General features: G+C 72.1%; 52 protein-coding genes. 29 read left to right on the top strand and 23 right to left on the bottom strand.

Annotated elements, in window-relative coordinates:
- Positions 1-205 precede the first annotated feature (205 nt).
- Positions 206-880, top strand: a complete 675-nt coding sequence (locus tag IEY93_RS06430; RefSeq protein WP_203968351.1) for an SRPBCC family protein — start codon at positions 206-208, stop codon at positions 878-880.
- A 132-nt stretch (positions 881-1,012) separates the two neighbouring features.
- Here IEY93_RS06430 and IEY93_RS06425 read toward each other — a convergent pair whose 3' ends face one another.
- Complete coding sequence (locus IEY93_RS06425) at positions 1,013-3,712, bottom strand: ATP-binding protein (protein ID WP_268241534.1); 2,700 nt, start codon at positions 3,710-3,712, stop codon at positions 1,013-1,015.
- Between the two features lie 191 nt (positions 3,713-3,903).
- On the opposite strand from IEY93_RS06425, the gene IEY93_RS06420 reads away from it, so the two are divergent.
- The gene (locus IEY93_RS06420; RefSeq protein ID WP_189162024.1) at positions 3,904-4,527 is read left to right on the top strand and encodes a TetR/AcrR family transcriptional regulator; all 624 of its coding nucleotides are present in this window, start codon (positions 3,904-3,906) and stop codon (positions 4,525-4,527) included.
- A gap of 63 nt (positions 4,528-4,590) precedes the next feature.
- On the opposite strand, the gene IEY93_RS06415 is transcribed toward IEY93_RS06420, so the two are convergent.
- Positions 4,591-7,359, bottom strand: a complete 2,769-nt coding sequence (locus IEY93_RS06415; RefSeq protein WP_189162023.1) for a helix-turn-helix transcriptional regulator — start codon at positions 7,357-7,359, stop codon at positions 4,591-4,593.
- Positions 7,360-7,680: 321 nt separating this feature from the next.
- Between IEY93_RS06415 and IEY93_RS06410 the strand changes: the two genes are divergently transcribed.
- Positions 7,681-9,249, top strand: coding sequence for a sensor histidine kinase (locus IEY93_RS06410; RefSeq protein ID WP_189162022.1), 1,569 nt, complete (start codon positions 7,681-7,683; stop codon positions 9,247-9,249).
- A 235-nt stretch (positions 9,250-9,484) separates the two neighbouring features.
- Here the strand turns inward: IEY93_RS06410 and IEY93_RS06405 are convergent, their stop codons facing one another.
- Both IEY93_RS06405 and IEY93_RS06400 read right to left on the bottom strand, forming a co-directional pair.
- A complete protein-coding gene (locus tag IEY93_RS06405; protein ID WP_189162021.1) occupies positions 9,485-10,132 on the bottom strand; it encodes an SRPBCC family protein in 648 nt (215 codons plus the stop codon).
- Entirely contained in the window at positions 10,120-10,497 is a 378-nt protein-coding gene (locus tag IEY93_RS06400) for an ArsR/SmtB family transcription factor (RefSeq protein ID WP_189162020.1), read from the bottom strand. Before IEY93_RS06400 ends, IEY93_RS06405 begins: the two co-directional genes overlap by 13 nt.
- A 405-nt stretch (positions 10,498-10,902) precedes the next feature.
- Here IEY93_RS06400 and IEY93_RS06395 point away from each other — a divergent pair, with 405 nt between their 5' ends.
- Positions 10,903-11,421: an ATP-binding protein gene (locus IEY93_RS06395; RefSeq protein WP_189162019.1), complete on the top strand. Its 519-nt coding sequence runs from the start codon at positions 10,903-10,905 to the stop codon at positions 11,419-11,421.
- Positions 11,422-11,604: 183 nt separating this feature from the next.
- Here the strand turns inward: IEY93_RS06395 and IEY93_RS06390 are convergent, their stop codons facing one another.
- The 3 genes from IEY93_RS06390 to IEY93_RS06380 are packed head-to-tail and all read right to left on the bottom strand — an operon-like array spanning position 11,605 to position 14,788.
- Positions 11,605-12,744, bottom strand: coding sequence for a prenyltransferase/squalene oxidase repeat-containing protein (locus tag IEY93_RS06390; protein ID WP_229690904.1), 1,140 nt, complete (start codon positions 12,742-12,744; stop codon positions 11,605-11,607).
- On the bottom strand, positions 12,741-13,454 hold the full coding sequence (locus IEY93_RS06385) for a class I SAM-dependent methyltransferase (RefSeq protein ID WP_189162018.1): 714 nt from the start codon (positions 13,452-13,454) through the stop codon (positions 12,741-12,743). Before IEY93_RS06385 ends, IEY93_RS06390 begins: the two co-directional genes overlap by 4 nt.
- Positions 13,455-13,501: 47 nt before the next feature.
- On the bottom strand, positions 13,502-14,788 hold the full coding sequence (locus tag IEY93_RS06380; protein WP_189162017.1) for a glycosyltransferase family 4 protein: 1,287 nt from the start codon (positions 14,786-14,788) through the stop codon (positions 13,502-13,504).
- 320 nt (positions 14,789-15,108) lie between these two features.
- Between IEY93_RS06380 and IEY93_RS06375 the strand changes: the two genes are divergently transcribed.
- Complete coding sequence (locus IEY93_RS06375) at positions 15,109-16,134, top strand: GDP-mannose 4,6-dehydratase (RefSeq protein WP_189162016.1); 1,026 nt, start codon at positions 15,109-15,111, stop codon at positions 16,132-16,134.
- Between the two features lie 7 nt (positions 16,135-16,141).
- On the opposite strand, the gene IEY93_RS06370 is transcribed toward IEY93_RS06375, so the two are convergent.
- Complete coding sequence (locus IEY93_RS06370; protein WP_189162015.1) at positions 16,142-17,629, bottom strand: mannosyltransferase family protein; 1,488 nt, start codon at positions 17,627-17,629, stop codon at positions 16,142-16,144.
- A 216-nt stretch (positions 17,630-17,845) separates the two neighbouring features.
- Entirely contained in the window at positions 17,846-19,048 is a 1,203-nt protein-coding gene (locus IEY93_RS06365; RefSeq protein WP_189162014.1) for a cytochrome P450, read from the bottom strand.
- 315 nt (positions 19,049-19,363) lie between these two features.
- On the opposite strand from IEY93_RS06365, the gene IEY93_RS06360 reads away from it, so the two are divergent.
- The 10 genes from IEY93_RS06360 (at position 19,364) to IEY93_RS06315 (ending at position 29,096) form a co-directional block, all read left to right on the top strand.
- Positions 19,364-20,227: a fumarylacetoacetate hydrolase family protein gene (locus tag IEY93_RS06360; RefSeq protein WP_189162013.1), complete on the top strand. Its 864-nt coding sequence runs from the start codon at positions 19,364-19,366 to the stop codon at positions 20,225-20,227.
- Entirely contained in the window at positions 20,224-21,537 is a 1,314-nt protein-coding gene (locus IEY93_RS06355) for an L-fuconate dehydratase (RefSeq protein WP_189162012.1), read from the top strand. The genes IEY93_RS06360 and IEY93_RS06355 overlap by 4 nt, the downstream gene beginning before the upstream one ends.
- Positions 21,534-22,280 carry an SDR family NAD(P)-dependent oxidoreductase gene (locus IEY93_RS06350; protein ID WP_189162011.1) on the top strand — a complete coding sequence of 249 codons (747 nt, stop codon included), beginning with the start codon at positions 21,534-21,536 and terminating at the stop codon, positions 22,278-22,280. The genes IEY93_RS06355 and IEY93_RS06350 overlap by 4 nt, the downstream gene beginning before the upstream one ends.
- Positions 22,281-22,400: 120 nt before the next feature.
- Complete coding sequence (locus IEY93_RS06345) at positions 22,401-23,465, top strand: sugar ABC transporter substrate-binding protein (protein WP_229690903.1); 1,065 nt, start codon at positions 22,401-22,403, stop codon at positions 23,463-23,465.
- Positions 23,462-24,964, top strand: coding sequence for a sugar ABC transporter ATP-binding protein (locus tag IEY93_RS06340; protein ID WP_229690902.1), 1,503 nt, complete (start codon positions 23,462-23,464; stop codon positions 24,962-24,964). The genes IEY93_RS06345 and IEY93_RS06340 overlap by 4 nt, the downstream gene beginning before the upstream one ends.
- Complete coding sequence (locus IEY93_RS06335; protein WP_189162010.1) at positions 24,961-26,004, top strand: ABC transporter permease; 1,044 nt, start codon at positions 24,961-24,963, stop codon at positions 26,002-26,004. Before IEY93_RS06340 ends, IEY93_RS06335 begins: the two co-directional genes overlap by 4 nt.
- A complete protein-coding gene (locus IEY93_RS06330; RefSeq protein ID WP_189162009.1) occupies positions 26,004-26,306 on the top strand; it encodes an L-rhamnose mutarotase in 303 nt (100 codons plus the stop codon). Before IEY93_RS06335 ends, IEY93_RS06330 begins: the two co-directional genes overlap by 1 nt.
- A 47-nt stretch (positions 26,307-26,353) precedes the next feature.
- Positions 26,354-27,319 (top strand): aldo/keto reductase, encoded by a 966-nt coding sequence (locus IEY93_RS06325; protein WP_189162008.1) that lies wholly within the window; start codon positions 26,354-26,356, stop codon positions 27,317-27,319.
- 118 nt (positions 27,320-27,437) lie between these two features.
- Positions 27,438-28,283, top strand: a complete 846-nt coding sequence (locus IEY93_RS06320) for an amidohydrolase family protein (RefSeq protein WP_189162007.1) — start codon at positions 27,438-27,440, stop codon at positions 28,281-28,283.
- 228 nt (positions 28,284-28,511) lie between these two features.
- Positions 28,512-29,096, top strand: a complete 585-nt coding sequence (locus IEY93_RS06315) for a superoxide dismutase family protein (protein ID WP_189162006.1) — start codon at positions 28,512-28,514, stop codon at positions 29,094-29,096.
- Between the two features lie 142 nt (positions 29,097-29,238).
- Here the strand turns inward: IEY93_RS06315 and IEY93_RS06310 are convergent, their stop codons facing one another.
- From IEY93_RS06310 to IEY93_RS06295, 4 genes are all read right to left on the bottom strand, one after another.
- Complete coding sequence (locus tag IEY93_RS06310) at positions 29,239-30,612, bottom strand: serine/threonine-protein kinase (protein ID WP_189162005.1); 1,374 nt, start codon at positions 30,610-30,612, stop codon at positions 29,239-29,241.
- Positions 30,613-30,836: 224 nt separating this feature from the next.
- Positions 30,837-31,508 carry a FadR/GntR family transcriptional regulator gene (locus IEY93_RS06305; protein WP_189162004.1) on the bottom strand — a complete coding sequence of 224 codons (672 nt, stop codon included), beginning with the start codon at positions 31,506-31,508 and terminating at the stop codon, positions 30,837-30,839.
- A gap of 178 nt (positions 31,509-31,686) precedes the next feature.
- On the bottom strand, positions 31,687-32,847 hold the full coding sequence (locus tag IEY93_RS06300; RefSeq protein WP_189162003.1) for a steroid 3-ketoacyl-CoA thiolase: 1,161 nt from the start codon (positions 32,845-32,847) through the stop codon (positions 31,687-31,689).
- A gap of 186 nt (positions 32,848-33,033) precedes the next feature.
- Complete coding sequence (locus IEY93_RS06295; RefSeq protein WP_189162002.1) at positions 33,034-33,714, bottom strand: TetR family transcriptional regulator; 681 nt, start codon at positions 33,712-33,714, stop codon at positions 33,034-33,036.
- 249 nt (positions 33,715-33,963) lie between these two features.
- Between IEY93_RS06295 and IEY93_RS06290 the strand changes: the two genes are divergently transcribed.
- From IEY93_RS06290 to IEY93_RS06270, 5 genes are all read left to right on the top strand, one after another.
- On the top strand, positions 33,964-35,058 hold the full coding sequence (locus IEY93_RS06290; RefSeq protein ID WP_189162001.1) for an acyl-CoA dehydrogenase family protein: 1,095 nt from the start codon (positions 33,964-33,966) through the stop codon (positions 35,056-35,058).
- Positions 35,055-36,209, top strand: coding sequence for an acyl-CoA dehydrogenase family protein (locus tag IEY93_RS06285; RefSeq protein ID WP_189162000.1), 1,155 nt, complete (start codon positions 35,055-35,057; stop codon positions 36,207-36,209). Before IEY93_RS06290 ends, IEY93_RS06285 begins: the two co-directional genes overlap by 4 nt.
- A gap of 41 nt (positions 36,210-36,250) precedes the next feature.
- Positions 36,251-37,207 carry a bifunctional MaoC family dehydratase N-terminal/OB-fold nucleic acid binding domain-containing protein gene (locus tag IEY93_RS06280; RefSeq protein WP_189161999.1) on the top strand — a complete coding sequence of 319 codons (957 nt, stop codon included), beginning with the start codon at positions 36,251-36,253 and terminating at the stop codon, positions 37,205-37,207.
- Complete coding sequence (locus IEY93_RS06275) at positions 37,207-37,614, top strand: MaoC/PaaZ C-terminal domain-containing protein (protein ID WP_189161998.1); 408 nt, start codon at positions 37,207-37,209, stop codon at positions 37,612-37,614. Before IEY93_RS06280 ends, IEY93_RS06275 begins: the two co-directional genes overlap by 1 nt.
- 89 nt (positions 37,615-37,703) lie before the next feature.
- The gene (locus IEY93_RS06270) at positions 37,704-38,876 is read left to right on the top strand and encodes a lipid-transfer protein (protein ID WP_189161997.1); all 1,173 of its coding nucleotides are present in this window, start codon (positions 37,704-37,706) and stop codon (positions 38,874-38,876) included.
- A gap of 60 nt (positions 38,877-38,936) precedes the next feature.
- Here the strand turns inward: IEY93_RS06270 and IEY93_RS06265 are convergent, their stop codons facing one another.
- Positions 38,937-39,320 carry a TIGR03618 family F420-dependent PPOX class oxidoreductase gene (locus IEY93_RS06265; RefSeq protein ID WP_189161996.1) on the bottom strand — a complete coding sequence of 128 codons (384 nt, stop codon included), beginning with the start codon at positions 39,318-39,320 and terminating at the stop codon, positions 38,937-38,939.
- A gap of 61 nt (positions 39,321-39,381) precedes the next feature.
- Positions 39,382-39,975, bottom strand: a complete 594-nt coding sequence (locus tag IEY93_RS06260) for a dihydrofolate reductase family protein (RefSeq protein ID WP_189161995.1) — start codon at positions 39,973-39,975, stop codon at positions 39,382-39,384.
- 90 nt (positions 39,976-40,065) lie between these two features.
- Between IEY93_RS06260 and IEY93_RS06255 the strand changes: the two genes are divergently transcribed.
- Entirely contained in the window at positions 40,066-40,518 is a 453-nt protein-coding gene (locus IEY93_RS06255; protein WP_189161994.1) for a winged helix-turn-helix transcriptional regulator, read from the top strand.
- A gap of 218 nt (positions 40,519-40,736) precedes the next feature.
- Here the strand turns inward: IEY93_RS06255 and IEY93_RS06250 are convergent, their stop codons facing one another.
- Together IEY93_RS06250 and IEY93_RS06245 are read right to left on the bottom strand one after the other, a co-directional pair.
- Positions 40,737-41,138 carry a VOC family protein gene (locus tag IEY93_RS06250; RefSeq protein WP_189161993.1) on the bottom strand — a complete coding sequence of 134 codons (402 nt, stop codon included), beginning with the start codon at positions 41,136-41,138 and terminating at the stop codon, positions 40,737-40,739.
- 78 nt (positions 41,139-41,216) lie between these two features.
- A complete protein-coding gene (locus tag IEY93_RS06245; protein WP_189161992.1) occupies positions 41,217-43,622 on the bottom strand; it encodes an RNA polymerase sigma factor in 2,406 nt (801 codons plus the stop codon).
- A gap of 372 nt (positions 43,623-43,994) precedes the next feature.
- Between IEY93_RS06245 and IEY93_RS06240 the strand changes: the two genes are divergently transcribed.
- Genes IEY93_RS06240 through IEY93_RS06225 form a run of 4 tightly spaced genes read left to right on the top strand, consistent with a single transcriptional unit; the run spans position 43,995 to position 47,534 of the window.
- Entirely contained in the window at positions 43,995-45,251 is a 1,257-nt protein-coding gene (locus IEY93_RS06240; protein WP_189161991.1) for an ABC transporter ATP-binding protein, read from the top strand.
- Positions 45,244-45,906 (top strand): ABC transporter permease, encoded by a 663-nt coding sequence (locus IEY93_RS06235; protein ID WP_189161990.1) that lies wholly within the window; start codon positions 45,244-45,246, stop codon positions 45,904-45,906. The genes IEY93_RS06240 and IEY93_RS06235 overlap by 8 nt, the downstream gene beginning before the upstream one ends.
- The gene (locus IEY93_RS06230) at positions 45,903-46,574 is read left to right on the top strand and encodes an ABC transporter permease (RefSeq protein WP_189161989.1); all 672 of its coding nucleotides are present in this window, start codon (positions 45,903-45,905) and stop codon (positions 46,572-46,574) included. The genes IEY93_RS06235 and IEY93_RS06230 overlap by 4 nt, the downstream gene beginning before the upstream one ends.
- A gap of 39 nt (positions 46,575-46,613) precedes the next feature.
- Positions 46,614-47,534, top strand: coding sequence for an ABC transporter substrate-binding protein (locus IEY93_RS06225; RefSeq protein WP_189161988.1), 921 nt, complete (start codon positions 46,614-46,616; stop codon positions 47,532-47,534).
- 306 nt (positions 47,535-47,840) lie between these two features.
- Here IEY93_RS06225 and IEY93_RS06220 read toward each other — a convergent pair whose 3' ends face one another.
- Both IEY93_RS06220 and IEY93_RS06215 read right to left on the bottom strand, forming a co-directional pair.
- Positions 47,841-48,065, bottom strand: coding sequence for a hypothetical protein (locus IEY93_RS06220; protein WP_189161987.1), 225 nt, complete (start codon positions 48,063-48,065; stop codon positions 47,841-47,843).
- Positions 48,066-48,319: 254 nt separating this feature from the next.
- A complete protein-coding gene (locus tag IEY93_RS06215) occupies positions 48,320-49,327 on the bottom strand; it encodes a zinc-binding alcohol dehydrogenase family protein (RefSeq protein ID WP_189161986.1) in 1,008 nt (335 codons plus the stop codon).
- A 130-nt stretch (positions 49,328-49,457) separates the two neighbouring features.
- Between IEY93_RS06215 and IEY93_RS06210 the strand changes: the two genes are divergently transcribed.
- On the top strand, positions 49,458-49,937 hold the full coding sequence (locus IEY93_RS06210; protein WP_189161985.1) for a flavin reductase family protein: 480 nt from the start codon (positions 49,458-49,460) through the stop codon (positions 49,935-49,937).
- Here IEY93_RS06210 and IEY93_RS06205 read toward each other — a convergent pair.
- Together IEY93_RS06205 and IEY93_RS06200 are read right to left on the bottom strand one after the other, a co-directional pair.
- Complete coding sequence (locus tag IEY93_RS06205) at positions 49,919-51,388, bottom strand: MFS transporter (protein ID WP_189161984.1); 1,470 nt, start codon at positions 51,386-51,388, stop codon at positions 49,919-49,921. The two genes, IEY93_RS06210 and IEY93_RS06205, sit on opposite strands and share 19 nt — an antisense overlap.
- Positions 51,389-51,488: 100 nt before the next feature.
- On the bottom strand, positions 51,489-51,977 hold the full coding sequence (locus IEY93_RS06200; RefSeq protein ID WP_189161983.1) for a MarR family winged helix-turn-helix transcriptional regulator: 489 nt from the start codon (positions 51,975-51,977) through the stop codon (positions 51,489-51,491).
- Positions 51,978-52,124: 147 nt separating this feature from the next.
- On the opposite strand from IEY93_RS06200, the gene IEY93_RS06195 reads away from it, so the two are divergent.
- Positions 52,125-52,709: an RrF2 family transcriptional regulator gene (locus IEY93_RS06195; RefSeq protein WP_189161982.1), complete on the top strand. Its 585-nt coding sequence runs from the start codon at positions 52,125-52,127 to the stop codon at positions 52,707-52,709.
- Positions 52,710-52,815: 106 nt separating this feature from the next.
- Positions 52,816-53,283, top strand: a complete 468-nt coding sequence (locus tag IEY93_RS06190) for a carboxymuconolactone decarboxylase family protein (RefSeq protein ID WP_189161981.1) — start codon at positions 52,816-52,818, stop codon at positions 53,281-53,283.
- A gap of 192 nt (positions 53,284-53,475) precedes the next feature.
- Here IEY93_RS06190 and IEY93_RS06185 read toward each other — a convergent pair whose 3' ends face one another.
- Positions 53,476-53,949: a MarR family winged helix-turn-helix transcriptional regulator gene (locus tag IEY93_RS06185; RefSeq protein ID WP_189161980.1), complete on the bottom strand. Its 474-nt coding sequence runs from the start codon at positions 53,947-53,949 to the stop codon at positions 53,476-53,478.
- A gap of 58 nt (positions 53,950-54,007) precedes the next feature.
- Between IEY93_RS06185 and IEY93_RS06180 the strand changes: the two genes are divergently transcribed.
- Positions 54,008-54,421: a cupin domain-containing protein gene (locus IEY93_RS06180; RefSeq protein WP_189161979.1), complete on the top strand. Its 414-nt coding sequence runs from the start codon at positions 54,008-54,010 to the stop codon at positions 54,419-54,421.
- Between the two features lie 88 nt (positions 54,422-54,509).
- Here the strand turns inward: IEY93_RS06180 and sppA are convergent.
- Positions 54,510-55,932 (bottom strand): signal peptide peptidase SppA (gene sppA / locus IEY93_RS06175; protein WP_229690901.1); only part of this gene is annotated, 1,423 nt, incomplete at its 5' end.

Raw genomic sequence — 55,932 nt, 5'->3', positions numbered from 1 at the left:
ATTGTTCTATCGATGGCTCGGCCGGCCGGCGTGACAGCAGGTCAGACCGGATGGCGGCGTGCGAGGGGAGGACGCGGCCCGCAAGGCCGTGGCCTGCGTCGAAGGCCTCGGCGCCCGATCTAGGTATTTCTTACGGACGCACCGACGTCTCGCGTCGCGGGAGGGTCTTCTCCAGCAGGAGCCGAACCCCCAGGAAGGGAAAGCAATGTCCGCTATCCACTCGTCGACGTCGCCGAGCAGCCCGTCCCGTTCCCGAAGCCGAGGGCGCGCCGCGCTGCTCATGACGCCGCTCCTCGTCGCGAGCGCCCTCGCGACCGGCGTCACGCCGGCCCACGCCGCGCCCGCGAAGGCCGGCCAGGACGGGGCGGTCACCTGTCGCGGGGAGGGCGTCGACCGCGACACGCCCATCCGTTACGAGGGCGATATCGTGATCAAGGCTCCGCTGAGCAAGATCTGGCGACTGCAGACCGATGTGGAACGCTGGCCGGCCTGGCAGAAGCCCGTCCTCAGCATGGACCGCCTCGACCGCGGCTCCCTCCACAAGGGATCGTCGTTCCGGTGGACCATCCCGGCGCCCGCCACCCCCTCTACCCCCGGCACGATCTTGACCGTCACCTCCACCGTCGGGCAGGTCAAGCCCGAGTCGTGCATCATGTGGCGCGGCCCCGCCGTCGGCCAAGGGCTGCGCATCGACGAGGGCGTTCACGTGTGGACCTTCACCAAGGTCAAGGGAGGGGTCCGCGTGCACACCGTGGAAACCTGGACCGGCGCTCAGGTCGAGGCGGACGTCCGCACCGCGACCGCGGCGTTGGGCGCGGGCCTCGAACTGTGGCTCCGCGAGCTCAAGACCGCCGCGGAAGGTCGCCCCTCGTGCGCATGACCGGCCACCGCTCGTAGGGGGACGGCCGCAGGAGACGCGAGGGCCGGCCGCCACGCGCTCCCGCCGAACGCGCGGCGGCCGGCCGCGAAGGCCACTGCGAGGAGAAGGCGGCGTCAGGGGGGCGTGATGGCGTCACGAGAAGAAGGTGCGCAGCTGACGGCGAGAGGAGATGTCGAGCTTGCGATAGGTGTTCCGCAGGTGGGCGTCGATCGTGCGAGGACTGAGGAACAGCGTGGCGGCCACCTCCTTGGACGTCGCCCCGGCGGCGACCTTGCCGGCGATGAGCCGCTCCTGCCCGGTGAGTTCGTCCAGCGGGTTCGTGCCGTCCCGGCGGGGACGCTCGCCCGTGGCGAGGAGCTCGCGGGCGGCGCGGTCGGCGAACGCTCGCGAGCCGATCGCGGACAGCATCTCGTGTGCGGCGCGGAGTTCGACCCGCGCCTCCGCGCGGCGGCCTTCGCGGCGCAGCCACTCACCGAACGTCAGGCGGGCGCGGGCATGGAAGACCCGCACCGCGCTCTCGGCGAGCCGCTCGACGGCGTCCCGGTACAGGGCCTCGGCCTCCGCCCCGGAAGCCAGGAGCGCCCGTGCGCGCTGTCGCGTGGCGATGGCCCACGGAGTGGGGTGCATCCGGGCCACGGCGTCGATCCGCTCCATGGCCATGGCCGCCTCGTCGTGGCGCCCGGTGCGGGCGGCGGCCTCGACGAGCTCTCCGTCGAGATGCCAGATGACGTAGGAACCGGCCTGTTGCCGGCGCTGCGCCGCGAGCGCGGCGTCGAGGGCGGCCGCGTAGTCGCCGAGACCGTTGCGGAGCACCGCGGTGGCGTAGAACTCGGCGACGAGCTCGAAGGGGCCCACCCGGCTCCGCAGCGTCTCCTGCAGTTCCCTGTACCGGTCGGCGTCACCACGCCAGGTGGTGAGGACGAGTTCGGCGCCGGCGAGGCCGGCCGTCCCCGCCGCCTCGTCGACCGCGCGGGCTTCACCGAGGCTCGCGTCGGCGTCGTCGAACCGGCCGAGGGCGGTGCCGGCGATGGCCTGGTACCGCAGGGCCTGCGGCAGCAGGGCGAACGCACCCTGACGTCGTGCCAGTTCCACCTGGCGGTTCGCGAGTTCTTCCATCGCCTCGGCGTCGCTCAGGTCCATGGCCATCTGGCAGACGAGCTCCATCCACCAGGGGCTCGCCGTCGGCGAAGCGGACGCCTCACGGAACGCGGCCACCGCCCGGCGCATCGAGGGGACCGCCTCCCGGGCCGGGAGGAGGACCTGGTCGAGAAGCGCGTCGAGCAGGAGGTCGACCGGCCGGGCCGGGTGGCGCCGCGGCGCCTGCTCCCGCACGCGGACGGCGAGTCGCCTGAGCCTGCCGGGCAGGTTGTCGTTGAACATGAACGACGCGAACGCCTCCAGGTAGGTCTCCCTGGCCAGGTCCGGCTCAAGGTCCACGGCGGCGTCGACGAGCGCGGAGGTCGCCTCCGGGCTGCGGGCGACGTGGAAGTCGATCCGCGCGCGCAGCAGGCGCCCCGTCACACGGTCGCGGGCGTCCAGCGGGCGGCGTTCGGCCTGTCGTACCAGCTCGCGGGATTCGGCCGGGGCACCGGCCTGCAGCCTCAGCTTGGCGGCGGCGAGCAACCGGCCGCCCTGGCGGGCGGGATCGGGCGTCAGGTGCCCGGCGCGTTCGAGGAACGCCGCCGCCGCGGCGAACCCGCCGCGGTGCCGTGCCCGGTCGGCGGACCGCTCCAGCTCGGCCGCGGCGTCCTCGTCGCCGTCGGCGACCGCGTGGGCCCGGTGCCAGGCGCGGCGATCGGGGTCGATCCGCGGATCGGTGGCCTCGGCGAGCGCCGCATGCGCGCGACGGCGCTCTCCCGCGGTCGCCGACCCGTACGCCGCGGCACGCACGAGCGGATGGCGGAAGCGCAGCCGCGGTCCGAGAACGACCAGGTCGGCGTCCTCCGCGGCGGCCAGATCGGCCGGGTCCTGCCCGAGGATCCTCGCCGCTCGACCCAGCAGGCCGAGGTCGCCGACCGGCTCCGCCGCGGCGAGCACGACCAGCGACCGCGCCTGCGGCGACAGCCCCCGCAGGCGGCGGACGAACTGGGCCTCCAGCGTGTCGACGACGCCGGTCCGGGGCCGGTCGCGCACGTCCGGCAGGCCCAACGGCCCGATCTCGTGCGCGAACTCCACCAGCGCCAGCGGGTTGCCATGGGACTCGGCCAGGAGCCGGTCGAGCACCTCGTCGTCCAGTTTGTGGCTCACCGTCGCGCTCAGCAGGGTTCGGGCATCGCTGTCGCTCAGACCGGCGAGGGGCAGGTGCGGGAGATCGGCGAGGTCGGAGACCGTGCCGGCGTCGCGTGCGGCGAACACCATCGCGATCCGCTCGGCGGCGATGCGCCGCGCGACGAAGGTCAGCACCTGGCGTGAGCTGGCGTCGATCCACTGGGCGTCGTCCACGACGCAGAGCACGGGTCGCTGCCGCGCGAGCTCGTTCAGCAGGCTCAGAACCGCGAGATGGAACAGCAGCGGACTCGATGCGACCCCGGGGCCGAGTCCGAACACCGACTCCAGGGCCAGCCGTTGCGGCTCGGGAAGCGCGGCGCGGTGCTCCAGGACCGGCGCGCACATCTGGTGGACGGCCGCGTAGGGCAGCTCTCTCTCGAACTCCGTGCCGTCGGCCCGCAGGATCAGCCACGTGCCGAGCGTCCCCATGGCGGCCTCGATGAGCGCCGACTTGCCGATTCCCGCCTCACCGAGCACCAGAACGGCGCCGCCGCGTCCCTTGGCCGCCGACTCGGTCAACCGCCCGATCTCGTCCAATTCGGCCATTCGGGCCACGAAGCGCATGGGAGAGCCTTCCGCATTTGCTGTCTAACAGCGTTAGGTTTCCGAACGCCGTTAAATATCGTGAGGGCGTCGAAGGTTGTCAACCGCTTCGGTCGCGTCGCGGGGATGCGGCCAGGCCCTCGGCAGGCCGGCTGCCCCGGCCCTGGCGCACGACGTTACGATCGAGCGCACAGTGGTGGCCAAGGGGAGAGATGTCGACCAGCACGCGACGCGAACGGGAACGGGCCAACGCCCGCAGCCGTCTCATCGCGGTCGCGTCGGAGATCCTGGAGCGTGAAGGCGTCTCCGCCCTCACCGTCAGGCGCATCGCCGGCGAGGTCGAGTACACCGCGCCGGTGGTGTACCAGCACTTCACCGGCAAGGGCGCTCTGCTGCTCGCACTGGTCGAGGCCGGCTACGAGCGGTTGCACGCCCAGATGGCCTCGGTCGCCGGTCGCGCCGTCACGGTCGACGACCGCGTGCTCGACACAGGGCGGGCGTACGTCGCGTTCGCCGGCGCCAACCCGCACCTGTACCAGCTGATGAACGACGCGACCGTCGACGCGGACGACCGGTTCCGAGCCGCTGAACCGGTCACCCGGCTCGTCCTCGACCTCCTGACCGGCTGGGCCGCCGCGCACCGGGTCCCCATGACCGACCCGATGGAGATCGCCGAGGTCGCCTGGGGGACCATGCACGGCATGGCGAGCCTGGGCCAGATCGGCACGATCGGCTTCCCCCGGGCCGCTCGCCTGGCCGACCAAGCCCTGCGCGCGCTGCTCCTGGCCTGGCGCACCGACGGGGAGCACGGAGTCAGAGACCGGCCCGCCGGGTGAGGTGCATGATCCTCCGCGCGGTATGGCGCGCGGAGGATCATGCAGCCGGGTTCTGTCAGCAGGTCAGGCTGGGACGACCGCGTGCGGGGGGAGCGCGCGGCGGAGCTGGCGGCGTGAGGTGATGTCGAGCTTGGTGAACACCTTGCGCAGATGCCACTCGACGGTGCGCGGGCTGATGAACAACCTGGCGGCGATCTCGGGGTTGCTGTCCCCTGACGCGGCCATGCGCGCTATCTGTGCCTCCTGGGCGGTGAGGCGGTTCTCGACCGCCGTCGCCGGCACGCTGACCGTCTCGCCGGTGGCGAGCAGCTCCCTGCGGGCGCGTTCGGCGAAACCTCTGGCGCCCATCTCGGTGAAGGTCTCGTACGCGCGGCGCAGCTGCTCGCGGGCGGCCCGGCGGTCGTTCTCCCTCCGCAGCCATTCGCCGAAGTTCAGCCGGGTGCGGGCGAGTTGCGCGCTCATCCTGGTCCGGCCGAGCCGCTCGACCGCCTCTCGGTAGTGGGTCTCGGCCTGCGGGCCCTCGCTCAGCAGAGCGCGCGATCGCGCCTCCATCCCGAGCGCCCAGTCCGTCCCGCCGGCTCTCGCGCACCTGGTGAGCCGTTCCAGGGCGGGCAGTCCGGCCTCGGGCCGGCCGCTGTGCGCGGCGGCCTCGATGAGCTCGGGCAGCGACCAGGACGACACGACCGGCTCCTTGTCGTCCCCCGCGTTCCGCGCGGCGGCCAGCGCTTCGTCGTACCGGGTCAGGCCGTTGTTCAGCACCGCCTTGGCGTACTCGCCGAGCACGGCCGCGACCCGCTCCCCTCGTGCGATGGCGTCCTGGATGACGTCGTCGATCAGGCGCATGGTGCCCACCTCGTCTCCCTGCCAGGCGAGCAGCATGATCGGGGCGAGGATCGGCGGCAGGCGATCGTAGCGCGAGGTGGGCGCGGTGGCCTCGTCCAGCAGGGCTTGGCACTCGGGAACGTCGCCGGACTGGAGATAGAACTCGGCGAGGAAGTCGAGCGTCGTGGGGAGCAGGCTGAGCATGCCCGCTTCGCGAGCGAGCTGGACCTGTGTGTGCGCCAGCTCCTCCCATGCCCGGTCCTCCCACAGATCCATCGCCGCGAGGGTGCACATCAACGAGTCAGGGGTGAGATCGCGCAGTTCCTCGCCGTATCCCCGAAGAGCCTTGTGCAGCAGCGGCACGGCCGGGACATATCCCTCGGTGAGCCGGGTCACCACCCCGTCCAGCATGAGGTCGGCCGGCCGTGGCGGATCGGGGGGTGGGGGAGCCGCACGTGCGGCCCGCGCCGTCGCCGTCAGCACGCCCTCCACATCTCCCACGTAACGCGCGGCGAGCACGGCCTCCAGGTAGGTGTCGCGGGCCAGTACGGCGTCCAGAGGAGCCAGCCGCGCGGCGGCGGCCAGCAGCAGCGGCGGCGCGTCCCGCCCGCGATCGCGCAGGAAGGCGAGCTGGCCGCGTAGCCGCTCCAGCCGGGCCCGCTGCAGGTCGTCCAGCGGGCAGGTGTCGGCGATGGCCAGCAGCTCGTACGCCGTGTCCAGGGCGGCGGCCTCGAACTTGGCCTGGGCGGCGGCGAGCGCCCGTGCTCCCCGGTCCTTCGGGTCAGGGGTGAGCTCGGTGGCCCGCTGCAGGAACGCGGCGGCGGCGGCGACGCCCCCGCGTGCCTTGGCCCGCTCTGCGGAACAGGCCAGTTCATGGGCCACCGCCTCATCGGGTCCGCTCACCGCCTTGCCCAGGTGGCAAGCCCGGCGGTCGGGGGAGGCGGTCGCGTCGATGGAGTCGGCGATCGCCCGGTGCACCCGCTGGCGCTCGGACAGCGGAGCCGCACCGTACACGGCCGAGCGGACGAGCGGGTGCCGGAACCGCACGCGGGTGCCGATCTCGACGAGCTGGGCGGCTTCGGCGGGCGTGGCCGCGGCCGGGCCGATGCCGAGTCGTTCGGCGGTACGCCAGAGCAGCGGGACGTCGCCGAGCGGGTCGGCCGCCGCGGCCAGCAGAAGCAGCCGGGTGTCGTCCGGCAGCGCCTCCAGCCGCCGGCGGTAGCTCTGCTCGACGCGCCGGGGGACGGGCCGGCTGTCGGGCAGGCCGAAGCCACCCGCGAGTTCTTCCGAGGTCATGGCGTTGGGTAGTTCCAGCAGTGCGAGGGGGTTGCCACGCGCCTCGGAGACGATCCTGTCGCGCACCCGCTCGTCCACCTTGCCGGGGATGACCGTGTCCAGCAGCATGCGCGCGTCGCTGTCGGGGATCCCCTTGACCCGCAGCTCCGGCAGGCCGGCCAGGTCCCGCATGGCGTCCTGGTCGCGTGCGGTGGCCTGGTCGCGTACGGCGAACAGCAGGGCGATCTGCTCGGCCATCAGGCGGCGCGCGACGAAGGCCAGGCACAGCAGGGACGCCCGGTCCAGCCATGAGGCGTCGTCGATGAGGCAGATCAGCGGGCGTTCGGTGGCGGCCTCCGAGAGCAGGGTGAGCAGTCCGAGCCCGATCAGGAACCGGTCGGGGGTGGGGCCTTCGCTGAGGCCGAACGCGACCTGGAGCGCCTCCCGCTGACGACCGGGCAGGCGGTCCAGCAGGCCGAGCATCGGCACGCAGAGCTGTTGCAGGCCGGCGAAGGCCAGTTCCATCTCCGGCTCCACGCCGCCCGTGCGGGCCTGCTGGAACCCCGTGGCCTGATCGGCCGCGTAGCCGAGCAACGCGGATTTCCCGTTCCCGGGTTCGGCGCGGATCACCAGCGTGCCGCAGCCGCCGGCTCGCACCTTGCCGAGCAGCCGGTCGAGCACCTCGCACTCGTACCGGCGCCCGAACAACTGGGTTTTGCGGAAGTCTGGGAGCATACGTGCTCGATATCCCGATCTAGAGATGAATCTCTGATTGCGGGGGAGTGTCCAGGGCGATGATCTGCGGCGTCCCTGCAGATGGCGCGAGCCGGTACCAGTGACTGTACAGGGCTCACCCCCGGAGGTCCCGTGCCGCCCCGGCACTCCCTGGCGCACTCACCGGGGGCTGATCCCCGGGTCCTGACCAGGGAGTTCCACAGGCGCGATGACCGGTCCGCCGATCGGAGGGTGGAAGCGCCACCGTTCGAAGGTGGCGACCGCACCGGCCTCCGCGGGCCGGTGTCCGGCCAGGGCAGCAGATCATCTTCAGGGGGAACGTTGGCGACCGGTATCCGCCAGTGCTCGATGCAGGCCCGCGTCACCAGGTCCGTCACGGCGCTGGCGCTGGTCGCCTTCGCCGTCGTCGGGATAGGCGTCGACATCGGACGGCGCAAGAGGGACCAGGAGAACGCCTTCCCGGACGCGCAGGGCGGAACGTCGGCGACCAACGTGCGCCGGTCCTCGATCCAGGCCCGCGCAACCAGGACGATCACGGCGGTGGCGCTGGTCGCCTTCGCCGTCATCGGGATAGGCGTCGACATCGGACTGCACACGAAGGACCAGGAGGACGGCTTCCAGGACGCGCAACGGGTGGCCGCCGCCTGGATCGCCTCCATGAAGCCGGGCGAGGCCCCGCGGCCCGCCCTGTCGGAACCGGTCGATCTGCTCCAACTCGTCGACTCCAGGGGCCGGGTGGTCGCGGCCAGCCGCGCGGCCGGCTCCGGCCCGCTGAGCGAGGTCCGGCCGCCGCTCGACGGCCGCATCCTCCACCTCCGGCAATGCTCTCCCGCCCGCTGCCTGCTGCTCGCCGCCATCCGGGTCTCTCCGCACGAAGCCCGCGTGCTCTGGTCGGGGGAGCCGCACATCGTCTACGCGGGCACGATCCAGCCTCCGCTGCTCTCCCTCCAGAGGACCGAACTGTTCATCGCCGGGGCGGTCCTCGCGGCCGTGCTCCTCGCGGCCTGGGCGGCCTGGAGTCTGATCGGCCGTGCGCTGCGGCCGGTGGAGGCCATCCGGGCGCGCATGGCGGAGATCAGCGTCACCGATCTGAGCCTGCGGGTGCCCGAGCCGTCCCGCGACGACGAGATCGGGCAGCTCGCCCGAACGGCCAACCAGACCCTCGCCCGCCTGGAACAGGCAGTGGAACAGCAGCGGCAGTTCGCCTACTGCGTCTCGCACGAGTTCAGGACTCCGGTCACGGGCATGCGCACCCAGATGGAGGAGGCGCTGCTGTACCCGGACGAGGTCGATCCGCGGGAGGCCATCACCACTGCCTTGTGCACCGTGGGCCGACTCCAGGCGTTGATCGACGACATGCTGGTGCTGGCGCGCATACGTACGGCCGTCCCCACCCCGCCCGAGCAGGTGGACCTCGGGGCGCTGGTGCGGCGTGAGATCACCGGAGCCGGCTCCGCGGTGCCGGTGGACGTCCTGGCCGAGGAGGGGACGACCGTCACCGGCAACTCCCTGCAGCTGACCCAGTTGCTCACCAACCTGGTGAACAACGCCCGGCGGCACGCGGAGTCGCGCGTCGAGGTGAGCGTCGGGCGGGACGGCGAGATGGCGGTCCTGACCGTGGCCGACGACGGGGCGGGCATCCTCCCGGAGGACCGGGAACGGATCTTCCAGCTTTTCGTCCGGTTGAGCGACGGCCACGGCAAGGACCCCCGCGGCACCGGCCTGGGGCTTGCGATATGCCGCGCGATCGTGGCCGCCCACCACGGAACGCTCACCGTCGAGGACGCCTCGCCCGGCGCGTGCTTCGTCGTGCGGCTGCCCCTGTCGCCCGCCGGCCCGCCGCCGCGTGATCCAGGCTCCGCGGGCCACCAGCCGACTTCCCGCCGCTGACGCGCCCCCAACTCTCCGATGCCCCCGGTCGTCACCGCCTGGTCCTCCGCAGGGAGGCACGCCCTCGGTACGTCCCGTCAACCTTCCTCGGACAGGCCATGGACGTCGCGCGGGCGGCGGAAGCGGGCGCGGGCCATGCGCGGGAGGGGGGCGAGCTTGCCGCGTGCCTCGGCGAGGAGCACGGCGACCAGCATGGGAGCCGCTCCCGCCCACCCGAGCGCCGGCGGAAGCGGGGTCAGGACTCGGTGGGAGGGGCGCCGGTGTAGGCGGCGAAGGTGCGGTCGGCGGCGGCGCGCGCCGTGGCCGGGTCGGTGCCGGACGCCGCGTCCGCCTCGCCCCACAGGTCGCTGCTCAGCTTCATGAAGACCCTGGCCTCGTCCGAGGCCACCCAGGCGGCCGACGCCTCGGGGTCGTTGGCCTCCCCGCTGGACAGGTGGAGGGCCAGGCCCATGACGGTCATGTCCCAGCCGATGCCGACCGCGCCGGGGCCGAACTGGTCCCAGTGGTCGCCGACCAGGGCGGTGTGCTCCAGCTCGAACCGGGTGCGGCCGTCGTCCTCGGGGGTCAGCCGGACCTCGACCCAGCTCACCTGGTCACCCATCTCCCAGGTGATGGCGAAGCTCTTCGGCGCGTCGCAGCGCTCGACGACGCCGCCCGCGTTGCCCTCGATCTGGTAGCGCCCATGCAGGCGCAGCTCGCCGGAGACGGGCAGGAACCAGCGCGGGATGCGCTCGGGATTGGTGCAGGCGTCCCACAGGTCTTCCAGCGTGGTGTCGTAGGACTGGCTGATCGTGACGGTGCGCGCCTCGCCCGCCTCCAGGGTGCGCGAGCCCACCTGGCGGCGTACGGAGTTGATCTGGTGAGTGACGTCTACGTCGAGCACGGGGATTCCTTCTGTCGTGGTTCTTCGCTCTGCTCGCTGAGCCGGCGTTCGCGTTTGCCGCGGGCCAGCTCTGTCGCCAGCGCGTTCAGGTGCGGAGTCCAGAAGCGCCGGAAGCGGTCCAGCCATGCGTCGATGTCGCGCAGCGGTTCGGCGTTCACCGCGTACAGGCGGCGGGTGCCCTCGGGGCGCACCGTCGCGAAGCCGCTGTCGCGCAGCACCCGCAGGTGCTGCGAGACGGCCGGCTGGGAGATGCCGAACTCCTCCTGGATGACCTTGCACACCGCACCCGAGGTCTTCTCGCCGTCGGCGAGCAGCTCCAGGATCCTGCGGCGGACCGGGTCGCCGAGCACATCGAAAGCATGCACGTAGGATTTCTACCGGTTCGCGGTTATATAAGCAAGAAGTTAGAAAGATCGGTTTCGGTGCGCCAGGCCGGGGAGTGGGAGAGCCGCGCCGGGTGAACGCCTGCGGTCACCGCACCAGGCCGCCGGGGAACGGCGGCAGGAACGAAGCGGTCCGGGAGTGCGTGGGGAGGGGGCGGGCCCGCAGGGGCTGGAAGAGGTGGGGGAAGCGGCGGGCCGGGGGGCCGGCCAGATGGAGGCTGCGACGGCATGGACCAGGAGTGGGCCACGCGGGAGTTATGGGCCGGCCAGGGACTCACCACGAGTCTGCTGTGACGCACTACCCGGGTCGGCGAGACGGGTAATTCATGGGGAATTCTCCCGGTTTCCTGGTGCCGCTACCCGGCACAGTCTGGTGGAGGCCGGCCGGTGGACCGGCCGTCGGCGACGATCGCCGGGCACACCCCGGACCAGATCGCCGGGCACACCTCGGACCAGGAGGAGATTCGCATGTCACCGATGCTCCGCGGGCTGAACACGACCTTGAGCCCACCCGAAGACGTCCGCACCACCTCATGGGGGTTCCGCGCGGAGACCGGCAGGGCCGACGCGGCCCGGTTCGCCGGAGACCATCTGGCTGCCTGGGGGCTCGACCACCTCACGCCGTCGGTGATCCGGCTGGCCGGGGAGCTGCTGGTCAACGCGCGGTACGTGGCCGGCGGGCGGGTCCGGCTCACCCTGTACCTCAGTGAAGGGCTGTTCCGCTGCGAGGTCGAGGACCACGGGAACGTCCTGCCCCGGCTCTCGGACTGCGGCCGGTGGTACGTCGAAGGCGGGGTAGGGCCGAGCCTGCTCACCGTGCTGGCCTGCTGCTGGGGCGCCACGCGCACCCACGGAGGCCGGGGCGTCTGGTTCGAGATGCCCGCCTGGCCGCCGGACCACCCATGACCTGCCGGCGCTGACGGACGCCCGATCAGAAAGCGCTTGCCGACGCGATGAGCACGCCTGCCGGCGGGACACGGCCGGGCGCCGTCGCACTGCGGCTCCGCGACGCGGACGCCGAGGAGATGGCCGGAGCCGTCACCTTCCCGGCGGCCGAGAGCGGCCAGGCAGCCCGCGCGGCGAGGCCGGTCAGGTGCGGCTGGCGGCGGGGGAGCAGCCGCAGGCGCCGGGATCGATGGCCGAGGTCGCGAAGCGGCCGGCGTCCCGGAACAGGGACGACGCCGGGGTGGCGCCGGAGAGCGCGTCGGCGGCCAGGACGACCGCGGCGGCGGTGTAGGCCGACTGCTCGTGCGGGAACCACGCCCGGTTGGCGAACTGCCAGCCGGTCCAGTACGAACCGTCCTCGTGCCGCAGGTGCTGCATGTCCCGGTAGACGGCGAGGGCCCGTTCCCGGTCACCGGCCGCGTCGAGGGCGAGCACCAGCTCGCAGGACTCCGCGCCGGTCACCCACGGCTGGTCCGACACGCAGCGGATGCCGAGCCCGGGGACGACGAAGGTGTCCCACTCCCGTTCCAGCCGCAGCAGCGCGTCCGGCCCGCGCACCGCGCCGCCGAGGACGGGGTAGTACCAGTCCATCGAGAACCGGCTCTTGTCGGCGAACGCCTCCGGGTGCGCGGCGAGCACGTGGCCGAGCCGGTCGGCGGCGAGTTCCCAGTCGGGCTGCGGGTCGCCGAGGTGCTCGCCGAGGAGCACGCCGCAGCGCAGCCCCTGGTAGATCGACGAGCAGCCGGTGAGCAGGGCGTACCGGGCCGGGACTCCGGCGGCCGAGCGCTCCCAGACGATCTCGCCGCGCGCCGTCTGCAGGCCGACCACGAAGTCCAGCGCCCTGCGCACGACCGGCCACATGGCGCGGGCGAAGTCCTCGTCCCCGCTGACCAGCAGTTCGTGCCGCACGCCGACCGCGATGTACGCGGCGTGGTTGCTCTCGCCGTTCGGCTCCAGCGCGGCACCGCGCAGCATCTTCATCGGCCAGGAGCCGTCGTCCCGCTGGTGCCGGGCCAGCCAGTCGTAGCCCTTCCTGGCCTCGGCGGTGAGCCCGGCGGCCGACATCGCCATCAGGCACTCGATGTGGTTCCAGGCGTCGACGTGCCCCTCCGGCCACGGCACGCCGCCGTCGGTCTCCTGGACGGCCGCGATGCTGCGCGCGGTGGCGAGCACCTGTTCGGCGGTGATGATCCCCGGTACGGCCGGCACCGCCGCACCGCGCCGGACCTCTGTCGATAATTCGGGCGAGGAGTCGCCCGCACGCCGGATGACCGGTTCGGTCATGCCGGCTTCCGGACGTAGACCACCACGCTCTTGCCGATCAGGGGGTTGAGCAGGGACTCGGCGACGCGGGTGAGGGCGGGGCGCTGCATGATGTCCCACACGAGCAGCTCGTGGTAGGCCTTGGCCAGCGGATGGTCGTCGTTGTTCACCCCGACCGCGCACTTGATCCACCAGTACGGCGAGTGCAGGCCGTGGGCGTGGTGGTGCGGGCCGATCTCCAGGCCGGTGGCCTTCAGCTTGGCGGTGAGCTCGGCCAGCGTGTAGATGCGCACGTGCCCGCCCGGCGCGGTGTGGTACGCCTCCGACAGCGCCCAGCAGATGCGTTCGGGCAGGAAGCTCGGCACGGTGATCGCGGCCTGGCCGCCCGGCTTGAGCACGCGGTGGATCTCGCGCATCGCGGCCATGTCGTCCGGGATGTGCTCCAGCACCTCGGCGGCGATCACCCGGTCGAAGGAGGCGTCCGGGAACGGCATCGCGAGGGCGTCGCCGGTCACCGTCTCGGCGGTGGCCTCGGGCGGCACCTCTCCGGCCTTGTCCATCGCGGCGAACATGCTCGCGACGCCTTCCAGCTCGGCCGCGTCCTGGTCGAAGGCCACCACGTGGGCACCGCGCCGCAGCACCTCGAAGGCGTGGCGCCCGCCGCCGCAGCCGAGGTCCAGCACGCGGACCCCCGGCCCGACCGGAAGCTTCCCGAAGTCGACGGTCAGCACTTACCGCTCCCCTTTCGCCGTCCCTGTCGCACTCGCCCGTCCGCCGTTCACCGGCGCGGCCCGGCCTGCCGGCGCGCCTCGATGGCCTCGTGGTAGGCCTCCACGGTCCGCTTGGCCACGACGTGCCAGGTGAACCGCTCCATGACCCGGTCGTAGCCCGCCCGGCCCACCCGCTCGCGCTCCTCGGGGGAGTCGTGCAGGCGGCGCAGTACGGCGGCGAGCTCCTCGGCGTCGCCCGGCGCGACCTGGACGGCGGCGTCGCCGACGACCTCGGGCAGCGCGCCGGTGCGGCTGGCCACGAGCGGGGTGCCGCAGGCCATGTGCTCGACGGCGGGCAGCGAGAAGCCCTCGTACAGCGAGGGGACGACCGAGATCTCCGAGGTGGCGATCAGCTCGCCCAGCTCCTCGTCGGAGATGCCGTGCACGAACCGCACGCGGTCGCCGAGCGCCAGCTCCTGGACGAGCTTCTCGGTGGGACCGCCGGGGGTCGGCCTGCTGACCACGGTGAGGTTGACGTCGCGTTCGGTGGCGAGCTTGGCGACGGCGCGCAGCAGCGTGGCGACGCCCTTCATCGGGGAGTCGGCGCTGGCCACCGCGACGATCGACCCCTTGCGCTTCGGCAGCTGCGGCCGGGGGTGGAAGTAGCGGGTGTCCACGCCGAGCGGGATGAGCCGCATGCTGCTCTGCGGGACGTTGAAGTCGCGGTGGATGTCGGCCAGGCTCGACTCGCTGACGGTGAGGATCGGCTTCAGGCGTGGCGCGACGATGCTCTGCATGCGCACGAAGCCGTACCAGCGGCGCATGGAGAGCTGCTTGCGCAGCGGCGCGGCCTTCAGCTCGATGCGGCGGTCCACGCTGATCGGGTGGTGGATGGTGCCGACGACCGGGAAGAGCTTCTGGATGCCGAGCACCCCGTAGCCGAGGGTCTGGTTGTCCTGGACGACGTCGAAGTCGCCCTGGCGCTTCTTCAGCTCGCGCAGCGCGCGCAGGCTGAAGGTCAGCGGCTCGGGGAAGCCGGCCGTCCACATGGTGGCGACCTCGAGCACGTCGATCAGGTCGCGGTACTCCCGCAGGGCGGGGGTGCGGAACGGGTCCTCGTCGCGGTAGAGGTCGAGGCTCGGCACCTTGGTGAGCACGACGCCCTCGTCCAGCTCGGGGTAGGGCTGCCCGGAGAAGACCTCGACGTGGTGGCCGAGCGCGACCAGCTCGCGGCTCAGATGGCGCAGGTAGACGCCCTGGCCGCCGCAGGTCGGCTTGCTGCGGTACGACAGCAGGGCGACCCGTAGCCGCCCCGCCGAAGGTTCCCGCTGCCGCTCGTCGTCTGGAACCTCCACGGACACCCCTTTCGAGAGCGGTGCTCGGCGGCCGGCCGCACGGCATACCGCAAAGCCGATCTTAGCCGCGAAGCCTACCATCTAGGTGTGAACCCCCACCTAATGTGGAATTTTGCATCAAATCACTCTCACGCCGTGCGAGCTGCGACGTTAGAGTGACCGAACGTCACTCGGTAGAACGTGTTCTATGCGGGAGGCGGCCGTGCGTACCGGTGACCCATAGCGCTTGGCGCACCCCTTGGCGGTACATTCGCGTCTTACAGCTCACAGTCCGGACGAAGCAGTACAGGCTGCCGAGACCGGAGAACAAGGAGGACCCGTTGGCCAGGCGTGCGCTGATCACTGGCATCACCGGGCAGGACGGCTCCTACCTCGCCGAGCACCTGCTCGACCAGGGATACGACGTCTGGGGCCTGGTGCGCGGCCAGGCCAACCCCCGCGTCTCCCGCGTCCGCCGGCTGCTGCAGGACGTCCAGCTCGTCCGGGGCGACCTGCTCGACCAGGGATCGCTGATCAGCGCCGTCGAGCGCGTCCAGCCGGACGAGGTGTACAACCTCGGCGCCATCTCGTTCGTGCCGATGTCCTGGGAGCAGGCCGAGCTGACCGCCGAGGTGACCGGCATGGGCGTGCTGCGCATGCTGGAGGCCATCAGGGTGTGCTCGGGCATCACCGCCTCCCGCACCCCCGGCTCGGGCCAGATCAGGTTCTACCAGGCGTCCTCGTCGGAGATGTTCGGCCAGGTGCGCGAGACCCCGCAGAACGAGCGCACGCCGTTCCACCCGCGCTCGCCCTACGGCGTGGCCAAGGCGTACGGGCACTTCCTCACCCAGAACTACCGCGAGTCCTACGGGATGTTCGCCGTCTCCGGCATCCTGTTCAACCACGAGTCGCCCCGGCGCGGCGCGGAGTTCGTCACCCGCAAGGTGACGCTGGGCGCCGCGCGCATCAAGCTCGGCCTGGCCACCGAGCTGCGCCTGGGCAACCTCTCGGCGCGGCGCGACTGGGGGTACGCCGGCGACTACGTCCGGGCCATGCGGCTCATGCTGCAGGCGCCGGTGCCCGAGGACTACGTCATCGGCACCGGGCGCACCCAGTCGGTGCGCGAGCTGGTCATCGCCGCGTTCGAGGCGGCCCAGCTCGACTGGGAGCGCTACGTGGTCGCCGACCAGGCGCTGCACCGCCCCGCCGAGGTGGACCTGCTGTGCGCCGACCCCAAGAAGGCCAGGGTCCAGCTCGGCTGGGAGCCCACGGTGAGCTTCGAGGAGCTCGTCGCCATGATGGTCGAGGCGGACCTGCGCCTGCTGTCGGAGGGCGCCGACCCCGAGCAGGACTCCTCCTGGCCCTGACACCGGGTCAGCCGATCCACGCACCCGTGGTGAAGTTGCCGACGTTGATCGCCATGACCGGCAGCATGATGGCCATGATCGTCCAGAACAGCCATGGCCGCCGCACGCCCGCGTACCCCAGCGCCAGCCACAGCGGGAACCAGGTCAGCGACGCCCGGCCGATCGACAGGTAGAACGACGACAGGGTGAGGAACGACAGCACCTGCGGGACCATGTAGGCCAGCTCGGGCCAGCGCCGGCGCACGGCGAGCCAGATCGCCACGCCGAGCAGCACCGCCGCCGCGATGATCTCCTCGTAGTAGGAGGTGGTGAGCGAGGGCACGTCGTCGGACATGCCCAGGGTGTTGAGGAACGCCTCCCATGGCCACACCGCGTGCCGGCCCCAGTACTGCGCCTGCACGCTGTTGTAGGCCAGCAGGTCACCGGTGCGGGTCCAGTGGTAAAGGGTGTACAGGCCGACCGGGACGGCGGGGAGGCCGAGCCAGAGCCACTGGCGCCGGTTCTCCGGCGACCTGCGGCCGTTCTGCGCCACCAGGTACAACACCACCAGGCCGAGCGCCAGGAACAGCCCGCTGATGCGGACCGAGGCCGCCGCCGCCGTGCAGATCGCCGCGTCGTCCCAGCGGCCCTTGCGCGCGAGCAGCCAGGCCGGGAAGGCCAGGGCCAAAAACAGCGACTCGGAGTACCCGGTGTAGAGGAAGGCGGCGAACGGGCTGAGGAACAGGGCGGCCACCGCGAACGTGCCGCTGCCCTTGAACGTGTGCTCGGCCAGCCGCGACAGCGCCACGGCGGCGACCGCGCTCGCCACCAGCGAGATCAGTACGGTGGCCAGCCGGCCGTCGTGCACGATGGGCTGCAGCAGCCGGATCAGCAGGGCCATGCCGGGGAAGAACGCGGGCAGCTTGGCGCTGTCCTGCATCCCGGGCGGGCCGTCGTAGCCCCACTCGGCGATGGCGATGAAGTTCTCGGCGTCCCAGCGGGTCAGCCGGTTGAGGAACGGGTCGGTGGTCCGGCCCGGGGCGGCCAGGTAGGCGTAGATCAGGAAGCCGGCGTGCGAGCAGAGCCAGATGAGCAGCGCGGCCCGGTCGGTCCGGTCGGTCAGCCACTGGGGCCGCCACCGCCACCACGCGGCCCGAGGCTGCTCCTGCGCGCCGGGGACGGCGTCCCCCTCGGCCGGGCCTGCCTCGGCGTGTGGCTCCGGCTCCAGGACCGCGGTGCCGGCGTTCGCGTTCGCGGTCCCGGCCGGGTCGGCGGCGGCGCCGGGGGCGGCTCCGCTGCCATTGGCGGTCCCGTTCGCGGCCCCGGTCCCGTTCGCGGTCGTCGTCCCGGCCTCGGTTCCGTTCGCGGTCGCGGCTTCGTTCCCGGCCTCGGTTCCGTTCGCGGTTCCGCCGGTGGGCGGTGCCGGTACGGGGGCGTCCGTACCGCCGGGGACGTCGGAGGCGTCCCCGGCACCGGGGGCCGCCTGCAGGGGTTCGCGGGGTGGCGTCCGTTCCATCACCAGGACACCCTGATATATCCGGCAAATCCCTGACAAGCGAGAGTGTGCCAACTCTCCCTCGCGCGGGTACTCCTGCGCACCTGACCTGGGGGAACGCCGTCGCTCCCCGGAGACCTCCGTCGCCCTCCTGCCCGCGCCGCGAAACTTTCATGACGCGGCGCAGGGGCCGGCGGGGACGAGACGGACATCCGGGGCCGCGGCCGGGAGCCGCGCTCAGACCTGGACGGGCAGGGTCTTGATGCCGTTGATGAAGTACGAGCGCAGGCGCTTGGCGTCGCCGGACCGGCGCAGGCCGGGCATGCGCTCGGCCACCACCTCGAACAGCACGCGCAGCTCCAGCTTGGCCAGGTGGTTGCCCAGGCAGAAGTGGGCGCCCCCGCCGCCGAAGCCGATGTGCGGGTTCGGGTCGCGGCCGATGTCGAAGCTCGCGGGCCGGTCGAAGACGTCCTCGTCGCGGTTGGCCGAGGAGTAGAACACCACGACCTTGTCGCCTTCCTTGATCTGCTTGTCGCGCAGGGTGAGGTCCCGGGTGGCGGTGCGGCGGAAGAGGTTGACCGGCGACACCCAGCGGACGATCTCGTCGGCCGCGGTGCGGGCGAGCGAGGGGTCGCGCACCAGCCGCTCCCACTGCTCCGGATGCTCGAACAGGGCGAGCATGCCGCCGGAGGCCGCGTTGCGGGTGGTCTCGTTGCCCGCGACGACGAGCAGCAGGACGAACAGGTCGAACTCGTCCTGGGTCAGCGACTCGCCGTCCTCGCCGGGCTGCAGCAGCTTGGTGACCAGGTCGTCGCCCGGCTCCTCCCGGCGCTTGGCGGCGAGCCGGTTGGCGTAGGCGTAGACCTCCATCGCCGCGGCGCCGCCCTCCTCGGGGCTTGCGGCGTAGTCGGGGTCGTCCGCGCCGATCATGCGGTTGGACCACTGGAACAGCTTGTCGCGGTCCTCGACCGGCGCGCCCAGCAGCTCGCAGATGACGTACAGCGGCAGCGGCGCCGCGATGTCGGTGACGAAGTCGGCGCCGCCCTTGGCCAGCGCCTCGTCGACCAGCGCGTGGCAGATGTCGCGGATGTGCTCCTCAAGGACGCCGATCTGGCGCGGGGTGAAGCCGCGGTTGACCAGCGAGCGGCGGCGGGTGTGCTCCGGCGGGTCCTGGTTGAGCATCATCAGGCGCTGGAGGGCGCGCGCCTCCTCGGGCATCTCGTCGAACAGGGCGAGCTTTTTGGCCGAGGAGAACAGCTCCGAGCGCCGCGAGATGTGCACGACGTCCTCGTGCCTGGTCACCGCCCAGAACCCCGGCCAGCCCGGCTCCTGCTCGCCCTCGTGCCAGTGGACCGGCTCGTTGGCGCGCAGCCAGCGGAGCTGGTCGTGCGGAGCGCCGGCCCGTGCGTACTGGTCCTGGTCGACGAGGTTGATTTCCATGTGACCGCCTGGGGGATCGATCAAGCGCTTGGTCGGACTTTTATGCAACGTGTTCTATTACGGGTGCCGGGGCGCGTCAAGGCACGCCGGAGGTGTGCAGACCCCCGCCGCCACAGGCGATTCCGGCCGCTGCGGCCAGGGTACGAGACCCCGGCAGGCTGTGGCGGGAACGTCGCGCGGGCCGGTGCCTCGGTTGGGTAACGACGAGCCGAGGCATCGGATGAATAAGTGACGCACACCCGGCCCCCCCTTGACGTGCGCGCGTCTTTGCGTAGTGTTCTCATTCAACACATCCGATGAATGTGAGGGAGTTGCGTGAAGCTGCTGCGAGTCGGACCGCCCGGAGGGGAACGGCCCGCCGTCCTGGACGACGCCGGACGCCCGCGCGACCTGCGTGGCCTGCTCGGACCGGGCGCCGACTTCGACCGGGACTTCTTCGCCTCGGGACAGATCGAGCGGGTGGCGAGTGCCCTGCGGGACGGCGACCTGCCGCTGATCGGCGAGGACGCCACCGCAAGGACCGGCGCCCCCCTCGCCCGGCCGGGCAAGATCGTGTGCATCGGCCTGAACTACCGCGACCACGCGGCCGAGACCGGAGCGCCCATCCCCGCCGAGCCGGTCGTCTTCATGAAGGCCGCCAACACGGTCGTCGGGCCGTACGACGAGGTGCTCATCCCGCGCGGCAGCGTCAAGACCGACTGGGAGGTCGAGCTCGGCGTCGTCATCGGCCGCACCGCCCGCTACCTCGACTCGCATGAGGAGGCCCTGGCCTGCGTCGCCGGGTACGTGCTCTCCCATGACGTCTCCGAGCGGGAGTTCCAGCTCGAGCGCGGCGGCCAGTGGGACAAGGGCAAGTCGTGCGAGACCTTCAACCCGCTCGGCCCGTGGCTGGTCACCGCCGACGAGGTGCCCGACCCGCAGAACCTCGGCCTGCGGCTGTGGGTGAACGGCGAGCTGCGCCAGGACGGCGGCACCAAGGACATGGTCTTCGAGGTGGCCGAGGTCGTGCGGTACCTCAGCCAGTTCATGGTCCTGGAGCCCGGCGACCTGATCAACACCGGCACGCCCGCCGGGGTCGCCCTCGGCATGCCCGGCCAGCCGTTCCTGCGCGCCGGTGACGTCGTGGAGCTGGAGATCGACGGCCTCGGCCGGCAGCGGCAGACGGTGGGTCAGGCATGAGCGACCTGCCGCTGATCGTCGCGATGGAGACCCACGACATCCGGTTCCCCACCTCCCTGGAGCTGGACGGCTCCGACGCGATGAACCCCGACCCCGACTACTCCGCCGCCTACGTGGTCCTGCGCACCGACAGCGGCGTCGACGGGCACGGTTTCGCGTTCACCATCGGACGTGGCAACGAGGTGCAGACCGCCGCCATCGCCGCCCTGGAGCCCTACGTCGTCGGCCGGCGCCCGGAGGACCTCGGCGCCCTGTACAAGGAGATGGTGCACGACTCCCAGCTGCGCTGGCTCGGCCCGGAGAAGGGCGTCATGCACATGGCGATCTCCGCGGTCGTCAACGCGTTGTGGGACCTGAAGGCCAAGATCGAGGGCAAGCCGCTGTGGCTGCTGCTCGGCGAGATGTCCCCCGAGGAGCTCGTCTCGCTGGTGGACTTCCGCTACCTCGGCGACGCGCTCACCCCCGGCCAGGCGCTGGAGATCCTGCGCCGCGCCGAACCGGGACGCGCCGAGCGCATCGCCCGCCTCAAGGCCGAGGGCTACCCCGCCTACACCACCTCGCCGGGCTGGCTGGGCTACGACGACGACAAGCTGCGCCGCCTGTGCCGCGAGGCGATCGCCGACGGCTTCACCCAGATCAAGCTCAAGGTCGGCGCCGACCTCGCCGACGACGTGCGGCGCATGCGCATCGCCCGCGAGGTGTGCGGGCCGGACTTCCGCATCGCGATCGACGCCAACCAGCGCTGGGACGTCGGCACGGCGATCACCTGGGTCAACGCGCTCAAGGAGTACGAGCCGTACTGGATCGAGGAGCCGACCAGCCCCGACGACGTACTCGGCCACGCCACCATCGCCCGCGCCCTCGCGCCGGTCAAGGTGGCCACCGGTGAGCACGTGCAGAACCGCGTGATCTTCAAGCAGATGCTGCAGGCGGGCTCGATGTCGGTCCTGCAGATCGACGCCGCCCGAGTCGGCGGCGTCAACGAGAACATCGCGATCCTGCTGCTCGCCGCCCGGTTCGGCGTGCCCGTCTGCCCGCACGCGGGCGGCGTTGGCCTGTGCGAGCTGGTGCAGCACCTGGCCATGTTCGACTACGTCGCGGTGAGCGGCAGCCGGCGCGACCGGGTGATCGAGTACGTCGACCACCTGCACGAGCACTTCGCGGACCCGGTGGTGATCGAGAACGGTCGCTATCTCGCCCCGCTCGCGCCCGGCTTCAGCGCGGCCATGCACCCCGAGTCGATCAGCGCCTACGCCTACCCGGGCGGACGCGTCTGGGCCGAAGAGACCGTCAGGGGCGGAGTGGCGTGAGCGAGTTCGACGGCCTCACGGCGCTGGTGACCGGCGGCGGCTCCGGCATCGGCCTGGCGACCGCCCGGCTGCTGGCCGAGCGCGGCGCCCGGGTGGCCTGCCTGGACCTCGACCCGCCGGGCGAGCCGTTCGTCGGCGTCAAGGCCGACGTCACCGACGACGGCGCCGTCCGCGCGGCCGTCGAGGCGGTGGCCGAGCGGCTCGGCGGCATCGACGTCCTGGTCAACAACGCCGGCATCGGCGCGATCGGGACGATCGAGAGCAACCCCGACGAGGAGTGGTTCCGCGTCCTGGACGTCAACCTGCTCGGCGTCGTCCGGGTCACCCGGGCGGCGCTGCCGCACCTGCGCGCGTCCGGTCACGCGGCGATCGTCAACACCTGCTCGATCGCGGCGACGGCCGGGCTGCCCGACCGGGCCTTGTACAGCGCGTCCAAGGGCGCGATCATGTCGCTCACGCTTGCCATGGCCGCCGACCACATCGGCGAGGGCATCCGTGTCAACTGCGTCAACCCCGGCACCGCCGACACCCCCTGGGTAAGGCGGCTGCTCGCCGTCGCGCCCGACCCTGAGGCCGAGCGGCGCGCGCTGGAAGGGCGGCAGCCCCTGGGCCGCCTGATCAGCGCCGAGGAGGTCGCCGCGGCCATCGCCTACCTGGCGAGCCCGCTGGCGGCCGGCGTGACCGGCACGGTGCTCGCCGTGGACGGCGGCGTGCAGGGCCTGCGCCTGCGCCCCAAGACCTGACGGGGCCCAGGCTCCGTCCCTGCAACCTCCCCGCACCACCGCCCGACCCGAAACCCTCACACCTTCCTGAGCACCAGCCCTCGCACCCCCCTGAAACACAGCTCGAATCGAGGCACAATAGTGAGAAGAGGATCGACGGCCACCGCCTGTGTGGCCCTGTTCACCGCCTGCCTGACCCTCACGGCGTGCGGATCGTCGGGATCGTCCGGCACCACGGCCCCCTCCGAAGGCGGGTCGGCCGCCGCCGGCGGCGGGAAGGTCGGCATCGACTTCCCGCGCGCCGACACCGATTTCTGGAACTCCTACAACAAGTACGTGCCGCAGATGGCGACCGAGCTGGGCATCGACCTGATGCCGCCGACCAACTCGCAGAACGACGTCGCCAAGCTCGTCTCCAACGTCCAGGCGCTCACCAGCCAGGGCGCCAAGGCGATCGTGATGGCCCCGCAGGACACCGGCGCCATCGCCACCACCCTCGACCAGCTCGACAGCAAGAAGATCCCGGTGGTCACCGTGGACACCCGCCCGGACAAGGGCAAGACCTTCATGGTCGTCCGCGCCGACAACCGCGCCTACGGCGAGAAGGCCTGCAAGTTCCTCGGCGACCAGCTCAAGGGCAAGGGCAAGGTCGTGGAGTTCCAGGGCTCGCTGTCGTCGGTCAACGGCCGGGACCGGTCCGAGGCGTTCGCCGAGTGCATGAAGGCGAACTACCCCGGCATCACGGTCTTCGCCGAGCCCACCGAATGGGAGGGCACCAAGGCGTCGGCCGCGCTGCAGACCCGGCTCACCCAGCACCCGGACATCAACGGCATCTACATGCAGGCCGGCGGCGCCTTCCTCGCGCCCACCCTGCAGCTGCTGAAGTCCAAGAATCTGATCGTGCCGCCGACCGATCCCAAGCACATCTTCATCGTCTCCAACGACGGCATCCCGCAGGAGCTGAAGGCCATCCGGGAGGGGCAGATCGACGCCACCGTCTCCCAGCCGGCCGACACCTACGCCAAGTGGGCGCTGTTCTACGCCAAGGCGGCGCTGGAGGGCAAGACGTTCGCCCCGGGCGCGACCGACCACGACAGCACGATCGTCGACGTCGGCGGCGGCCGGCTGGAGGACCAGCTCCCCGCTCCGCTGGTCACCAAGGACAACGTGGACGACCCGAATCTCTGGGGCAACCAGGTCAAATGATGTCGCCATCCGCCATCCCGGCCGTCGAGGCCCGGAACATCACCAAGCGCTTCGGGGCGACGACGGCGCTCGCTGACGCGGGCATCGTCATCGCCGAAGGCGAGACGCACGCGCTGGTCGGTCGCAACGGCGCCGGCAAGTCGACGCTGGTGTCCATCCTCACCGGACTCCAGCGGCCCGACACGGGCGAGGTCCGGTTCGCCGGTCAACTCGCCCCGCCGCTCGCCGACCGGGACGGCTGGCGGCGGCAGGTCGCCTGCGTGTACCAGAAGTCCACGATCATCCCCACGCTGAGCGTCGCGGAGAACCTCTTCCTCAACCGGCAGTCGGCCGGCGGGCCGATCAACTGGCGGTCACTGCGGTCGCGGGCGAACGAGCTGCTCGACCAGTACGGGGTGGCGGTGGACGCCGGCCGCATGGCGGGCGACCTCGACGTCGAACAGCGGCAACTGCTGGAGATCGCCCGGGCGCTGTCGTTCGGCGCGCGGTTCATCATCCTGGACGAGCCCACCGCGCAGCTCGACGGCCCGGCGATCGAGCGGCTGTTCGACCGCATGCGCGCCCTGCGCGAGCAGGGCGTGACCATGATGTTCATCTCGCACCACCTGGAGGAGGTCTACCGCGTCTGCCAGTCGGTCACGGTGTTCCGCGACGCGCGGCACGTGCTGACCAGCGCGGTGGACGACCTGCCGCACGACGAGCTGGTGGCGGCCATGACCGGCGAGGCCGCCGCCGGCTACCAGGCCAGGGCGCGGACCACGAGCACGGCCGCGCCCACGGTGCTCACCGCCGAGAAGCTGACCATGGCCGGTCGCTTCCAGGAGGTCGACCTGACCGTCCGGGCCGGCGAGATCGTGGGGATCGCCGGCTCGGGCAGCAGCGGCAAGGTCGGGCTGGCCGAGGCGCTGGTCGGCCTGCGTGTTCCCGACAGCGGCACGGTCACCGTCAACGGCACCCGCACCCGGCCCGGGGACGTCGCCTCGGCGCTGCGCGCCGGTCTCGGCTTCGTCCCGCAGGACCGGCACAAGGAAGGGTTCGTGCCGCTGCTGTCGATCGGCGAGAACGCGACCATGCCGATCGCGCACAAGCTCGGCCGCTTCGGCGCGGTGTCCCCGTCCCGGCGCCGCGCCCGCGCCGAGAAGATGATCGAGGACTTGGCCATCAAGACGACCGGGCCGGCGCAGCCGGTCCAGGACCTGTCCGGCGGCAACGCCCAGAAGGTCGTCATGGCCCGCGCGCTCGCCGACGACCCCACGGCGCTGGTCGTCATCGACCCCACCGCCGGAGTGGACGTACGTGCCAAGCAGGCTCTGCTCGGCGCGGTAGAGGACGCCGCCGAACGCGGCGCGGGCGCCGTCCTCGTCTCCGACGAACTGGACGACCTTCGCATCTGCGACCGGGTCGTCGTGATGTTCCACGGACGGATCGTCAAGGAAGTGCCACGCGGCTGGGCGGACGCCGAGCTGGTGGCCGTCATGGAAGGTGTCGACGCACGATGACGGAAACGACCGTGGCCTCTCCGGGCAGCCCCGGCGGATCCCCGGACAAAGCGCCCCCGCCGGGCGGCGGGCACAACGGCCTGGGCCTCGCGCGGTTCCGCGACCTCGCGCTGGTCCCGGCCATCCTGGTGCTCATCGTCGTCGGGGCGCTGATCGAGCCGGCGTTCCTCAGCGCCGACAACCTCACCAACGTGCTCCAGCAGCAGACCGAGCTGTCGCTGCTTGTGCTCGCCGAGGCGATCATCCTGATCGCCGGGAAGTTCGACCTGTCGCTGGAGTCCACCGTCGGCCTCGCGCCCGCGCTGGGCGTCGCGCTGGTCATCCCGGCCGCCTCCAACGGCCTCGGCACCGATCTGCCGGTGGCGCTCGGCGTCCCGATCTGCCTGCTGATCGGCATGCTCGTCGGGGCGTTCAACGCGCTGCTGATCCTGCGGTTCAAGCTGTCGGCGTTCATCGTGACGCTCGGCATGCTGATCGTGCTGCGCGGCCTGCAGATCGGCTTCACCGGCGGGCAGAACCTCTTCGCGCTGCCCGAGTCCTTCCTCTACCTGGGCAACGCCCGCTGGCTCGGCCTGCCGGCGTCCGTCTGGATCTGCGCCGTGGCCTACGCCGCCGGCATCGTCACGCTCGGGTACTTCCGGCACGGGCGCGCGGTCTACGCGATCGGCGGCAACGCCGACGCGGCCCGCGCGGCGGGCGTGCGCACCGACCGGGTGATGTGGACGGTGTTCGTGGTCGCCGGGCTGCTCGCCGCGCTGGCCGGCCTGCTCATGACCGGCCGGCTCGGGTCGGTCGCCGCCGCCCAGGGCGACGGCATGATCTTCACGGTGTTCGCCGCGGCGGTCATCGGCGGGATCAGCCTCGATGGCGGCAAGGGCACGCTGTTCGGCGCGCTGTGCGGTGTGCTCGTCCTCGGCCTGATCAACAACATCCTCACCCTGGCCGGCGTCTCCGCGCAGTGGATCCAGGCGATCTACGGCGGCATCATCCTCATCGCGCTGATGCTCGCCCGGCTCACCACCGGAAAGGCACAGGACTGATGCAGCGCCTCGCCCTGCGCACCCGCCTGCGGCCCGGCGCCGAGGAGACCTACGATCGGGAGCACGCCACCATCCCGCCCGACCTCGAGGCCGATATGCGCGAGGCCGGCGTGCACACCTGGAAGATCTGGCGCGACGGCCTGGACCTGTTCCACTACGTCGAGGTCGACGACTACGCCGCCATGCAGCGCAAGCTGGCCGGCAGCGCCGCCAACCAGGCATGGCAGCGCCAGATGAACCGGCTGCTCGAAGGCGACTTCGACCCGGCCGACACCGGCATGCGGCTGGTGTGGGAGATGTAGGTTCTCCGGCACGGGCACGACCGGGGGCGGAACGAGGAGGAGAGACGATGGAGAGCCGGACCGTGGGGCGTGGCGTCCAGGTCGGCAGGTTCGGGCTCGGCGCGGCGCCGCTCGGCAACCTGTTCGCCGCCGTCGGCGACGAGCAGGCCGCCGAGACGGTGGACGCCGCCTGGGCGTCCGGTGTGCGGTACTTCGACACCGCGCCGCACTACGGGCTCGGGCTGTCCGAACGCCGCCTCGGCGCCGCCCTGCGCGACCGGCCCCGCGACTCCTACGTCCTGTCCACCAAGGTCGGCCGGCTGATCGTCCCCGGCGGGCCGGACGAGGCGGCGCGCGACGACCAGGGCTTCGACGTGCCGGCCTCCCACCGCCGGGTGTGGGACTTCTCCCGGGACGGCGTGCGCCGGTCGCTGGAGGAGAGCCTTGCGCGGCTCGGCCAGGACGCGGTCGACATCGCACTCATCCACGACCCCGACGACCACTGGGAGCAGGCCGTCGGCGAGGCGTACCCGGCCCTCGCCGAGCTGCGCGACCAGGGTGTGGTGCGCGCCGTCGGCGCCGGCATGAACCAATGGGAGATGCTGGAGCGCTTCGTCGAGGAGACCGACCTCGACGTGGTCATGCTCGCCGGGCGCTACACCCTGCTCGACCAGTCGGGCGCCGACCGGCTGCTGCCGCTCTGCCAGGAGCGCGGCGTCGCGGTCTTCGCCGCGGGCGTCTTCAACAGCGGCCTGCTCGCCACCCACGAGGCGACCGGGACCTACGACTACGCCCCCGCTCCGGACGATCTGGCCGGGCGGGCGCGGCGCATCGCCGCCGTCTGCGAGCGGTACGGCGTGACGCTGCCGCAGGCGGCGCTGGCGTTCCCCCTGCGGCACCCGGCCGTGACCTGCGTGGTGTACGGTGCACGTTCGGCGGCCGAGGTCGAGCGCAACGCCGCGCTGGCCGCGGCACCGGTGCCGGCGGAGCTGTGGACGGCGCTCGCCGAGGAGAAGCTGATCCCCGCCGGCTGAGGCCCGCGTCCGGCTCGAGCGCCCGGCCCACGCGCCGACCGGCCGCCTCCCGGTCCGCGTACCGGCGGCCGGACCGAGGCACCGCATCCACCGATCCCTTCCGCATGGAGAGCGCAGCATGATCGACGCCCATCACCACCTGTGGGACACCACCGCACGCGAGTACGCGTGGCTGGCGGCGGAGGAACTGGCCTCGATCCGCCGGCCCTACCTCCTGGATGACCTGCGGCGGGAGACCGCGGCGGCCGGCGTCGAGCACACCGTGCTGGTGCAGACCACCGACTCGACCGCCGAGACCGAGGAGTTCCTCGCGACCGCGGCGGCCTCCGACGGCCTGGTGGCCGGAGTGGTCGGCTGGCTGGACATCACCGCCCCGGACGTCGCCGGCGAGATCGCCCGGCTGCGCACCCGCCCCGGCGGCGACCTGCTGGTGGGCATCCGGTACGGGGTGCAGGACGAGACGGACCCGGGGTTCCTGCACCGGGCCGACGTGCGCCGCGGCATCGCGGCCGTCGGCGCGGCGGGCCTGGCGTACGACCTGCTGGTGCGGGCGGACCAGCTCCCTCCGTCCCGTGACCTGGTGCGCGACCTGCCGGAGGTCCGGTTCGTGCTGGACCACGCCGCCAAGCCGTCGATCGCCTCGGGCACGACCGAGCCGTGGGCCTCCGACATCAAGGCGCTGGCCGCCGCGCCGAACGTCACCTGCAAGCTGTCGGGTCTGGTGACCGAGGCCGACTGGCGCGACTGGGACGCCCCGCGCATCGCCCCGTACGCCGACCACGTTCTCGGCTGTTTCGGCCCCGCGCGGGTCATGTTCGGTACAGACTGGCCGGTGTGCGAATTGGCCGCGACCTATGGGCAGGTGGTGGAGCTCGCCCGCGCGCTCACCGCCGGCCTTTCCGACGGGGAACGCGACCAGGTCTTCGACGCGACCGCCCGCGCGGCCTACGCCCTGCAGGTCTGACCACCGAGCCGGGTGCGACCTGCGGAAAGACCGCCGGGTCGTGGTTCATCGTGTATGGCGATTTCGTTGAGATATGGCCGACTATGTCCGGATATAAAGACCGGAGGAATGGTCGGCCGGCTCCACTGATTGCTGATTCCTGGCGTTATATTGGCCCTTTTTACTAAGACGTCGGGTATATCCGCAAATGTTGGTGAGAGGTCGTCCGAACGCGATAGGGAGAGCTTCATGAGGCCGGTGCGTGCGGGAATGATGGCGATGGTCATCCCATTGGCGGTGCTGTCCCAGGGGGCGGTGCCCGCCGGGCCGAGCCGGGAGCGGCCGTCCGAGCCGGTCCTCGTGCTCGGCACGTTCGCCGGCTACAAGCCCGGGCAGGTCGCGGTCACCTACGACCCCAAACTCGTCCCGGCCGGCGCCGCCGTGGCCGTCGCCCACGTCCCGCCGGGCGAGGGCGCCGGCACCGGCAGCGTCCAGCTCCGGGTGCAGGGGCTCCAGCCGGGCCGCAAGTACGGCGCCCACGTGCACACCAACGCCTGCGGAGCCAAGGGCGAGGACGCCGGGCCGCACTACCAGCACATGCGAGACCCGGTGACCCCCTCGGTGGACCCCAAGTACGCCAACCCGCGCAACGAGATCTGGCTCGACCTGGCCACCGACGCCCAGGGCAACGGCGCCTCCCGCGCGGTCATGGAGCAGGGCTTCCGCGACCGGCACCCGCACTCGGTCGTCATCCACGCCGAGCACACCCACACCGGCCCCGGCCACGCGGGCCAGGCGGGCCCCCGCCTGGCCTGCGTCAACGTCGACTTCTGACCCGCGACCTCCCGCCCGCGGGCTCTGGGCCGGCCGGGAGGCCCTATGACGTGGGCACCGCCATCGGTCTTCTCTCCGGGCGGCCGTGCCCGCGTCGTACGGGGAGCGTCGCCATCGTCGCTCGTTCAGGCGGCCCGGCCGGTCAGGAGATGCGCGCCGCCGTGCCCGCGTAGCGCAAGGCGTCGTCGTCTCCAGAGTCGGTCACGCGGAACGCCAACCGCTCCGCGTCGCGTGGGGACAGGCGCAGGACGCCGGGATGGCACTGGTCGCCGCTGACGTCGTCCAGGCGGTAGACCATCGGCTCCGTCCGGGTGAGGCGGCCCGTGCAGTGCAGGTCGGCGCCCCAGCGCATGACGCCGCCCGCGCCGTCCGGCAGGCGGATCTCCACCGGGAACACCCGGCCCGCGGCCGGGTGCTCGGCGGCACCCGTCCAGGTGCCCGCGTACGCGAACCGGCTCGTCGCCTCCCCGCCGTCGGTGTCCAACGCCCATCGGACGGTGCCGAACGCCGCGAGCGCGGCCACCAGCGCGAGCCCGCCGAGCACCCACCTCCGGCGCCACCCTCGTACGGCCGCCGGCCCCTCAGGGGCACGCCCGTCGCCCTCGACCGCCCCGGCAGGGCCCTCGACCGTCCGGCCGGTCGCGGGGCGTCCGGCCGCCACGGTCGCCCCGGTCTCCAGCACCCCGCCGGACGGCGCCGGGGCGGCCACCGGCCGGGCGCCGATGAGATGACGCAGCGCCTCCTCGGCACTCGGCCGGCCCGCCGGGTCCGCCACCAGACAGGCCACCACGATCTCGCGCAGCGAACCGGCGAGCGGACCGAGATCGGGCGTGCCGAACAGGATGCGGCCGAGGGTGGCCTCGTAGCTCGCGGCGGCGTAGGCGTGCCGTCCGGAGGCGGCGAAGGCCACGGTCAGCGCCCAGGCGAACACGTCCGCCGCCGGCCCGGCCCGCTCGCCCCTGAGCTGCTCCGGCGACAGATAGGCGGGTGTGCCGACCAGCGTGCCCGCTGTGGTGGTCGCCGTGCCGGCCGGCCGTGCGATGCCGAAGTCGATGACCCGCGGCCCGTCCGGGCCGAGCAGCACGTTGCCGGGCTTGAAGTCGCGGTGGACGAGCCCGGTCGCGTGGATCGCGGCCAGCGCGGTGGCGGTGCCCACCGCCACCCGGTCGAGCGCGCCTTCCACGAGCGGACCCTGGGCGGTCACGTGCCGTTGCAGCGAGGCGCCCTCGACGTACTCGCTGACGATGTAGGGGCGGTCGTCGTCGAGGTCGGCGTTCAGCACCCGGGCCGTGCAGAACGGCGCCACCCGCCGCATCGCCGCCACCTCGCCGGCGAACCGCCGCCGGGCCCGCTCCTCGTCCAGCCGGGTGCGCATGAGCTTCACCGCGACCCGGCCGCCCTCCGGGGTGACGCCGAGGTAGACCACTCCCTGGCCGCCTTCGCCCAGCCGGCCGGTCAGCCGGAGCTCGCCGAGCCGCTCGGGATCACCGGGGCGGAGGGCGGCGACAGTGGACACAGGTCACATCCCTACCACGATCGGTGCGCACGCGCAGGGCGGACGGCAGGGGGTGCCGGACACATACCGGGCCCACTGTCGGCGGTGGTGACGTCAATGCTCCCGCACAGGCGCTGGGACGGCACACCCGGAGATGTCCAGGGTCTCGCTCGTCGTCGCCAGGAGGGGCGCGCCGTCCGGGCTGTAGGACGGGTCACTGTGGTGGGGGCCGCGCGCCGGGCGGCTCAGAGGGCGCGGCGCAGCCACTCCTCGACGCCGGCGATGTGGACGGTCGCCCAGGCGCGGGCGATCTCGGGCCGGCGCCCGGCGATCGCCTCGTAGATCGCGGCGTGCTGCTCCTGCGTCTTGATATTCGCCCCCTCCTGGGTGAGGCCGCGCCAGACGCGGGCCCGGGTGGTGGGCCCGGACAGGCTCTCGATCAGCGAGCACAGGACGTTGTTGCCCGACCCCTTGGCGATCTGCTGGTGGAAGTCGAGGTCGTTGGCGACGAGCTGCTCGACGCTCGGGTCGGGGGGCAGCCGGTCCAGGGTCGCGCCCAGCTCGGCCACCTGCTCGTCGGTCATGGCGAGCGCCGCCATCGCGGTGGCGGCCGGCTCCAGGATGCGGCGCACCTGGAAGAACTCCAGCACGGTGTCGTCGCGGTGGAAGTCGACCACGAAGGACATGGCGTCGAGCAGGAGGTGCGGCTCCAGGCTGGTGACGTACGTGCCGTCGCCCTGCCGTACGTCGAGCACGTTGATCAGCGAGAGCGCGCGGACGGCCTCGCGGAGCGAATTGCGGGAGAGGCCGAGGCGTTCGGCGAGATCGGCCTCCTTGGGCAGCCGTGCCCCAGGGCCCAGCTCGCCGGAGACGATCATCTCTTTGATCTTGTCGATCGCAGCGTCCGTGACCGCCACGGAGTCACCACCTCTGGTTCGCACGTCCCCCGAAAACATCGGATGTCTCTCCGAGTCTAAGAGGTGAATATGACGCACCTGTGAATCCGCCGCGAGAACCCGGAGCACCGGGTTCGCCGCCGTGGATCTCCCGGTGGATCCCCGGCCCCGGAAGCCCGCCGCCGGTGGACCCCTGGTGTCAGACGCGTTCCAGGATGGTAGCGGTCGCCAGGGCACCGCCGGCGCACATCGTCACCAGGGCGGTGGCGGAGTCCGACCGCTCCAGCTCGTGCAGCGCGGTGGTGACCAGCCGGGCGCCCGTCGCGCCCACCGGGTGGCCGAGCGCGATCGCCCCGCCGTTCACGTTGACCCGTGCCATGTCCGGCTCGTGGACCGCCGCCCATGAGAGCACCACGGCGGCGAACGCCTCGTTCACCTCGAACCGGTCGATGTCCCGCGTCGTCATGCCGGACATGGCGAGCACCGTGGTGGTCGCGTCCACCGGCCCGTCCAGGTGGTAGTACGGCTCGGCGCCCACCAGCGCCTGGGCCAGGATGCGGGCGCGCGGCCGCATGCCGTGCCGGGCGGCGGCCTCCTCGCTCATCAGCAGCACGGCCGCCGCCCCGTCGGAGATCTGCGACGAGGTGCCGGCCGTGTGCAGGGCGTCCGCGCCGAGCACCGGGCGCAGCCGTGCCAGCGCGTCGGCCGTCGTCTCGCGCAGCCCCTGGTCACGCGAGACGGCGCGGGTCTCACCCGTCGGGGCGCCGTCCTCGCCGAGCACGGGGACGGTGAGCGGGACGACCTCCCGCTCGAACCGGCCGTCGGCCCACGCCTTGGCGGCGAGTCGCTGGGAGCGGGCGCCGAACCGGTCGAGCGCCTCGCGGGTGAGCCCGCGGCGGCGTGCGATGCGCTCGGCGGCGGTGAACTGGTCGGGCAGGTCGATCGACCAGTCGGCCGGGCGCGGGTCGGCGGGCAGCACGTTGCTGCCGAGCGGCTGACGGCTCATCACCTCGACGCCGCAGGCCACGCCCACGTCGATCACTCCGGCCTGGATGAGCGCGGCGACCAGGTGCACGGCCTGCTGCGAGGAGCCGCACTGGGCGTCCACCGTCGTCACTCCGGTCTGGTACGGCAGCCCGGCGTACAGCCAGGCGTGCCGGCCGACGTGCCCGCCCTGCTCGCCGGCCTGGGTCACGCACCCGGCGAACACCTGGCCGACCAGCGCGGGATCGATGCCCGACCTGCGCACCAGCCCGCGCAGCGCCTCCGCGAGCAGGGCCTGCGGTTTGACCGCGGCGAGCCAGCCGTTGCGCTTGCCGATCGGGGTGCGTACGGCTTCGACGATCACCGGCCTGCCCATGCGGACTCCTCGGGTCGCGAGTCGGAACCTCGTTCCGCCGTGACTGTAACCGGTTCTAATTTGGCGCGGAACCCCCTGCGCGGCAGGCGGTCCGGCGTGCGCGGTGACCGAGCCGCCCGAGTACGGAGTCCGGACGCGCGAGGCGCCGTGCGAGGAGCTCGGGGGCGCCGTTCGGCCGCCGGAGGCCTAGGAGTCGAAGTCGGCCAGGAGGCGCGCGGCGGCGATCTCGATGCGCCGCTGGATCTGCTCGTAGGTGCGCCGCCCGCGCAGCATCTCCAGCAGTTCGTTCACCCACACCCCCGACAGCGAGCCGGCCAGGGCGAACTGCTCCTCGCTCGCCGTCTCCACCGACAGGCCGTCCCGGGACACCCGCAGCAGCAGACCGGCCATGCGGTCGCCGAACGGCACCTCGACCTGCGCCATGATCAGCGAGCGGATGAGCGCGTCGGCCAGCTCGGGCTCGCGCATCAGGCCGCGGGTGGCCCGCATGAGGACGTCCACCGCGCGCCCGGCGGCGGTCTCGGCGCGAGGCGGGCGTCGCTCGATGCTGCTCTCCAGCAGGTCGATCTCTTCGGAGACGACCGCGACGACGAGGTCCATCTTGGAGGGGAAGTAGCGGTAGAGCGTGCCGAGCGCGACCCCGGCCCGCTCGGCGACCGTGCGCATCTGCATCGCCTCGACGCCGCCCCGCGAGGCCAGGGCCGCCGCGGCCTGCACGATGCGCTTGCGCCGCTGGTGCTGGCTGCGGGTGCGGACGCCGGAGGAGGCCCGGCCCGCCTGAGGCGGGACCGGGATCGCCACGTGGTCGTCGCCGTCGCCGGGGAGGGCGGCGGGGGTGGGCCCGGTGCCGGCCTGCGGAGTGCGCATGAGAACACGTTACCGGATCAACCGCAAGGGCGGTTCGTTACCGGCTGGTCACAAGGAATGCCGGTCTTGCATGACATTCGCATTTCGGAAGCGTGTCCGGCGCGGGTCGCCCGAAATCAGTCTGGACAGATATTAGAATCTGTTCTACTTTGCCGCTGACTGGACATCACCGGATTCCGCCGGACCGCACCGGGTGCCACCCGGGCTCGCCCGGCGGCGCCCGGCACCCGGCTCACGGAAGGTGCCGTGATGGACTTCGACCTCGACGAGACGCAGGCGGAGCTGAAAGAGCTGGCAGTGGGCCTGTTCACCCGCGAAGCCGGGTACGAACGCCTCGCCGCCCACGACCGGAGCGGCCGCCCGTACGACGCCGAACTGTGGCGGGCGGTGGCACGGGCCGGATTGATCGGGGCCTGCCTGCCCGAACAGGCCGGCGGCGCCGGGCTCGGCGCGGTGGGGACGGCCGTGCTCGCCCGCGAGTCCGGCGCACGCACCGCGCCCATCCCCCTGCAGGAGTCCCTGATCGCGGGCCTGGTGGTCGGCGGGTACGGCTCCCCGGACCAGCGGGCACTGCTCGCCCGCCTGGCCGAGGGCGAGATCGTGCTGACCGCCGCCCTGGCCGAGCCCGGCCGCGACCTCGGAGCCCCGCCCCGCACCCGGGCCGTGCCCGGCGGCGACGGCGGCTGGACCCTCTCCGGGCGTACGGCGGCGGTCGGCTACGCCGCCGAGTCGGCCGCCATCGTGGTCCCCGCCCTGACCGCCGGCGACGGCATCGGGCTCTTCCTGGTCGCTCCCGGGGACGCGTCCCTGCACCCGGTGTCCACCGCCACCGGAGAGCCGGCCGCGGCACTGACCCTGGACGGCGCGCCCGGCGAACCGCTCGGCGCCCCGGACGGCACGGCCTTCACCGCCCTGCGGCTGCTCGCCACGGCGGCCGTCACCGCGAGCGCGTCCGGGGTGCTCGCCGGGGCGCTGGCGCTGACCACCGAGCACATCAGGAAGCGCAGGCAGTTCGACCGCGCGCTCGCCGAGTTCCAGGCGGTGACCGTGCAGATCGCCGACGTCTACATCGCCGGGCGGGCGCTGGACGTTGCGGTCTGGTCCGGTGCCTGGCGGATCGACCAGGGGCTGGACGAGGAGGCCGAGCTGGACCTCGCCGTCGCCGCGCACACGGTGACCGACTCCGCGCTGGCCGCCCTCTACACCTGCCAGCACCTGCACGGCGGCCTCGGCCTGGACGTCACCTACCCGCTGCACCGTCACTTCGCCCGGGGCAAGCGCCTGGCCCACCTGCTCGGCGGGGTGGAGGCCCGGCTCGACACGATGGGAGCGCTCGTCCGATGATGATCGACCTCACGCCGGAGCAGAAACGACTCCGCGACGAGCTGCGGGAGTACTTCGCCGCCTGCCTGCCCGAGCAGGACCGGGCCGAGATCTCGCAGGACCCGTTCGGCGAGGCGTACATGGAGCACTGCCGCAGGCTCGGCCGGGACGGCAAACTCGGGCTCGGCTGGCCCAAGGAGTTCGGCGGGAGCGGGTACGGGCCGCTGGAGCAGCAGATCTTCGCCAACGAGATCGCCCGCGCCGAGGTGCCGTACCCGATCATCACCGTGCAGACGGTCGGCCCGACGCTCATGCAGTACGGCACCACCGCGCAGAAGGAGTTCTTCCTGCCGCGCATCCTGGCCGGGGACTGCCACTTCGCGATCGGCTACAGCGAGCCCGAGGCCGGCACCGACCTGGCGTCGCTGCGCACCACCGCCGTGCGGGACGGCGGCCACTACGTCGTCAACGGGCAGAAGATCTTCACCTCGGGCGCGCACTACGCCGACTACGTCTGGCTGGCCGCCCGCACCGACCCGGCGGCCAGGAAGCACCGCGGCATCTCGATGCTCATCGTCGACACCCGCGACCCGGGGTACTCCTGGACGCCGATCGTCACCATGGACGGCCGCCACCACACCAACTCCACCTACTACGCCGACGTCCGGGTGCCGCTGGACATGCTGGTCGGCGAGGAGAACAAGGGCTGGGACCTCATCGTCAACCAGCTCAACCACGAGCGGGTCACCCTCGGCCCGGCCGGCAACCTGGCCCGGGTCCACGACCGGTTCGCCGCCTGGGCGCGCCGTACCGGCACGATCGAGGAGCCGGCCGTGCGCCGCGCCCTCGGCCGCGTGTACGCGTGCTGGCGGACGAACGAGCTGCTCAACTGGCAGGTGGCGGCGAACATGGACCTCGGCTGGCTCGGTGCGCCGGACGCCTCCGCCACCAAGATCTACGGGTCGGAGCGCATGCAGGAGGTCGGCCGCCTGGTCGGGGAGACCCTGGCGCGGTACGGCGATCCGTCCGACCCGGAGACCGCGGCGTTCATGGAGCAGACCGACCGGGCGGTCAAGGGAGCGATCGTGCTGACCTTCGGCGGCGGGGTGAACGAGGTGCAACGCGAGCTGATCGCGATGCTCGGCCTCGGCCTGCCCCGGCCGCCCCGGTGAGCGACCGTGAGCGGGACACCGGTGACGACCCGAGGAGGGCGATGACGACCACGGCCGGGTCCGCGCCGCACGAGCGGCTCACCGCGCTGGCCGAGCGGGGCATGGCGATGGGCGAGGTACGCGGCGCGCCCGCGGCCGACCCGGTCAACCTGCCGATGATCCGCCACTGGACCACCGCGATGGGCGACGCCAACCCCGTCTACACCGACGAGGCGTATGCCGCCGCGAGCGTCCACGGGCAGATCGTCGCGCCGCCCGCGATGGCGCAGGTGTGGACGATGCCCGGGCTCGGGCCGCGCGAGGACACCACCACCCCGATCGACGAGGTGCTGCGCGCGCTGGACGAGGGCGGCTTCACCGGGGTGGTGGCCACCAACTGTGAGCAGACCTACCACCGGTACGTACGGCTGGGGGAGCGGCTGGTGCCCGCCACCCGGCTGAGCGGGTTCGCCGGGCCGAAGAACACCGCCCTCGGCACCGGATATTTCATCACCTGGCTGGTCACCTGGTACGCCGGACAGGAGCCGGTCGCCGAGATGATGTTCCGGGTGCTGAAGTTTCGCCCCCGGGAGGAGAAAGCCGCGCCCGAGGAGCGGCCGGCCTATCCTCTGCGACCCGCGATCAACCGGGACACCGCGTTCTTCTGGGAGGGTGTGCGGGTAGGCGAGCTGCGGATCCAGAGATGTGGCGACTGCGGCGAGTTGCGGCATCCGCCCGGGCCGATCTGTCCCTCGTGCCGCTCGGCCAACCGGGCGTACGCCGTCGCGAGCGGCCTCGGCGAGGTGTACAGCTTCGTCGTCCACCACAGCCCTCCGGTTCCCGGCCTGCGCCCGCCGTTCGTGGTCGCCGTCGTGCGGCTGGCCGAGGGAGTGCGGATGGTGGGCAACGTCGTGGACTGTCCGCCCGAGCGTGTGCGCGTCGGCATGCCGGTGCGGGTGGACCACCGTGAGATGGACGACGAACTGACCTTGCCGATGTGGGTGCCCAGGGAGCCGTGATGCGCACGCTGAGCAGAGACGACGTCGAGACCGGAGCGGCGCTGCCGCCGCTGCGCATCGAGCTGACCCCGACCACGGTCATCGCCACGGCGCTGGCCACGATGGACTACACGCCCGTCCACCACGACGTCCAGGTGGCACGCGCCCAGGGCTCGGCCGGCATCTTCCTGAACATCCTGACCACCATGGGCCTGGTGCAGCGCTACGTCACCGACTGGGCCGGGCCGGAGGCCCTGGTCCGATGCGTCAACGTCCGGCTCGGCGTGCCCGCGTACGCGGGGGACACGCTGACGTTCGGCGGCACGGTCACCGGGCGCGCGGGCGGCGAGGTCACCGTCGAGGTGCGCGGCGCCGTCAGCCTCGGCGACCACGCCATCGGCACCGTCCGCCTGACCCTCCCGCACTGAACTCCGTTCCCGCGCAGCCCACCGTCGCACGTCGCACCGGCGTCTCCGCGCCGGCGGCGTGGCCTTCCCCCGGCAGAAAGGCTCACCACGTGTACTCGATCTCCGGTCGCACGGCCATCGCGGGCATCGGCGCCACGGAGTTCTCCAAGGAGTCCGGCCGGACCGAGCTGCAGCTCGCCGCCGAGGCCGTCCTCGCGGCCCTGGACGACGCCGGGCTGACCCCGTCCGACGTCGACGGCCTGGTCACCTTCACCCAGGACGCCAACCAGGAGATCGCCGTGGCCCGCGAGACCGGCATCGGCGATCTGTCGTTCTTCTCCCGGGTGGAGTACGGGGGAGGAGCGGCGTGCGGCACCATCCTGCAGGCCGCCCTGGCCGTCGCCACCGGCATCGCCTCCACCGTCGTGTGCTACCGGGCCTTCAACGAGCGGTCCGGGCGGAGGTTCGGCCAGCCGAACGCCGGGCTCGGCGGCGAGCCGTCGTCGCTCGGCGTGGAGATGAGCTGGCACGTGCCGTTCGGCCTGCTCACCCCGGCGGCCTGGGTCGCGATGTTCGCCCGGCGCTACATGCACGCCTACGGCGCGACCTCCGAGGACTACGGCCGCGTCGCCGTCGCCATGCGCCGCCACGCCGCGACCAACCCCGCGGCCTGGTTCTACCAGCGGCCGATCACTCTGGAGGAGCACCAGGCGTCCCGGTGGATCGTCGAGCCGCTGCACCTGCTCGACTGCTGCCAGGAGAGCGACGGCGCCGTCGCGCTCGTCGTCACCTCCACCGAGCGGGCCAGGGATCTGCGCCGGTCGCCCGCCGTGGTCACCGCCGCCGCCCAGGGGTCCGGCGCGGGACAGATGATGATGACCAGCTTCTACCGGGACGACATGACCGGCCTGCCGGAGATGGGAGTGGTCGCCCGCGGCCTTTGGGAGATGTCCGGCATGTCGCCCAAGGACCTGCAGACGGCCATCCTCTACGACCACTTCACGCCGTTCGTGCTCAGCCAGCTCGAAGAGCTCGGCTTCTGCGCCCGCGGCGAGGCGAAGGACTTCATCGCCGGCGGCGGCATCGAGATCGACGGCCACCTGCCGGTCAACCCGCACGGCGGCCAGCTCGGCGAGGCGTACATCCACGGCATGAACGGCATCGCCGAAGCCGTGCGCCAGGTCAGGGGCACCTCCGTCAACCAGGTCCCCGCCGTCCGCAACGTCCTGGTCACCGCGGGAACCGGCGTCCCCACCAGCGGCCTCATCCTCTCCCGCGACTGAGGGCTCCTGTCCCGGCGACTACTCGCTGGACGGGCTCTCGGTGCGCGGGCCCGGCGCCGCTCAGCCGATGCCGACGCTCTGGCGCTCGGGCTCGACCACGACCACGACGCGCTCTTGTCCGCGGGGATAGGGCGAACCGGTGTACCGCACGGCCAGCCGGTCGATGATCTCCCACGCCGCGTCGCCCTCGAGCCATTCGACGGCCCTGCCCTGGACGACGACGGGCTCGAACGGGTTGTCCACCGGCGCGATGGACAGCGCCAGCCGGGGGTCGCGGCGCAGGTTGCGCGCTTTGCGGGTGGCCGGGCCGGTGAAGAAGACGATCCGGTCGCCCTCGGTGCCGGCGTAGATGGGAGTGGTGTGCGGCGATCCGTCCGGGAGGACGGTGGCGAGGTGCGCGATCGAAGTGCCGTCGAGTACGCGGCGCACGTCGGGGTTCAGCATGGTTCTGCTCCTTCTGGACGGGTGTTCTCGGCGGGGCTTTCGGCGCGCCGCGGGACGAGGATCAGCGGGCCACTTCGTAGTGGAGGTGGGTCACGCCGGGGGCCGGGACGACCTCCAGCAGACGGAGACGTACGTGCTCCGGCAGTTCCTGGAAGAACCCGCGACCGGCGCCCAGCAGAACGGGCACCTGGTGCAGGACCACCTCGTCGACCAGGCCCGCGGCCAGCGCTGAGGTGAGCACGCCGCCGCCCATGAGCGCGACGTCCTTGCCCCCGGCGGCCGCGCGGGCCGCCGCGATCGCGTCCTTTATGCCGGTGGTGACCAGGGTCTGCGTCTCGCCGATCTCGGGCACCGCGCGATGACTGAGGACGAACAGCCGGGCCGCCGGGTGCGGGCTGCCGCCTCCGAAACGATCGGAGTCCTCGTAGGTGTTGCGGCCGGCCACGACCGCACCGACACGCCCGGCGAGCGTGTCGAAGATCCGGGCGCTCGGTTCGCTCAGCTTGAACCCGCCGGACACCCGGCTGGGTGTGTCACCGTCGAAGTACCAGTCGAACAGCATCGTCGCGTCGCCGAGCCCACGCCCGGCCCGCGGGCCGCGCCCGGTGATGTATCCGTCGACCGATACCGCGTGGGCGCTGATGACCTTGCTCATCCTGGCGACTCCTTTTGGGTTCCTTGAAGAGACTCCATGACCATAACAGTCGAAGTTCCTTTAGGGAACCCCGATTGGTAGACTGAGGCCATGCAGCGCACACAGTTCGGACAGATGGCCTGTTCCATCGCGCGTACTCTCGATGTGATCGGAGAGCCCTGGTCGCCGCTGATCCTGCGCGATGTGTGGGTGGGCATGAGACGGTTCGACCAGCTCCAGGCCGACCTAGGGATCTCGCGCAAGGTGCTGACCGAGCGGCTCAACCACCTCGTCGACCAGGGCGTCCTGGCGCGCCACCCCTACGACAACCGGCCGCGTTACGAGTACCACCTGACGACCAAGGGTGCCGAGCTGGTCGACCTGCTCATGGTCATGGCCGGCTGGGGGGACCGGTGGCTCGCGGGCGAAGCCGGGCCGCCCGTGCTCTACCGCCATCACGCCTGCGGGGAGATCAGCAACGTCGACCTGCGCTGTGCCCACTGCGGCGAGCCGATGCACGGCGGCGACGTCGACCTCCTCCCCGGCCCAGGCGCCTCCCCCTGACCAAGGCCTCTCCCAGGACGCACCCGCCCGCACCCGGCGTCCCGCTCATTGACCAACCGCGGTCTGGGTGGGTTCTCGCTGTGGCACGGGGGTGGTTCGGTCGGCGCCGGGTCGGTGGGGTGTGGTGCGGCGGATCCGGCGCCGTGCTGCGGCGGGGCACCGGCGAACCCCGCCGAAGGGCGCAGGGTTGTGGGTCGGTGCGCGCCGGTGGATTCGGGTCAGGGCCAGACCGGGCCCTCGTCGGTCCAGGTGACGCCCTTGTTGCGGCACAGGCAGAAGGGGTGGCCGATCGGGTCGGTGTAGACCCGCCAGCCGTAGCCTTCTGGACCGATGAAGTCCTGCTGCAGTGTCGCGCCGAGGGCGAGGATACGGCGCTCCTCGGACTCGATCTCGTCCACTTCGAAGTCGAGGTGGAACTGCTTGGGGTGCTCGCTGTCGGGCCACTGCGGAGCGCGATAGTCGTCCACCTGGATGAAGGCCAGCTCGATCTCGCCGAACTTGATGCCGGCCCAGTGCGCGTCGCTGCCTTCCTTGATCGGGCGGCCCGTCACCTTGGAATAGAAGGCCGCCAGCTCCATCGTGTCCGGGCAGTCGATGATGAAATCGGTGAGTCGCAGCATCTTGCGATCTTTTCACAAGATTGATTGGAGCCCAGGGGCGCCGCCGGGGTGGAGCGGCGTGCTGCGGTGGCCCGCCGATCAGGGGGTGACGATCGTGGGGATGGTGAAGAAGACGAGCATCGCGATGGCGATGCACAGGAGCAGGCCGCCCAGTTCCCAGAGCCAGTCGAAGTGATGCTCGCCGATCTTGATGGGCTTTATCCGGTCGTGCCGCCGTGGCCGCCTCGCGGGCTTGGCCGCATCGGACTCCTTGTCCGGGGTGGCGGCGGTCTCGGACCGTTCGGCCGTCGCCGTGGCGTTGGGAGCGGAGGTTTCCCCCGGGGTGGTGCCGTCCACCGCGACGGAGAGAAGGGCTTCTACCGAACCCGTGGCCTCGACCCGGCCGGTGGCCTCGGTCAGGGCGGCGGCCTCGGCGGGCGCGGTGGTTTCGGCCGTACGGGCACTGCCGGGCTCGGACGTGCGAGTGCCGCCGGGCTCGGGGGTGCTCGCCGTGCCGGGAGGCGTGCCGGTGTCGGACGTGGCGCTCGCCGCGAATGTGGCGGTGGGTTCGGACATGAGCGCGGACGCCGTACCGGGTGCCGGCGAGGTCGTCTCGGGTGCCGGTGTGGTCGCGGAGATCACCGGGATCTCGACCGTGGCGGGCCCGTCGCCGGCCTCGTTGTCCGAAGTCCCGGCCGTCGAGCCCCAGTTGGGCGGCGGGCTCGCCGGTGACGCCGACACGGTGGCGGAGGTGAACGTGGCCGGTGAGGTGCCCTCAGCCGGTGTGGCCGGGGCAGTGACCGGAGCCGCTGTGGCCGGCGGATCGCCCTGGACGGGTGCGGCCGGTGCACTGGTCGGGGCCGCCGTCGCGGTCGGAGCGGTCGTACGGCGGAGCAGTGCCCGGATGACGGCACGCAGCCTGGTGGCGAGACCCCCGCCGTCCGCAGGCGGCGTCGCGGGCATGGACGTCATCGCCGGAGCCGTGACCTGGCCGTCCGGCACGGCCGTGGGATCGGCCGGAGCCGGCGTCTCGCCGGGCGCCGAGGTTCGTTCCGTGACCAGGGGCGCGCGGCGGTGGTTCCCGGCGGCGTGCGTCGGGTGGTGGGACGCCGTCTGGGCCGGGAGCGCGTTGGAGGCGGGCCCCGCGTGGCGGGCCGGAGGTGCGGCGGAGGCCGGCTCCGGCAGGTGAACGGGTGCGGCAACCGGGGATGTCCCCCGGTCTGCGGACACCGGGACCGAAGGCGCCGCCGGGCCGATGGACGCGGAGGCCGGGGGCGTCACCCGATCGGTGGACTCGACATGGATAGCCGGGGGAGGCGCCGTCGGATCGGAGGTCGCGGGGGCGGAGCGGAAGGTGCGTTGCAGGGTGGGCCACTGCCCGGTCGCCAGGGCTCTGCTGAACGGTGACCCCTTCTCGGCGCCGGCCGCCGGACCCCCCTGCCGCGGCTCCTGGGACCTCTGCCCCGCGCGACCCTCCTGATGGGACCGCTCACGACCTTCCTCGCGGGTTTCCTCGCGACCTTCCGCACGCGCGTGCGTGAGATCGTTCTGGGATCGCGCGGGGCCTTCCGCGCGGGCCTGCGGCGAGGTGTCCTGAGGGGTTCGCGGAAGGCCGTCCTGAGCGGGCCGCGGGGGAGCTTGCCGGCTGGACGCCGTGGTGGGCGGCACCTGGCGGGAGCCCGAGGGCGCGCGATGCGAGGCGCCGCGGAGCCTGGGCATCGGCTCGGTGGTGGCCTCGTGCCCGGACCTGCGACCGGCGGGCGGCGGAGTGAGCTCATCGGCCGGGACGACGACGGTGTTGGTGACCGGGTTCGGCTCGGCGAGGGGCAGCGGCCAGCGCGGCGTGGTGGGCCACCGTTTCTGCTGCGCGGTCGCGGCCGGGTCGGCCGCCGCGTCCGCCTCCTCATCGGGGATCGCGGCCAGGATGCGGGTGCGCAGGGCTGCCGGGGGCGTGTGCCAGGGCAGCCGGGCCAGGGCGTCCTCGGCCGGCGCCACGACGAGTACGTCGTACTCCGTGGCCAGCCGCGGGCTGAGCGCGGGCGTCCGGGCGGAGGTCACGGTGGCGGCGAGCGACCGGCCGAACCGGTGCCGGGCGCTGATCATGAGCTGTTCGGCGGTGTCGGCCGCGACGTCCAGGACCCAGGCCAGTTCCACCGTGTCCAGCCCGCAGACCGCGGAGAGCAGGAGGACCTCGCGCTGGTGCGGGCGTACCTCGCGCATCACCCGTTCGACCAGCGCTGCCGCCGGATCGGCGGCCGGGTCGACCCTGGGGAGGGCATAGGCGACGTCGCGTCGGTAGATCTCGCGGCGGGCGAGGGCGTACAGGGCGGCACGCGGGGGCTCGATGGCCGGGACGCCCGCGAACACGGCGGCCAGGGCATTGCCCGCCGATGTGGTGTCACCGAGCTGGTCGTGGCAGTACGCGAACAGCCTGGCGGCGTGACAGTCGTAGAGCTCGGCGACCAGCTCGGCCCGAGGGCGGCGATCGATGAGCGAAGGGGTCACGGCCGGATCCTCTGGAATTCTCGTGCGGGTTCGGGGGGTTGCGTGTGACTGAGGAGGATAGAGGGAGCTCGGGAGCCAATCATGTCAAGGCCCTCCAGGGGCCGCACCAACCGATGCCACTTTGATAGATATCGCGAAAGTACCAAGCAGAAGCCCGCGCACGCTGGGCGTTCCCTGTTTTCCGCTATGTCTGGAAGGCAGAGGTTCGGCGTGTTCCGTGGCGATTCCCCATACTCTGAGTGGGGAAAGCGCGACTGGACCCGCGGCGGGGCCGTCACCTACCGTGGGGGGCTGCCGAGGGGGCGGTGGCCGCGCGCAGCCGACTCGACGATTCCGGGCCCGGGGGTCCGGCCGACAAGCACGAGGTCGTGCGTGATCACATTTGAGGGTGTCACCAAGCGCTACGGCGACGGGACGGTGGCCGTCGACAATCTCAGCCTGCGGGTCCCCACCGGGGCCGTCACCGTCTTCGTCGGCCCGTCGGGATGCGGCAAGACGACATCGCTCCGGATGATCAACCGCATGATCGAGGCCAGCTCCGGGCGCATCCTGCTCGACGGCCGGGACGTCCGCGAGATCGACCCGCCGACCCTGCGCCGCGGCATCGGCTACGTCATCCAGCAGGCCGGCCTGTTCCCGCACCGCAAGATCGTGGACAACGTCGCCACCGTGCCGTACCTGCTGGGATGGGACAAGAAGAAGGCGCGTGCCCGCGCGATGGAACTGCTCGAACGCGTCGGGCTGGACACCAAGCTGGCCGGGCGATACCCGTTCCAGCTCTCCGGAGGCCAGCAGCAGCGCGTCGGAGTGGCGCGAGCCCTCGCTGCCGACCCGCCGGTGCTGCTGATGGACGAGCCGTTCAGCGCGGTGGACCCGGTCGTGCGCACCAGCCTGCAGGACGAACTGCTCCGGCTCCAGGCCGAGCTGCACAAGACCATCGTCTTCGTCACGCACGACATCGACGAGGCGATCAAGCTGGGCGACACCGTCGCCGTGCTGCGGGTGGGCGGGCGGCTCGCCCAGATCGCCGACCCCGCCACCCTGCTCTCCCGCCCCGAGGACGACTTCGTCGAGGGCTTCCTCGGCAGAGACCGCGGCATCCGCCGCCTGTCGTTCGTCCCGGCGTCCGGGGTGGCGGTACGGAGCGAGCCGCACGTGCCCGGCTGGAACGTCGTGCTCGACGGCGACGGCCGGCCGCTCGGCTGGCGCCCCGACGACGCGGCCACACCGTCCGGCGCGCCCGTGAACCGGACAGGTTCGCGTGATGGGTCGGCTCCGGCGCCGGACGGCGTGCTGCCGTTCGGGGCGTTCGACCCGGCCAAGGACTCCCTGCGCGCCGCGCTGGACGCCGCGCTGCTCGCGCCGTCCGGTTGCGCGATCGCGGTGGACGGCGCCGGCCGGTTCCAGGGCATCGTGACCCGGGAGGCCCTGGACCGGGCGCTCCTGCAGGCGGGCGGCGCTGAGCCCGCCCGACCGGCCGGGTCGGGCTCCTCCACGCCGCGCGAGGTCGGGGACGAAGCGGGTAACTCCGGTTCCGGCGTTTCAGACAGGTCCTCCGCGACCGGAGGCTCAGACGGGCCCTCCTCATCCCGCGGCCCGGGCGGGGACGGGGCGGCGGCGCATGGGTGAGGAGCCGCTGATCCGCTGGGCGTGGATCGGCCGCAACTGGCCGCAGATCGAGGGCATGCTCGTGGACCACGTCGTGATGGCGCTCGTCCCGGCCCTGCTCGGCCTGCTCGTCGCGCTGCCGCTGGGTCTGGCGAGCGCGCGCTGGCGGGTGCTGTACCAGCCCACGGTGAGCCTGATGAACGTGGTCTACTCGCTGCCGTCGCTCGCCGTGTTCATCGTGCTGATCCCGCTGACCGGCCTGGCCGAGCGCACCACGGTGATCATCCCGCTCACCTTCTACTCCCTGGCCGTGCTGATCCCCGCCGTGGTGGACGGCCTTGAGTCGGTCCCCGACCACGTGCGCCAGTCCGCGGTCGCCATGGGCTTCGGGCCGATGCGGCGGCTGCTGCAGGTGGAGTTGCCCATCGCGGTGCCGGTGGTGCTGGCCGGCCTGCGGGTTGCCACCGTCTCCAGCATCAGCCTGGTCAGCGTCGGCGCGCTGATCGGCCGGGGCGGCCTCGGCTACCTGTTCATCGACGGCTGGCAGCGCCAGTTCCCCACGCCGATCATCGTGGGCATCGTGCTGGTCGTGGTGCTGGCCGTGCTCGCCGACGGGCTGCTCGTGCTCGCGCAGCGCCTGCTCACCCCGTGGGCCCGCGCCAGGAGGACCGCGTGAACTGGCTGATCGACTTCTTCGGCGACCCGGCGAACTGGTCGGGGCCCGATGGCATCCCGGTCCGGCTTCTGGAGCACGTGGAGTTCTCGGCGGTGGCGCTGCTGCTGTCGATGCTCGTCGCGATCCCGCTCGGCCTGCTCATCGGGCACACCGGGCGTGGTGCCGTGCTCGTGGTGATCGCCGCCAACGCCGCCCGCGCACTGCCCACCCTCGGGCTGGTGGTGCTGATCGTGCTGCTCGTCGGCGTCGGAACGACCTGGCCGGTGCTGGTGCCGCTGGTCGCGCTCGCCGTCCCGCCGATCCTGGTCAACACCTACGAGGGCGTCCGCGGCGTGGACGAGGACCTGCGCGACGCGGCGTACGGCATGGGCCTGCGCGGCGGGCAGGTGCTGTTCCGGGTGCAGGTGCCGGTGGCGATGCCACTGATCCTGCTCGGCCTGCGGATCGCGGCGATCCAGGTGGTGGCGACGGCCACCGTCGCCGCGTACGTCGGGCTCGGCGGGCTCGGCCGCTACATCATCGACGGGCTGGCCACCAAGGACTTCCCCAGCACGATCGGGGGAGCGGTCCTCGTGGCCCTGCTCGCCCTGGCCGTGCAGCTCTGTTTCACGTTGCTGCAGCGCGTGCTGGTCTCACCTGGGGTGAGCCGGCGTACGCGACTTCGGTAACCTGATTTTCCTCCCGATTTTGAAGGGATATATGTACTGATGAGACGATTCATCGCCACCGCGGCGGTCGCGCTGACCGCGGTGCTGACCTTGGGCGCCTGCGGGGGCGGCGACCCGCTGAGCGAACCCACCAACGCGGCGCCGAGCGCCTCCGGATCGGCGTCGAGCGGCGGCGCGAAGGTCGTCGTCGGCTCGGCCAACTTCCCGGAGAACGTCCTGCTCGCCTCGATCTACTCCCAGGCCCTCCAGGCCAAGGGCGTGCAGGTGGAGGAGAAGTTCAACATCGGCAGCCGCGAGGTGCTCTTCGACCAGATCAAGAGCGGCGGGCTGACGATCCTCCCCGAGTACAACGGTGGCCTGCTCAGCTTCCTCGACCAGAAGAGCACCGCGGCCACCAAGGACGAGGTGAACACCGAGCTCAAGAGCAAGCTGCCCGCCGAGCTGGAGATCCTGGACTCGGCGGCGGCCGAGGACAAGGACTCGCTGTCGGTCACCAAGGAGACCGCCGCCAAGGACGGCCTGACCTCCATCGAGGACCTTTCCAAGGTCGCCAAGGACTTCGTGGTGGGCGGTCCGCCGGAGTTCAAGAAGCGTCGTGAGGCTCAGTTCAAGGACGTCTACGGCCTGACCTTCAAGGAGTGGAAGTCGACCGGCGACACCACTGCGGACGCCATCAAGAGCGGCGCCGTGCAGGCGGGCAACGTGTTCACCACCGACCCCAAGATCCTGATCAACGGCCTGGTGCCGCTGCAGGACCCGAAGGGCATGTTCGGCGCGCAGAACGTCACCCCGCTGGTCAACAAGGCCGGTGTCGACGACACCGTCCGGACGACGCTGAACGCCATCTCCGCCAAGCTGGACACCACCATGCTGGTGGACATGATGAAGCGGGTCGCCGTCGACAAGGAGGACCCGCCGGCGGTCGCCAAGGACTGGCTCACCCAGAACGGCCTGTCCTGACCCACCCGGCCCACCGTCGGTAGCGACGGCGAGCCGGAGTTCCGTCCAGACGAGAACGCCGGCACGAAACCACCCGAGATCCGCCTTCCATCCGGAGGGCGGCTCTCGGCCGTGCCGGACATTTCGCACTCGGGGGCAGCGACAGGTCTTCTCGGGGAGGGCGCGCGGTTGGGGTGCCTTGGTGACACGCGGGCCGATGCCGTCCCGCGTGACCATCCGGCTGCACGACTCACGTGCTGGTGCAGGCCGGGCCGCATAAGCGATCAGTCCGTTACATCAGTATCGTGAAGCAACCGGTCCGGGCGTTCACCGTGCGGGACGGGCCACGCCGTATTGCTCCACGATCTGGTCGACCGCCCGCTCGCAGGCCAGCCAACGGCCACCGGCGGCGCGAACCCCGGTGACCGGGGGTTCAGGGCACTTCTCGCCGGGACGTATCTCGCCGTGCCAGGTGCAGCGCCCCTCGCGGGCGGAAACACTACCGGGGGCGAAGTTCGCCCTATCGGTGGTCATCCACTCGACTTCTGCCATGCCGGGACCTTATCGCCATTCGACATCACACGAAATACTCGCACATTGTCCGATGCCTGGCGGCGATCGATGGTAGCGGACCATTTGGCCGAAGATGCAGGACGCCTCGTCGGCTTCCCCCGATCACATGTCTTGAATTGTGGGGCAAATGGCGCGCTTTATGGTGAATTTTGCCTCCAGGTCCTCCAGGTCCTCCAGGTGTTCGCCGTGGAGGACCTTTCCGCTCGGCGGCGCCGCCCGGGGTGGTCAGGCGGTCAGAAGCCGGTGAGGACCACCTTGCCGATTGTGCGGCCGCTTTCCAGAATTTCGTGGGCCTTGCGGAGGGTGGCGGCCTCGATCGGGGACAGTTCGGTGGTGAGGGTCGTGCGCAGGGTGCCCGCGTCGATGAGCTCGGCGACCTTCTCCAGCAGGTCGTGCTGGGCGATCATGTCGTCGGTCTGGAAGATCGGCCGGGTGAACATCAGCTCCCAGTGGAAGGCGATGCTCTTCGCCTTCAGCGGCAGCAGTTCCAGGCCCTCGGGCTCGTCGATCGCGGTGATCTGCCCGCCCGGCCGCAGCAGTTCGGCGTACGCCTCGATCTGGCCGTCGGTCTTGGGGGAGAACACGTAGTCCACCCCCTGCGGTGCCACGGCTCGCACGCTCGCGACCAGGTCGTGGTGGTCGGCCACCTCGTGGGCGCCCATCTTCCTGACCCACTCCTGCGACTCCGGCCGCGAGGCGGTGCCGATGACGGTCAGGCCGGTCAGCGCGCGGGCGAGCTGGACGACCATCGAGCCGACGCCGCCGGCCGCGCCGAGCACGAGCAGCGTTCCGGTGCTGCCGGGGTCCAGCCGGAACCGGTCGAACAGCGTCTCCCAGGCGGTGATGGTGGTGAGCGGCAGCGCCGCTGCCTCGGCGAAGCCGAGCGTCCGGGGCTTGTGGCCGGCGATGCGCTCGTCCACGGCGTGGTAGCGCGAGTTGGCGCCAGGGCGGGTGATCGAGCCGGCGTAGTACACCTCGTCGCCCACCTCGAACAGCGTCACCTCCGGGCCGACGGCGGTGACGACCCCGGCGGCGTCCCAGCCGAGCACCTTCGGCGTGCCGCCGGGATCGTCGCCCTTGCGGACCTTGGTGTCCACCGGGTTCACCGAGACGGCCTCGACGCGTACGAGCAGATCACGCGGGCCGGGCTCGGGGACGGGCAGCTCGACGTCCTCCAGAGCGGCGGGGTCGGAAACGGGAAGCGACTTGCGGTAGGCGACCGCACGCATGGTCTCTGTCATGCCTTCGACGTTAGGCAACGCGGGCCGCTCCCGTGTGAGCGGGCCTGTCCTACCCGGGACCCTGATCTCGTTGCGGGGATCGTCGCCCGCCCGGAGAGGGCGCGGCGCGATCGGTGGTAGGAGTGGGCCCATGAACGAGTTCGTGGAGGCGATGCGGCAACTGGCCGCGGGGGTCGTCGTGGTGACCGTGCAGGACGAGCGGGACGACATCGGCACGACGGTGACCACGTTCACCTCCCTGTCCACCGACCCGCCGATGGTGCTGCTCAGCCTCGCCTCCTCGGGATACCTGTGCGAGGTGCTGCTGCGCCAGGACCGCTGGGCGGCGACCCTGCTGTCCGGCGGCCAGGCCGTGGTGGCCAGCCGGTTCGCCACCCCGGGCCGGCCCAGCGCCCGCCTGCTGCTCGCCGGGACGCCGCACCACCGGGGCCCGGACACCGGGGCGTTCGTCATCGACGGCGGCGTGGCCGCGCTGGAGGCCGAGACGGCCCGGGTGATCCCGGGCGGGGACCACACGCTCTTCCTCGCCCAGGTGGTGAACGTCGACTACGTCACCGCGTCGCTCCCGCCGCTGGTACGGATGCGCGGCCGCTACCGCGCGGTCACCTGACCGTCACCGGTGGGGCGGCGCAGGACGAGGAGGGCGACCACGAAGGAGGCCACCAGCAGGGCCGCCCCGGTGGCGTAGGCCAGGTGGTACCCGCCGGTCAGCGCGGCGGCCTCCGCCACGCCGCGCGCCGTCAGGGCCTCGGTGCGGCCGGCCGCGAGGGTGGACAGCACGGCGACGCCGAGCGCCATCCCGATCTGCTGGGTGGTGGTGAACAGCCCGGAGACCAGCCCGGCGTCGTCCGGCCCGGCGCCGGACATGCCGAGCGTGGTCAGCGCGGGGAGGGCGAGGCCGAACCCGGCGCCGAGCAGCATGGGGGGCAGCAGGTCGGTGACGTAGTCCGCCTGCACCGGAACGCGGGCCAGCAACGCGAGGGTGCCGACGAGCGGGACGAGGCCCGCCAGCAGGACCGCGCGCGGGCCGAAGCGGGCGATCAGCCGGGCGGAGACGCCGAGCGACACCACGCCGATCGCGGTGGCCGCCGGGAGCAGTGCCAGACCGGTCGCCGTGGCGCCGTACCCGAGGACCCGCTGCAGGTAGAGGGCGGTCAGCACCTGGAAGGAGAACAGCGCGGCCACCATGAGCATCTGCACGAGGTTCGCCCCGGCGACATTGCGCGACCGCAGGATGCGCAACGGCATGATCGGGGTCCGGGCGGTGGCCTGGCGGATGATGAACGCCGCGAGCAGCGCGACGGCGAGTACGGCCCACCAGTAGGCCGACCCCCAGCCGACCTCGCCGGCCCGGACGACGGCGAAGATGCCCAGCATGAGCCCGGCGGTGACCAGGAACGCGCCGGGGACGTCGGCGCCCGCCGCGAGGCCGAGGCCGCGGTCGCGGGGCAGGACGCGCACGGCGACGGCGAGTGCGGCCACGCCGATGGGCAGGTTGATGTAGAAGATCCACTGCCAGCTCAGCGCGTCGGTGAGCAGCCCGCCGAGCACCGAGCCGATCGAGGCGCCGCCGGCTCCGGTGAAGCTGAACACGGCGATCGCCTTGGCGCGTTCGGCGGGCTCGGGGAAGAGCGTGACCAGGATGCCGAGGCCGACCGCGGACGCCATGGCGCTCCCGGCGCCCTGCGCGAAGCGGGCGATGATCAGGATGGCCGGGCCGGTCGCGAGGCCCGCGAGCACCGAGGCGGCGGTGAACACCGCTGTGCCGGCCAGGAACAGGCGGCGCCGGCCGAGGAGGTCGCCGAGCCGTCCGGCCAGCAGCAGCAGGCTGCCGAACGCGATCAGGTAGGCGTTGACGACCCAGGTGAGATCGGCGGGGGAGAAGCCGAGACCGGTCTGGATGGCGGGCATGGCCACGGTGACGATGCTGCCGTCGAGGATCGTCATCAGCGTCGCCGTGGCGATCACTCCGAGCGCGATCCACCGGGAGCGGGACGGTTCTGGGGAGATCGCCGGAGCCGTGCGGCGGCCGGACGGGGTGGGGGTGGAAGTGGGGGACATGCCTGCTCTCCTGTCGGAAAGGAACGACAGGGAAGACCGTAGCAGATAGTTCCGTAATGGACTATCTATCTCGGACGCTGAGAAAGGGATGGCCGCCCGGTCAGCCCGAACGCTGACGGGCCCGCCGGACCGGCTGGGGGTTGTCCGCCGGAGTGGCCAGCAGGCCGGTGACCAGGCGGTTCATCACCCGCAGGAAGACCTCGCGTTCCTCGGGTGACATGTCGCCCAGCACCTCCTCGTGGACGCGGTCCACGATCTGCCGGCTGCGCGCGGCGAGCTTCGCGCCGTCCCCGGTGACGGTGATGACCCGGGCCCGCCGATCTTTGCTGGAGGGCCGGCGTTCGGCCAGGCCTGCCTGTTCCAGGGCGTCCACGGTCACCACCATCGTGGTCTTGTCCATGTCGCCGAGCTCGGCCAGCTCGATCTGGGTGCGCTCCTGTTCCAGGGCGTGGACCAGGACGCAGTGCATGCGCGCCGTGAGCCCCACCTCGGCCAGCGCCGCCGCCATCCGGGTGCGCAGCACGTGACTGGTGTGGTCGAGCAGGTACGACAGGTCGGGGGCGGTGCGCGCGGGGGTCATGGCGGTCATGTCGTCAGCATAACAATTGGGTTCGTAGCGGATCGTCGGTCAGTGTTCGAATGGCACGCTCCCCTCCGCCCTCCGTGCGACATCGTTCTGTGGGCAGGCGGCTCTTCCGGTGGGGGAATCTGGACGTGTAATATCCGGATTGTGCGGATGAGTGAAGGCGTCGAGTGGGCGGTGCACTGCTGCCTGACCCTGGCCTGGCTGGAGGACGACCGGCCGGTCTCGACGGCACGGCTGGCGGCGGGGTACGAACTGCCGCCCGCCTACCTCAACAAGCAGCTCCAGGCGCTGGCCAAGGCGGGCATCCTCACCTCCACGCCTGGAGTGAAGGGCGGCTTCCGGCTGGCCCGGCCACTGGACAAGATCACACTCATGGACGTCGTGACGGCCATCGAAGGGCCGGACGAGGCGTTCCAGTGTACGGAGATCCGGCAGCGCGGCATGGGAGCCGAAGGGCCGGAGCGGCGGTTCCGGGTGCCGTGCGCGGTGGCGTCCGCCATGCACCGGGCCGAGCTGGCCTGGCGACGGGCCCTGGCGGCACAGACGCTCGCCGATGTGCGGGCGGAGGCCGAGGGGCACGTGCCGGGGCTGGGGGAGGGCATCCAGCGTTGGTACGGGCGCGGCGCGTCCACGCCTTCGCCGGCCGCCCCCGCCGGGTCGGCGTCCGCGGCTTCCCGGCGGCCGAGGGCTTCCCGGACGTCCGGGGCTTCCGGGGCGCCTCCGGCGACCGGTTGATCATCCGCGGCGGTGGGACCCACCTCCGGGCCGGTCACAAAACTGGACAAGAAATATCCTGAATTTTGCCCCGGGTCGACGGGGCCGGAGCGAATCGGAGAGACACATGCAGGCACGGATGGACGACTTCGCCAAGGTCGCGGCCGAGGGCTACCGCGGCATGCTCACCGTGGAGGCGTACGTGCGGCGTACCGGCGTGCCGCACCAGACGCTGGAGCTGGTGAAGATCAGAGTCAGCCAGATCAACGGCTGCGGCTTCTGCGTGGACATGCACTCGCGCGAGGCCAAGAAGGCCGGGGAGACCGACGAGCGGCTGTTCGGGGTCGCGGCCTGGCGCGAGTCGCCGTACTTCACTCCCGAGGAGCGGGCGGCCCTGGCGCTGGCCGAGGCGGCCACCCGCATCGCCGACAACCCCGCGGGCGTGCCCGACGAGGTGTGGGACGAGGCGGCCGACTACTACGACGAGGCCGCCATCGCCGGCCTGGTGATGGCGATCGCCCAGATCAACGCCTGGAACCGCATCAACGTCACCCTCCGCACCCCCGCCGGCGCCCACACCCCCGCCACCGTCTGACCCGCAGACCTTCGGCCCGGCGCGTGTGCAGGTGGGCGGTGCCGGGCCGGGCCACGGGTGAGGGGCCCCGTCCTCGAGCTCCGCTGGGCGTATCAGTGGATGGCTCACGCGCGTCCGGCGGAGCGCCTTCCGGGACGAGTCTGGACGGTCGGTCGTGGCCTCGGCCAGGAGGCGCTCCTCGCGTCTTCGCCGTCAGTCGAGGCCGCCGAACCATCCAGGGATGTCCAGGCGCAGGGCACCGGGCGGGGTGACGGCGCGCAGGTCCGTCTCCAGGGCGCGGAGGCGGTCCTCGCCGAGGGCATGGGCCCAGCGGGCCCGCAGGTCGTCGAAGATGCGGGCCGCCAGGGCGAGGCTCTCGATGCCGCGCTCGGTCAGCCGTACGACCTTGCGCCTGGCGTCGGCCGGGTCGGCGCCGCGCTCCACGTATCCGACGCGCTCCAGCGTGTCGATCGTCTTGCCCGCCGCCTGCTTGGACACGCCCAGCAGGCGGCCCAGCTCGGCGGCGGTGGTGCCGCCCCGGCCGATGGCCTGCATGACGAACCCGTGCATCGGCCGGAGGTCGGGGTGTCCCTGGCGGGCCAGCTCGGCGTGCAGTTCGTCGATCAGGACGCGGAAGCCGAGCAGCAGCCGGAGCGGAAGCTCCCATCCCGGTGGATCAGTTGACACGATGGACAACCTCATTAACTATATAGACAACCACATTGTCTATTATGGGAGATGTTCGATGACCATCATCCGCCGGGACGAGAGCCGTCGTACCGAGACGCCCAACGCCGTCATGACCACCTTCGCCTCGCCCACCCAGGGCGGCACCGGGCTCTCCCTGTGGAAGGTGGACATGCTGCCGGGCCGTTCAGGCCCCGCGCACGCCTTCGACGCCGAGCAGGTCTGGACCCTGCTCTCCGGGGGCGCGACCGTCGAACTCGGCGCCCGGAAGTTCACCATGGGACCGGGGGACACGGTCGTGATGGCCGCCGACGTCCGCAGGCAGGTGACCTCGGACCCGGAGCTGGGCATGACCGCGATCGTCGCCGCCCCGGCCGGTGCCCGGGCGTACCCGTCGGACGGCCCGCTCGAAGTGGCGGCGGCGTGCGCGCTGCCCGACGGGGACAAACTCGCCCCCGCCTGGGTCGTCTGACCCGCGGCCCCTGGGAAGCCGGCACAGACCGAGGTGCATGATCGTTCGTGCGCCATGACGCACGAACGATCATGCGGCTCGGCGTGGGCTACCTGATCGTCCACCAGCCGGGGAGCATGAGGGGGCCGTGCGCGGGCAGGCCCAGCTCGGCGGCCAGGTGGGCCAGCGGCCCCCAGGCCTCCAGCCGCACCTGGGCCAGCGCGGCGGCCTTGTCCTCGCTGGACTCCGGCGGGCGGAGCCGCTCCAGCGGGTGCATGCGCGGGTAGGCCCGCACGGTGGCGTCCTTGGGCAGACCGGCCCGGTCGCGGGCGATGGCCAGAGCGTCCTCCAGGCCGCCCAGCTCGTCGACCAGCCCGTGGGCGTGCGCGTCGGCCCCGGTCCAGACCCGGCCGCGGGCCAGCTCGTGGGCCTGCTCGCGGTCGACTCCCCGGCCCTGCGCGACCTTGCCCACGAAGTCGTCGTAGACGCGGTCGAGCCAGGCGTTGACCCGCTCCCACTGCTGCTCGGAGAAGGCACGGCTGCTGGAGAACATGCCGGAGTTCGCGCCCACGTCGACCGACTCCGAGGTGATGCCCAGGCGTTCGAGCAGGCCACCCAGGGACGGCTTGCCGCCGAACACGCCGATCGAGCCGGTCAGCGTGCCCGGCTGGGCGACGATCACGTCGGCGGCCATCGCGACGAAGTACCCTCCGGACGCCGCGAGATCGCCCATCGACACGACCACCGGCTTGCCCGCCTTGCGGGCCAGCACGACCTCGCGCCAGACGACGTCCGAGGCGACGTACGACCCGCCCGGGCTGTCGACCCGGAAGACGATCGCCTTGACGGCGTCGTCGCGGCGGGCGGCGCGGATCGCGGCCGCGATGGTGTCGGAGCCCATGGCGCCCCCGCCGCCGAGCGGGCTGCGCCCGCTGCGGCCGAGGCGGATCTGCCCGGTGCCGTGGATCAGCGCGACGACCCGCTCGCCCGGGTGCGGGAGCTTCTTGGGCAGCACGCCCTTGGCGTACCGGCCGATGAACAGCAGGTGGTCGCCCTCGTCGCGGACCTCGTCGTACACCTCGTCGCGGTAGGCGAGCCGGTCGACCAGCCCGGCGTGCACCGCTTCGGCCCCGAGGAACGGGCCGCCGTCGATGAGCTCGCGCACCCGCTCGGGGGCCAGCCGCCGCCCCTCGGCGATGCCGGCCACGATCTGCTCGACCACCGAGTCGGCGATGCGGGTGAGGGACTCGCGGTGCGCCTCGGTCATGTGGTCGTGGGTGAAGGTGTTCGCCGCGGTCTTGTACTCGTGCCGCTGGCCGATCTGGTAGTCCACCCCGACCTTGGCCAGCGCGTTCTTGACGAACCGCTGCTCCAGTGAGACGCCGGTCAGCCCGACGTCTCCGGACGGCTGGAGGTAGACCTTCTCGAAGGCGGTGGCCAGGTAGTAGGGCACGGTGCCCGCGCCGAACTCGCCGAAGGTCTCGGCGAACGCCACCGTCAGCTTGCCCGCCGCCCGGAACCGCACGACGGCG

This window comes from Sphaerisporangium melleum, assembly GCF_014646695.1.
Lineage (GTDB): Bacteria > Actinomycetota > Actinomycetes > Streptosporangiales > Streptosporangiaceae > Sphaerisporangium > Sphaerisporangium melleum.
The sequence above is the reverse complement of the archived record's forward strand: the minus strand, read 5'-3'. Positions and strand labels throughout refer to the sequence as shown.

Excerpts from the sequence above, each read along its gene's own strand:
- IEY93_RS06430 (WP_203968351.1), top strand. The coding sequence starts at position 206 with ATGTCCGCTATCCACTCGTCGACGTCGCCGAGCAGCCCGTCCCGTTCC.
- IEY93_RS06425 (WP_268241534.1), bottom strand. The coding sequence starts at position 3,712 with ATGCGCTTCGTGGCCCGAATGGCCGAATTGGACGAGATCGGGCGGTTG.
- IEY93_RS06420 (WP_189162024.1), top strand. The coding sequence starts at position 3,904 with ATGTCGACCAGCACGCGACGCGAACGGGAACGGGCCAACGCCCGCAGC.
- IEY93_RS06415 (WP_189162023.1), bottom strand. The coding sequence starts at position 7,359 with ATGCTCCCAGACTTCCGCAAAACCCAGTTGTTCGGGCGCCGGTACGAG.
- IEY93_RS06390 (WP_229690904.1), bottom strand. The coding sequence starts at position 12,744 with ATGACCGAACCGGTCATCCGGCGTGCGGGCGACTCCTCGCCCGAATTA.
- IEY93_RS06370 (WP_189162015.1), bottom strand. The coding sequence starts at position 17,629 with ATGGAACGGACGCCACCCCGCGAACCCCTGCAGGCGGCCCCCGGTGCC.
- IEY93_RS06365 (WP_189162014.1), bottom strand. The coding sequence starts at position 19,048 with ATGGAAATCAACCTCGTCGACCAGGACCAGTACGCACGGGCCGGCGCT.
- IEY93_RS06355 (WP_189162012.1), top strand. The coding sequence starts at position 20,224 with ATGAGCGACCTGCCGCTGATCGTCGCGATGGAGACCCACGACATCCGG.
- IEY93_RS06340 (WP_229690902.1), top strand. The coding sequence starts at position 23,462 with ATGATGTCGCCATCCGCCATCCCGGCCGTCGAGGCCCGGAACATCACC.
- IEY93_RS06335 (WP_189162010.1), top strand. The coding sequence starts at position 24,961 with ATGACGGAAACGACCGTGGCCTCTCCGGGCAGCCCCGGCGGATCCCCG.
- IEY93_RS06330 (WP_189162009.1), top strand. The coding sequence starts at position 26,004 with ATGCAGCGCCTCGCCCTGCGCACCCGCCTGCGGCCCGGCGCCGAGGAG.
- IEY93_RS06325 (WP_189162008.1), top strand. The coding sequence starts at position 26,354 with ATGGAGAGCCGGACCGTGGGGCGTGGCGTCCAGGTCGGCAGGTTCGGG.
- IEY93_RS06320 (WP_189162007.1), top strand. The coding sequence starts at position 27,438 with ATGATCGACGCCCATCACCACCTGTGGGACACCACCGCACGCGAGTAC.
- IEY93_RS06315 (WP_189162006.1), top strand. The coding sequence starts at position 28,512 with ATGAGGCCGGTGCGTGCGGGAATGATGGCGATGGTCATCCCATTGGCG.
- IEY93_RS06300 (WP_189162003.1), bottom strand. The coding sequence starts at position 32,847 with ATGGGCAGGCCGGTGATCGTCGAAGCCGTACGCACCCCGATCGGCAAG.
- IEY93_RS06295 (WP_189162002.1), bottom strand. The coding sequence starts at position 33,714 with ATGCGCACTCCGCAGGCCGGCACCGGGCCCACCCCCGCCGCCCTCCCC.
- IEY93_RS06290 (WP_189162001.1), top strand. The coding sequence starts at position 33,964 with ATGGACTTCGACCTCGACGAGACGCAGGCGGAGCTGAAAGAGCTGGCA.
- IEY93_RS06285 (WP_189162000.1), top strand. The coding sequence starts at position 35,055 with ATGATGATCGACCTCACGCCGGAGCAGAAACGACTCCGCGACGAGCTG.
- IEY93_RS06280 (WP_189161999.1), top strand. The coding sequence starts at position 36,251 with ATGACGACCACGGCCGGGTCCGCGCCGCACGAGCGGCTCACCGCGCTG.
- IEY93_RS06275 (WP_189161998.1), top strand. The coding sequence starts at position 37,207 with ATGCGCACGCTGAGCAGAGACGACGTCGAGACCGGAGCGGCGCTGCCG.
- IEY93_RS06265 (WP_189161996.1), bottom strand. The coding sequence starts at position 39,320 with ATGCTGAACCCCGACGTGCGCCGCGTACTCGACGGCACTTCGATCGCG.
- IEY93_RS06260 (WP_189161995.1), bottom strand. The coding sequence starts at position 39,975 with ATGAGCAAGGTCATCAGCGCCCACGCGGTATCGGTCGACGGATACATC.
- IEY93_RS06255 (WP_189161994.1), top strand. The coding sequence starts at position 40,066 with ATGCAGCGCACACAGTTCGGACAGATGGCCTGTTCCATCGCGCGTACT.
- IEY93_RS06250 (WP_189161993.1), bottom strand. The coding sequence starts at position 41,138 with ATGCTGCGACTCACCGATTTCATCATCGACTGCCCGGACACGATGGAG.
- IEY93_RS06235 (WP_189161990.1), top strand. The coding sequence starts at position 45,244 with ATGGGTGAGGAGCCGCTGATCCGCTGGGCGTGGATCGGCCGCAACTGG.
- IEY93_RS06225 (WP_189161988.1), top strand. The coding sequence starts at position 46,614 with ATGAGACGATTCATCGCCACCGCGGCGGTCGCGCTGACCGCGGTGCTG.
- IEY93_RS06220 (WP_189161987.1), bottom strand. The coding sequence starts at position 48,065 with ATGGCAGAAGTCGAGTGGATGACCACCGATAGGGCGAACTTCGCCCCC.
- IEY93_RS06215 (WP_189161986.1), bottom strand. The coding sequence starts at position 49,327 with ATGACAGAGACCATGCGTGCGGTCGCCTACCGCAAGTCGCTTCCCGTT.
- IEY93_RS06210 (WP_189161985.1), top strand. The coding sequence starts at position 49,458 with ATGAACGAGTTCGTGGAGGCGATGCGGCAACTGGCCGCGGGGGTCGTC.
- IEY93_RS06205 (WP_189161984.1), bottom strand. The coding sequence starts at position 51,388 with ATGTCCCCCACTTCCACCCCCACCCCGTCCGGCCGCCGCACGGCTCCG.
- IEY93_RS06200 (WP_189161983.1), bottom strand. The coding sequence starts at position 51,977 with ATGACCGCCATGACCCCCGCGCGCACCGCCCCCGACCTGTCGTACCTG.
- IEY93_RS06195 (WP_189161982.1), top strand. The coding sequence starts at position 52,125 with ATGAGTGAAGGCGTCGAGTGGGCGGTGCACTGCTGCCTGACCCTGGCC.
- IEY93_RS06190 (WP_189161981.1), top strand. The coding sequence starts at position 52,816 with ATGCAGGCACGGATGGACGACTTCGCCAAGGTCGCGGCCGAGGGCTAC.
- IEY93_RS06180 (WP_189161979.1), top strand. The coding sequence starts at position 54,008 with ATGACCATCATCCGCCGGGACGAGAGCCGTCGTACCGAGACGCCCAAC.